At 72.8% G+C, this 55,908-nt stretch carries 56 protein-coding genes (2 of these 56 only partly in view); 5 read left to right on the top strand and 51 right to left on the bottom strand.

What is annotated here, in order from left to right; genetic code table 11:
- From ID804_RS06635 to ID804_RS06455, 37 genes are all read right to left on the bottom strand, one after another.
- Positions 1-1,507: the 5' portion of an anthranilate synthase component I gene (locus ID804_RS06635; RefSeq protein ID WP_169078281.1), read on the bottom strand. Its footprint begins 14 nt before the window's first position; 1,507 of the gene's 1,521 nt are visible here — the first part of the coding sequence; its start codon is at positions 1,505-1,507; the stop codon falls past the left edge of the window.
- A complete protein-coding gene (hisI, locus tag ID804_RS06630; RefSeq protein WP_169078782.1) occupies positions 1,504-1,902 on the bottom strand; it encodes a phosphoribosyl-AMP cyclohydrolase in 399 nt (132 codons plus the stop codon). Before hisI ends, ID804_RS06635 begins: the two co-directional genes overlap by 4 nt.
- A gap of 26 nt (positions 1,903-1,928) precedes the next feature.
- Positions 1,929-2,690, bottom strand: a complete 762-nt coding sequence (hisF, locus tag ID804_RS06625; protein WP_169078279.1) for an imidazole glycerol phosphate synthase subunit HisF — start codon at positions 2,688-2,690, stop codon at positions 1,929-1,931.
- Positions 2,690-3,529 (bottom strand): ATP phosphoribosyltransferase, encoded by an 840-nt coding sequence (gene hisG / locus ID804_RS06620; protein WP_169078779.1) that lies wholly within the window; start codon positions 3,527-3,529, stop codon positions 2,690-2,692. The genes hisF and hisG overlap by 1 nt, the downstream gene beginning before the upstream one ends.
- Before the next feature lie 63 nt (positions 3,530-3,592).
- A complete protein-coding gene (locus ID804_RS06615; protein WP_169078277.1) occupies positions 3,593-3,856 on the bottom strand; it encodes a phosphoribosyl-ATP diphosphatase in 264 nt (87 codons plus the stop codon).
- Positions 3,857-3,908: 52 nt separating this feature from the next.
- Complete coding sequence (locus tag ID804_RS06610) at positions 3,909-4,277, bottom strand: FKBP-type peptidyl-prolyl cis-trans isomerase (RefSeq protein WP_169078275.1); 369 nt, start codon at positions 4,275-4,277, stop codon at positions 3,909-3,911.
- 46 nt (positions 4,278-4,323) lie between these two features.
- Positions 4,324-4,986 (bottom strand): ribulose-phosphate 3-epimerase, encoded by a 663-nt coding sequence (gene rpe / locus ID804_RS06605; RefSeq protein WP_169078273.1) that lies wholly within the window; start codon positions 4,984-4,986, stop codon positions 4,324-4,326.
- On the bottom strand, positions 4,983-6,491 hold the full coding sequence (locus ID804_RS06600; RefSeq protein ID WP_169078271.1) for an RsmB/NOP family class I SAM-dependent RNA methyltransferase: 1,509 nt from the start codon (positions 6,489-6,491) through the stop codon (positions 4,983-4,985). Before ID804_RS06600 ends, rpe begins: the two co-directional genes overlap by 4 nt.
- Positions 6,488-7,405 (bottom strand): methionyl-tRNA formyltransferase, encoded by a 918-nt coding sequence (gene fmt / locus ID804_RS06595; RefSeq protein ID WP_169078777.1) that lies wholly within the window; start codon positions 7,403-7,405, stop codon positions 6,488-6,490. The genes ID804_RS06600 and fmt overlap by 4 nt, the downstream gene beginning before the upstream one ends.
- A gap of 5 nt (positions 7,406-7,410) precedes the next feature.
- Positions 7,411-9,555: a primosomal protein N' family DNA-binding protein gene (locus ID804_RS06590; protein ID WP_317451200.1), complete on the bottom strand. Its 2,145-nt coding sequence runs from the start codon at positions 9,553-9,555 to the stop codon at positions 7,411-7,413.
- 14 nt (positions 9,556-9,569) lie between these two features.
- Complete coding sequence (gene metK / locus ID804_RS06585) at positions 9,570-10,763, bottom strand: methionine adenosyltransferase (protein ID WP_169078269.1); 1,194 nt, start codon at positions 10,761-10,763, stop codon at positions 9,570-9,572.
- Positions 10,764-10,813: 50 nt separating this feature from the next.
- Entirely contained in the window at positions 10,814-12,022 is a 1,209-nt protein-coding gene (gene coaBC / locus ID804_RS06580; protein ID WP_169078267.1) for a bifunctional phosphopantothenoylcysteine decarboxylase/phosphopantothenate--cysteine ligase CoaBC, read from the bottom strand.
- A 10-nt stretch (positions 12,023-12,032) separates the two neighbouring features.
- Positions 12,033-12,290, bottom strand: a complete 258-nt coding sequence (rpoZ, locus tag ID804_RS06575; protein WP_169078265.1) for a DNA-directed RNA polymerase subunit omega — start codon at positions 12,288-12,290, stop codon at positions 12,033-12,035.
- Positions 12,291-12,360: 70 nt separating this feature from the next.
- Entirely contained in the window at positions 12,361-13,269 is a 909-nt protein-coding gene (gene gmk, locus ID804_RS06570) for a guanylate kinase (RefSeq protein ID WP_169078263.1), read from the bottom strand.
- Positions 13,266-14,108: an orotidine-5'-phosphate decarboxylase gene (pyrF, locus tag ID804_RS06565; RefSeq protein WP_169078261.1), complete on the bottom strand. Its 843-nt coding sequence runs from the start codon at positions 14,106-14,108 to the stop codon at positions 13,266-13,268. The genes gmk and pyrF overlap by 4 nt, the downstream gene beginning before the upstream one ends.
- Positions 14,105-17,401: a carbamoyl-phosphate synthase large subunit gene (carB, locus tag ID804_RS06560; RefSeq protein WP_169078259.1), complete on the bottom strand. Its 3,297-nt coding sequence runs from the start codon at positions 17,399-17,401 to the stop codon at positions 14,105-14,107. Before carB ends, pyrF begins: the two co-directional genes overlap by 4 nt.
- A 3-nt stretch (positions 17,402-17,404) precedes the next feature.
- The gene (carA, locus tag ID804_RS06555; RefSeq protein WP_169078257.1) at positions 17,405-18,592 is read right to left on the bottom strand and encodes a glutamine-hydrolyzing carbamoyl-phosphate synthase small subunit; all 1,188 of its coding nucleotides are present in this window, start codon (positions 18,590-18,592) and stop codon (positions 17,405-17,407) included.
- Entirely contained in the window at positions 18,589-19,140 is a 552-nt protein-coding gene (locus tag ID804_RS06550) for a PH-like domain-containing protein (protein WP_188219174.1), read from the bottom strand. Before ID804_RS06550 ends, carA begins: the two co-directional genes overlap by 4 nt.
- A complete protein-coding gene (locus ID804_RS06545; RefSeq protein ID WP_169078255.1) occupies positions 19,133-20,446 on the bottom strand; it encodes a dihydroorotase in 1,314 nt (437 codons plus the stop codon). Before ID804_RS06545 ends, ID804_RS06550 begins: the two co-directional genes overlap by 8 nt.
- Positions 20,443-21,396 (bottom strand): aspartate carbamoyltransferase catalytic subunit, encoded by a 954-nt coding sequence (locus tag ID804_RS06540; RefSeq protein ID WP_169078253.1) that lies wholly within the window; start codon positions 21,394-21,396, stop codon positions 20,443-20,445. The genes ID804_RS06545 and ID804_RS06540 overlap by 4 nt, the downstream gene beginning before the upstream one ends.
- On the bottom strand, positions 21,393-21,923 hold the full coding sequence (gene pyrR, locus ID804_RS06535) for a bifunctional pyr operon transcriptional regulator/uracil phosphoribosyltransferase PyrR (protein ID WP_169078251.1): 531 nt from the start codon (positions 21,921-21,923) through the stop codon (positions 21,393-21,395). The genes ID804_RS06540 and pyrR overlap by 4 nt, the downstream gene beginning before the upstream one ends.
- Positions 21,924-21,991: 68 nt before the next feature.
- Positions 21,992-22,936, bottom strand: coding sequence for an ABC transporter permease (locus tag ID804_RS06530; RefSeq protein WP_169078249.1), 945 nt, complete (start codon positions 22,934-22,936; stop codon positions 21,992-21,994).
- A gap of 2 nt (positions 22,937-22,938) precedes the next feature.
- The gene (locus ID804_RS06525; protein WP_169078247.1) at positions 22,939-23,967 is read right to left on the bottom strand and encodes an aliphatic sulfonate ABC transporter substrate-binding protein; all 1,029 of its coding nucleotides are present in this window, start codon (positions 23,965-23,967) and stop codon (positions 22,939-22,941) included.
- A gap of 56 nt (positions 23,968-24,023) precedes the next feature.
- Positions 24,024-24,854 carry an ABC transporter ATP-binding protein gene (locus ID804_RS06520; protein ID WP_169078245.1) on the bottom strand — a complete coding sequence of 277 codons (831 nt, stop codon included), beginning with the start codon at positions 24,852-24,854 and terminating at the stop codon, positions 24,024-24,026.
- Between the two features lie 127 nt (positions 24,855-24,981).
- The gene (gene nusB, locus ID804_RS06515) at positions 24,982-25,404 is read right to left on the bottom strand and encodes a transcription antitermination factor NusB (protein WP_169078243.1); all 423 of its coding nucleotides are present in this window, start codon (positions 25,402-25,404) and stop codon (positions 24,982-24,984) included.
- Positions 25,405-25,968 (bottom strand): elongation factor P, encoded by a 564-nt coding sequence (gene efp, locus ID804_RS06510; RefSeq protein WP_169078241.1) that lies wholly within the window; start codon positions 25,966-25,968, stop codon positions 25,405-25,407.
- Between the two features lie 71 nt (positions 25,969-26,039).
- Complete coding sequence (gene aroQ / locus ID804_RS06505; protein ID WP_169078239.1) at positions 26,040-26,498, bottom strand: type II 3-dehydroquinate dehydratase; 459 nt, start codon at positions 26,496-26,498, stop codon at positions 26,040-26,042.
- Between the two features lie 49 nt (positions 26,499-26,547).
- Positions 26,548-27,633 carry a 3-dehydroquinate synthase gene (aroB, locus tag ID804_RS06500; protein WP_169078237.1) on the bottom strand — a complete coding sequence of 362 codons (1,086 nt, stop codon included), beginning with the start codon at positions 27,631-27,633 and terminating at the stop codon, positions 26,548-26,550.
- Positions 27,630-28,163, bottom strand: a complete 534-nt coding sequence (locus ID804_RS06495; protein WP_317451199.1) for a shikimate kinase — start codon at positions 28,161-28,163, stop codon at positions 27,630-27,632. Before ID804_RS06495 ends, aroB begins: the two co-directional genes overlap by 4 nt.
- Positions 28,156-29,358 carry a chorismate synthase gene (aroC, locus tag ID804_RS06490; RefSeq protein ID WP_169078235.1) on the bottom strand — a complete coding sequence of 401 codons (1,203 nt, stop codon included), beginning with the start codon at positions 29,356-29,358 and terminating at the stop codon, positions 28,156-28,158. Before aroC ends, ID804_RS06495 begins: the two co-directional genes overlap by 8 nt.
- A 35-nt stretch (positions 29,359-29,393) precedes the next feature.
- A complete protein-coding gene (locus ID804_RS06485) occupies positions 29,394-30,227 on the bottom strand; it encodes a shikimate dehydrogenase (protein WP_223158990.1) in 834 nt (277 codons plus the stop codon).
- A gap of 4 nt (positions 30,228-30,231) precedes the next feature.
- Positions 30,232-31,455: an endolytic transglycosylase MltG gene (gene mltG / locus ID804_RS06480; RefSeq protein WP_317451198.1), complete on the bottom strand. Its 1,224-nt coding sequence runs from the start codon at positions 31,453-31,455 to the stop codon at positions 30,232-30,234.
- Positions 31,452-31,925, bottom strand: a complete 474-nt coding sequence (ruvX, locus tag ID804_RS06475) for a Holliday junction resolvase RuvX (RefSeq protein ID WP_169078233.1) — start codon at positions 31,923-31,925, stop codon at positions 31,452-31,454. The genes mltG and ruvX overlap by 4 nt, the downstream gene beginning before the upstream one ends.
- 2 nt (positions 31,926-31,927) lie before the next feature.
- Positions 31,928-34,585, bottom strand: a complete 2,658-nt coding sequence (gene alaS / locus ID804_RS06470) for an alanine--tRNA ligase (protein WP_169078231.1) — start codon at positions 34,583-34,585, stop codon at positions 31,928-31,930.
- A gap of 131 nt (positions 34,586-34,716) precedes the next feature.
- Positions 34,717-34,944 carry a hypothetical protein gene (locus ID804_RS06465; protein WP_169078229.1) on the bottom strand — a complete coding sequence of 76 codons (228 nt, stop codon included), beginning with the start codon at positions 34,942-34,944 and terminating at the stop codon, positions 34,717-34,719.
- A gap of 133 nt (positions 34,945-35,077) precedes the next feature.
- Complete coding sequence (gene rpsD, locus ID804_RS06460) at positions 35,078-35,707, bottom strand: 30S ribosomal protein S4 (RefSeq protein ID WP_169078227.1); 630 nt, start codon at positions 35,705-35,707, stop codon at positions 35,078-35,080.
- A gap of 150 nt (positions 35,708-35,857) precedes the next feature.
- The gene (locus ID804_RS06455; RefSeq protein ID WP_169078225.1) at positions 35,858-37,222 is read right to left on the bottom strand and encodes a replication-associated recombination protein A; all 1,365 of its coding nucleotides are present in this window, start codon (positions 37,220-37,222) and stop codon (positions 35,858-35,860) included.
- Between the two features lie 98 nt (positions 37,223-37,320).
- Between ID804_RS06455 and ID804_RS06450 the strand changes: the two genes are divergently transcribed.
- The 3 genes from ID804_RS06450 to ID804_RS06440 all read left to right on the top strand — a co-directional run bounded on the left by ID804_RS06450 (position 37,321) and on the right by ID804_RS06440 (position 40,159).
- Entirely contained in the window at positions 37,321-38,100 is a 780-nt protein-coding gene (locus ID804_RS06450) for a peptidylprolyl isomerase (protein ID WP_169078223.1), read from the top strand.
- A gap of 121 nt (positions 38,101-38,221) precedes the next feature.
- On the top strand, positions 38,222-39,457 hold the full coding sequence (locus ID804_RS06445; protein ID WP_188219173.1) for a DUF349 domain-containing protein: 1,236 nt from the start codon (positions 38,222-38,224) through the stop codon (positions 39,455-39,457).
- A 105-nt stretch (positions 39,458-39,562) separates the two neighbouring features.
- On the top strand, positions 39,563-40,159 hold the full coding sequence (locus ID804_RS06440) for a type IV toxin-antitoxin system AbiEi family antitoxin (RefSeq protein ID WP_169078221.1): 597 nt from the start codon (positions 39,563-39,565) through the stop codon (positions 40,157-40,159).
- Here ID804_RS06440 and ID804_RS06435 read toward each other — a convergent pair.
- From ID804_RS06435 to pdxS, 11 genes are all read right to left on the bottom strand, one after another.
- Positions 40,146-42,395: a RelA/SpoT family protein gene (locus tag ID804_RS06435; RefSeq protein WP_169078219.1), complete on the bottom strand. Its 2,250-nt coding sequence runs from the start codon at positions 42,393-42,395 to the stop codon at positions 40,146-40,148. The two genes, ID804_RS06440 and ID804_RS06435, sit on opposite strands and share 14 nt — an antisense overlap.
- Positions 42,396-42,432: 37 nt before the next feature.
- Positions 42,433-43,443, bottom strand: coding sequence for a protein translocase subunit SecF (gene secF / locus ID804_RS06430; RefSeq protein WP_169078217.1), 1,011 nt, complete (start codon positions 43,441-43,443; stop codon positions 42,433-42,435).
- Positions 43,440-45,170 (bottom strand): protein translocase subunit SecD, encoded by a 1,731-nt coding sequence (secD, locus tag ID804_RS06425; protein ID WP_169078215.1) that lies wholly within the window; start codon positions 45,168-45,170, stop codon positions 43,440-43,442. The genes secF and secD overlap by 4 nt, the downstream gene beginning before the upstream one ends.
- Before the next feature lie 71 nt (positions 45,171-45,241).
- The gene (gene yajC, locus ID804_RS06420) at positions 45,242-45,610 is read right to left on the bottom strand and encodes a preprotein translocase subunit YajC (RefSeq protein ID WP_169078213.1); all 369 of its coding nucleotides are present in this window, start codon (positions 45,608-45,610) and stop codon (positions 45,242-45,244) included.
- 87 nt (positions 45,611-45,697) lie between these two features.
- Positions 45,698-46,714, bottom strand: a complete 1,017-nt coding sequence (gene ruvB / locus ID804_RS06415; RefSeq protein WP_169078211.1) for a Holliday junction branch migration DNA helicase RuvB — start codon at positions 46,712-46,714, stop codon at positions 45,698-45,700.
- Entirely contained in the window at positions 46,711-47,352 is a 642-nt protein-coding gene (gene ruvA, locus ID804_RS06410; RefSeq protein WP_169078209.1) for a Holliday junction branch migration protein RuvA, read from the bottom strand. Before ruvA ends, ruvB begins: the two co-directional genes overlap by 4 nt.
- Complete coding sequence (gene ruvC / locus ID804_RS06405; RefSeq protein ID WP_169078207.1) at positions 47,349-47,927, bottom strand: crossover junction endodeoxyribonuclease RuvC; 579 nt, start codon at positions 47,925-47,927, stop codon at positions 47,349-47,351. The genes ruvA and ruvC overlap by 4 nt, the downstream gene beginning before the upstream one ends.
- A gap of 13 nt (positions 47,928-47,940) precedes the next feature.
- Positions 47,941-48,705, bottom strand: a complete 765-nt coding sequence (locus tag ID804_RS06400; protein ID WP_169078205.1) for a YebC/PmpR family DNA-binding transcriptional regulator — start codon at positions 48,703-48,705, stop codon at positions 47,941-47,943.
- A gap of 36 nt (positions 48,706-48,741) precedes the next feature.
- Entirely contained in the window at positions 48,742-49,353 is a 612-nt protein-coding gene (locus tag ID804_RS06395) for a hypothetical protein (RefSeq protein WP_169078203.1), read from the bottom strand.
- 27 nt (positions 49,354-49,380) lie between these two features.
- Positions 49,381-49,995, bottom strand: a complete 615-nt coding sequence (pdxT, locus tag ID804_RS06390; protein WP_169078201.1) for a pyridoxal 5'-phosphate synthase glutaminase subunit PdxT — start codon at positions 49,993-49,995, stop codon at positions 49,381-49,383.
- Entirely contained in the window at positions 49,985-50,875 is an 891-nt protein-coding gene (gene pdxS / locus ID804_RS06385) for a pyridoxal 5'-phosphate synthase lyase subunit PdxS (protein ID WP_169078199.1), read from the bottom strand. The genes pdxT and pdxS overlap by 11 nt, the downstream gene beginning before the upstream one ends.
- A 121-nt stretch (positions 50,876-50,996) precedes the next feature.
- Here pdxS and ID804_RS06380 point away from each other — a divergent pair, with 121 nt between their 5' ends.
- Positions 50,997-52,328 (top strand): aminotransferase class I/II-fold pyridoxal phosphate-dependent enzyme, encoded by a 1,332-nt coding sequence (locus ID804_RS06380; protein WP_169078197.1) that lies wholly within the window; start codon positions 50,997-50,999, stop codon positions 52,326-52,328.
- Positions 52,329-52,344: 16 nt separating this feature from the next.
- Positions 52,345-53,196 (top strand): pyridoxal kinase PdxY, encoded by an 852-nt coding sequence (gene pdxY / locus ID804_RS06375; RefSeq protein WP_169078195.1) that lies wholly within the window; start codon positions 52,345-52,347, stop codon positions 53,194-53,196.
- 25 nt (positions 53,197-53,221) lie between these two features.
- Here pdxY and ID804_RS06370 read toward each other — a convergent pair whose 3' ends face one another.
- The 3 genes from ID804_RS06370 to ID804_RS06360 form a co-directional block, all read right to left on the bottom strand.
- Positions 53,222-53,803 (bottom strand): HIT family protein, encoded by a 582-nt coding sequence (locus tag ID804_RS06370; RefSeq protein WP_169078193.1) that lies wholly within the window; start codon positions 53,801-53,803, stop codon positions 53,222-53,224.
- Positions 53,804-53,815: 12 nt separating this feature from the next.
- The gene (gene thrS / locus ID804_RS06365; RefSeq protein ID WP_211161088.1) at positions 53,816-55,723 is read right to left on the bottom strand and encodes a threonine--tRNA ligase; all 1,908 of its coding nucleotides are present in this window, start codon (positions 55,721-55,723) and stop codon (positions 53,816-53,818) included.
- A gap of 183 nt (positions 55,724-55,906) precedes the next feature.
- On the bottom strand, positions 55,907-55,908 hold a 2-nt sliver of the coding sequence (locus ID804_RS06360) for a VanZ family protein (protein ID WP_169078189.1). Its footprint extends 472 nt past the window's final position; only 2 of the gene's 474 nt are visible here; the start codon falls outside the window, past its right edge; its stop codon straddles the right edge of the window (only 2 of its three bases are visible, at positions 55,907-55,908).

Here is a 55,908-nt window from a genome sequence, read left to right as displayed (position 1 = left end):
CCCGCAGGGCGTTCGCGATCGCGACCGCGCGCAGCGGCGCGGCGGCCTTATTGACGGCCTCCTGGTGCTCGGTCGCGGGGTCGGAGTCGGCCACGAGGCCAGCGCCCGCCTGCACGTGCGCGACCCCGTCGCGCAGATACGCGGTGCGGATGGCGATGGCGAGGTCGACGTCGCCCGAGAACGAGAAGTAGCCCACCACTCCCCCGTACACGCCGCGGCGCGCGGGCTCGAGCTCGTCGATGATCTGCAGCGCGCGCGGCTTCGGCGCGCCGCTCAGGGTGCCGGCGGGGAAGGTCGCGCGGAACACGTCGATCGGCGAGGCCGTCGGCCGGATGTCGCCCTCGACGCTCGAGACCAGGTGCATGATGTGGCTGAAGCGCTCCACCTGCATGAACTCGGTCACCTCGACCGTTCCGGCTCGGCACACCTTCGAGAGGTCGTTGCGCGCGAGGTCGACGAGCATGAGGTGCTCGGCCTGCTCCTTCGCGTCGGCGAGCAGCTCGTCGGCGAGCTCCTGGTCGGCCTCGGGCGTCTCACCGCGCGGGCGCGAGCCCGCGATCGGGTGCGAGTAGACGCGACCATCGGTGACCTTCACGAGGGCCTCGGGCGACGAGCCGACGATCGCGTACGGCTCGCCCGCCGCGGTCGTGAGCGTGAGCGCGTACATGTAGGGCGAGGGGTTGAGGGCCCGCAGCACCCGGTAGACGTCGAGGGGGGATGCCGTGAGCGGGTGATCGAAGCGCTGCGCCACGACCACCTGGAACACGTCGCCATCGCGGATGAACCGCTTCGAGGCCTCGACCGCGGCCAGGTACTCCTCGCGCGTCGAGCGCGGCTGCGGCGTCGGCGCCACCCCGAGGTCGATGTGGGCGGGCTCGGTGCTCGCCGGGCGACCCAGCTCGGCCTCGAGCGCGTCCAGACGCTGCTGGGCGTGCGACCACATCGCGTCGGGCTCGTCGACGCCGTCGGCGAGCACCGACACCACGAGCGACACGGTGCCCTGGCGGTGGTCCATGACGAGCAGCTCGCTCACGAAGGCGAAGGCCAGCTCGGGGCACGGGAAGTCGGCGGGCGGGGCATCCGGCAGATGCTCGATGCGCCGCACCGCGTCCCACCCGATGAAGCCCACGAGGCCGCCCGTGAGCGGCGGGTGCGCCGCGTCGCGGGGGGATGCCCAGCGCGCGTGCAGCGCGTCGAGGGCGTCGAGCGTGCCCTCGGGCATCGCGCCGCCGAAGGCGCGGTCGGCGTCGAGCCCCGTGTCGATCCACGCGGTGCTGCCCTCGTGCTCGGTGAGCACGCCGAAGCTGCGCACACCGATGAACGAGTACCGCGACCAGATGCCGCCCTGCTCGGCGGACTCCAGCAGGAATCCGCCCGGCCGGCCCTCGGCGAGCGAGCGGTAGAGGCCCACGGGCGTCAGCGCGTCGGCGAAGAGCTCGCGCACGACGGGGACGACGCGGGCGGAGGCCAGCTGGCGGTCGAAGTCGGCGCGCGTCGTCGCGGTCATCGCTCGGGATCCTCCGGGTCGGCGGTCGCCTCGCCCCGAGACGGGGCGGGCAGGGGCAGGAAGGGGTCGACGTCGAAGCAGCGGCGCTCGCCCGTGTGGCAGGCGGGGCCGATCTGCTCGACCTGGACGAGCAGCGCGTCGCCGTCGCAGTCGAGCTCCGCGCCGCGCAGCAGCTGGATGTTGCCGCTCGTGTCGCCCTTGCGCCAGTACTCCTGGCGCGAGCGGCTCCAATACGTCACGCGGCCGCCGGTGAGGGTGCGGCGCAGGGCCTCGGCGTCCATGTAGCCGACCATGAGCACCTCGCGGGAATCCCACTGCTGGATGACCGCGGGCAGGAGGCCCTGGGCGTCGAACCGGGCGCGCGCGACGACCTCAGCCGCGGCATCCGCTGCCATCGTCACGGAGGCGTGCTCGTGCTCGGTCATCGCACGCTCACCCCCGCCTCGCGCAGCGCCTGCTTGACCTCGCCGACCGTGAGCTCGGCGTTGTGGAAGACGCTCGCCGCGAGCACGGCGTCGGCGCCGGCCGCGATCGCGGGCGCGAAGTGCTCGAGCGCGCCCGCGCCGCCGGACGCGATGACGGGCACTCGGGCGATCTCGTGCATCGCGGCGATGAGCTCGGTGTCGAAGCCCGCCTTCGTGCCGTCGGCGTCGATCGAGTTGACCAGCAGCTCGCCGGCGCCGCGCTCCATGGCCTCCTTCGCCCAGGCGAGAGCGTCGATCTCGGTGCGCGTGCGGCCGCCGTGCGTCGTCACGACGAAGCCACTCGGGGCGTGCTCGTCGCGCGTCACGTCGAGCGAGAGCACGCACACCTGCGCGCCGAACCGGTCGGCGATGTCGTCGATGAGGTCGGGGCGGGCGATCGCGGCGCTGTTGACGCCGATCTTGTCGGCGCCATGGGCGAGCAGCTTCGCCACGTCATCGCTCGAGCGCACCCCGCCGCCGACCGTGAGCGGGATGAACACCTGCTCGGCCGTCGCGCGCACGACGTCGAACATCGTGTCGCGGTTGTCGACCGTCGCCTTCACGTCGAGGAAGGTGATCTCGTCGGCGCCCTGCTCGTAGTACTTGCGCGCGAGCTCGATGGGGTCGCCCGCGTCGCGCAGGTTAAGGAAGTTCACGCCCTTCACGACGCGGCCCGCGGCCACGTCGAGGCAGGGGATGACCCGGACGGCGACGCTCATCAGATGCGGGCGGCGTGGATGGGCGTGACGAGGATCGCGCGGGCGCCGAGGTCGTAGAGCGCATCCATGACGTGGTTCGTCTCGTGCCGCGGCACCATCGCGCGCACGGCGACCCACTCGGGGTCGGCGAGCGGGCTCACGGTCGGCGACTCGAGGCCGGGCGTGACCTCCTGCGCGGCGGCGAGCAGCGAGCGCGGCAGGTCGTAGTCGATGAGCACGTACTGGCGGGCGACGAGCACGCCCTGCAGGCGGCGCTGCAGCGTCGCGATGCCGGCGAGGTCGGGCTTCGCGGTGATGAGCACGGCGGTCGACTCGAGGATCACCGGGCCGACGATCTCGAGCCCCTGGGCGCGGAGCGTCGAGCCCGTCGAGACGACGTCGGCCACCGCGTCGGCGACGCCCAGGCGCACGGCCGACTCCACCGCGCCGTCGAGGCGGATGAGCTGCGCCGTCACGCCGCGCTCGGCGAGGAACGCTCCGACGAGCCCCGGGTAGCTCGTCGCGATGCGGCGGCCCTCGAGATCGGCGAGGTCGTGCACCGTGCCAGGCACGGCGGCGAAGCGGAAGGTCGAGTCGCCGAAGTCGAGCGACTGGATCTCGACCGCCTCGGAGCCGGAGTCGAGCAGCAGATCGCGGCCCGTGATGCCGACGTCGAGGGCGCCCGAGCCGACGTAGGTCGCGATGTCGCGCGGCCGGAGGTAGAAGAACTCGACGCCGTTGCGCGGGTCGGCGACGGTGAGCGCTCGAGGGTCGCGGCGGCCGGCGTAGCCGGCCTCGACGAGCATCTCGACGGCGGTCTCGGAGAGGGAGCCCTTGTTGGGCACCGCGATTCTCAGCATGGGGGTCTCTTCGTCGGCCGCGACGCGCGCGGCGGGCTGCGGGGTGGTGGCGGGCATGGCCGCCTAGAGGTGCTTGTAGACGTCGTCGAGCGTCAGGCCCTTGGCGAGCATGAGCACCTGCAGGTGGTAGAGCAGCTGCGAGATCTCCTCCGCGGTGGCCTCGTCGCTCTCGTACTCGGCCGCCATCCAGACCTCGGCGGCCTCCTCGACGATCTTCTTGCCGATCGCATGCACGCCGGCGTCGAGTCGCTCGACGGTGCCGGAGCCGGCCGGCCTGGTGCGTGCGGTCTCGCCGAGCTCGGCGAAGAGGGCGTCGAAGGTCTTCACGATGCTCCAGGGTACCGGGCGGCGCAGGAGGCCCCGCGCCGCCCGGTGCGGCTCAGCTGACGCCGAGCAGGTCGATCACGAAGACGAGCGTGCGGCCGGAGAGGCGGTGGCCGCCGCCGGCGGGACCGTAGGCGAGGTGGGGCGGGCAGACGAGCTGGCGTCGGCCGCCGACCCTCATGCCGGGGATGCCCTGCTGCCAGCCCGCGATGAGGCTGCCGAGGGGGAAGTTGATCGACGAGCCGCGGTTCCACGACGCGTCGAACTCCTCGCCGGTCTCGAACTCGACGCCGACGTAGTGCACGTTCACGGTCGAGCCGGGGGTCGCCTCAGGGCCGTCGCCGACGACAAGGTCGGTGATGACGAGCTCGGTGGGCGCGGGGCCCTCGAAGAAGTCGATCTCGGGCTTGCTCAGTTCACTCATGGTTCCATCCAAGCAGACGCCCGGTGCGCGGATGCCCGGCGCTGGCTCAGTGCGCGTGCGCGGTCGCGGCGGCCCGCAGCTCGGCGATCGCGTGCTCGACGTCGGACGCGCCGTACACGCTCGACCCGGCCACGAAGGTGTCGGCGCCCGCCTCGGCCGCGATGCCGATCGTGTCGACCGTGATGCCGCCGTCGACCTGCAGCCAGACGTCGAGCCCGTCGGCGTCGACGACCTGCTTGAGGGCCCGCAGCTTCGGCATCATGTCGGCCATGAAGGCCTGCCCGCCGAAGCCGGGCTCGACGGTCATGACGAGCACCTGGTCGAACTCCGGCAGGAGGTCGAGGTAGCCCTCGACGGGCGTGCCCGGCTTGAGAGCGAGGCCCGCCCGTGCGCCCCGCTCGCGCAGCGCTCGGGCGGTGGCCACGACATCCGTCGCCGCCTCGGCGTGGAAGGTGACCGAGAACGCCCCGAGCTCGGCGTAGCCGGGAGCCCAGCGGTCGACGTCGCTGATCATGAGGTGCACGTCGAGCGGCACGGGCGAGACGGCCTGGATGCGCTGCACCATCTGCGGCCCGAACGTGAGGTTGGGCACGAAGTGGTTGTCCATGACGTCGACGTGCACGAGATCGGCTGAGCCGATGCGCTCGAGGTCGCGCTGCATGTTGACGAAGTCGGCCGACAGGATGCTCGGGTTGATGCGCACGGTCACGGCTGAAGCGTAGCGACCGGCTTCGTCAGCAGCTGGATGAACATCGCGTCGGTGCCGTGGCGATGCGGCCACAGCTGCACCGCGCCGCCGAGGCGGGGGGCGTCGGGCAGGTCGAGGGGCTCGCGCGCCACCCGCTGCACGACGTTCGCGGTGTCGAGCCACTCGAGCTCGGGGTGCGCGGCGAGGGCGCGCTCGACCACCTCGGTCGTCTCGGCCGGATGCGGCGAGCACGTCACGTACGCCAGCAGGCCGCCGGGGCGCAGGGCCGCGATCGCGGCCTCGAGCAGCTCGCTCTGCAGGGTCGCGAGCTCGGGTACGTCGGCGGCGGTCTTGCGCCAGCGCGCCTCCGGGCGGCGGCGCAGCGCGCCGAGCCCCGTGCAGGGCGCGTCGAGCAGGATGCGGTCGAAGCCCACGGGGTGCTCGGCCGCGATCGTGCGCCCATCGCCGGCGCGCACGACGATGCTCGCGTCGATCGGCGCGAGGGCGCGGCGCACGAGCTCGGCGCGGGCCGGCAGGACCTCGTTCGCGAGCAGGTGCGCGCCGCCGGCCGCGGCCTCGGCGGCGAGCAGCGCCGCCTTGCCGCCCGGCCCGGCGCAGAGGTCGAGCCAGCGCTCGCCGGGCTCGACCGGCCGCGCCCGGCTCAGGGCGAGCGCGGCGAGCTGGCTGCCCTCGTCCTGCACGCGCACGACGCCCGCCACGACGCGCGGGTTGGCCGCGGGGTCGCCGCTCGGCGCTGCCAGGCCGACGGGCGAGAAGCGTGCGCGCTCGGCCTCGGCGGGCACCTCGGCGAGGCCGGGCAGCGCCACGAGGCTCACGCGGGGTGCGGCGTTGTCGGCCTCCAGGAGGGCGCCGAGCTCGTCGGAGCGCCCCTCGCGCTCGAGCGCCGAACGCAGGGCGGCCACGACCCAGACGGGGTGCGCCGTCGAGGTGGCGAGGCGGGCATCCACGTCATCGCCCGGATGCTCGGCGAGCAGCTGCGCGACCCACTCCCCCTCGCTGCGCGTCGCGATGCGGCGCAGCACGGCGTTGAGGAAGCCCGTGGCGCGGTGCGCGCCGACCGCGCGGCTCAGCTCGACCGTCTCGCCGACGGCGGCGTGCGCGGGTGTGCGCATGCCGACGAGCTGGTGGGCGCCGAGCCGGAGGATGTCGAGTGCGACGGCATCGATCGCGTCGAGCTCGCGGCCCGAGGCGGCGACGATGATCGCGTCGTACAGCCCGCGACGCCGCAGGGTGCCGTAGGCGAGCTCGGTCGCGAACGCGGCGTCGGCGGGGCTCAGTCGCGCGCGGGAGATCGTCGAGGGCAGCAGGAGGTTCGCGTAGGCGTCGTCGCGCGACACGGCCCGCACGACCTCGAGCGCGACGCCGCGGGCCGACTGCCCGAGTTTCGCACCGGCGCGGGCGGCTGCCCGGCCGCCGTCGCCGCGGGCGCCGGTCGCGCGACCGCGGCCCGCTCCGCCGCCCGGGGTGCCGCCGAGGCGCGCGCCGCCGCCGCGCGGGGCTCTCACGAGAACTCCGGGAGGGCGGCGCCCAGCCCCCGGGCCCAGTCGGCGGCGAGCATCGCCGAGCGGCCCGCCGGCTGCACGCGCAGCAGCTCGAGCGGTGCCGTCGCCGTGCCGACGAGCACGTGGCCGCTCTCGACGGCGACGGCGCCCGGGGGCAGCATGCGCGCATCGCGGGCGGGGGTGGCTTCGAGCACCTTCACCACGAGGCCGTCGCGGGTCGAGGTGAATGCGCCGGGTTCCGGCGTGACGCCCCGCACGCGCGCGTGCACGGCGTCGACGCTCTCCCCCCAGCGGATGCGCGCATCCTCGCGCTGCAGCTTCGGCGCGAACGTGGGCTCGCCGACCTGCGGGTGCGCGACCGCGGTGCCGGCGGCGAGCTCGTCGACGACCCGGGTCGTCAGCGCGGCACCGGAGACGCTCAGCGCGTCGAGCAGCGCGCCGGCGGTGCGGTGGGCGCCGATCGGCTCGGCCTCCTGCGCGAACCAGTCGCCCTCGTCGAGCCCGGGCGCGAGCTGGAACACGGTCGCACCGGTCACCTCGTCGCCGGCGATGATCGCGTGCTGCACGGGCGCGGCACCCCTCCAGCGCGGCAGCAGCGAGAAGTGCAGGTTGATCCAGCCCAGGCGGGGCCAGCTCAGCAGCGGCTCGCGCACGAGGCCGCCGTAGGCGACGATGACGCCGAGGTCGACCTCGAGCGGCAGCAGCTCGGGCTCGAGCTCGCGCAGTCGCACCGCCTCAAGCACGGGCAGGCCGAGCGCCTCGGCAGCCTGCGCGACCGGTGTCGGGGTGAGCACGCGCTTGCGGCCCAGGGGTGCGGGCGGGCGGGTGATGACGCGCACGATCTCGTGCTCGCTCGCGGCGAGCGACTGCAGCGTCGGCACAGCGGCCGCGGGGCTTCCGGCGACGACGAGGCGCAGAGCGGTCATCCCTCCATCCTCCCCGATGTGCGGCCGGGGCCCGTGCCGGCGGGGTCGTCGAATGGCTCCTGGTCGTCGAAGCGCACGCGCAGCGGCACGACGCGCCGCCGAGGCGGGCTGCCGGGAATGCGCGGCGCGCGGCTCGTGGCCGCCTTCACGAGGGCGGCCTTCAGCAGCTCGGCGACCTCGGGGCCGCGCGCGAAGTCGAAGCGTACGATCGCCCGCACGCGATCGTCGCCGAGCTCGACCGGCCCGAGCACGTCGACCCCGTCGAGCTGCGCGACCTGCGCGGTCGCGGCGGCGACGGCGGAGGGCTCGCCGGCGACGGCCGCGACGCGGACGGCGGGCGGGAAGCGCAGGGCCCGACGGTCGGCGAGCTCGCTCGCGGCCACGCGCTCCGGCTCGCCCGTGGCGAGCGCGGTGGCGACCGCGCCCCCGACGCCGACGAGCAGCACCGGGGCGTCGGGTGCGGCGAGGGCCGCGGCGGTGCACCACCAGCGCACGCAGTCCTCCACGACGCGCAGGCTCTCGCGAGCGAGCATCCGCTCGCCGTCGAGCAGCAGCACCGCCCGGTAGCCGCCCTCCGCGACGGGCTCGGCGCCGCGCGTCGCCACGACGAGCGTGCGGCCCCGGGGCACCGCCTGCACAGGGGTGTCGCCGTCGGAGACGATCACCCGGGCGCCCGGGAACGCGCGCCCGAGCTCGTCGGCCGTGCGCGCCGAACCGCGGCCGACCGTGCGCCAGCGCGTGCCGTCGCAGCTTGAGCACCGCCAGTCGACCGCGAGCGCCCCGCACCACTGACAGGCGGGCGCGGTGCCCCCGCGACGCTGGGCGAGCGGGCCCCGGCAGGCGAGGCAGCGGGCCGTCTCGCCGCAGTCGGCGCAGGCCAGTCGGGGCGCGAAGCCGGGGCGCGCGACCTGCACGAGCACCGGCCCCGCCTCGAGAGCCTCGCGCACCGCGCGCCACGCGGTCGAGGGGATGCGGGCCCGCGCGGCGGGCCCGTCGGCGCCGAGCTGCTGCGCGGTCGGGGTGATGCGGCGCCGCTGCCGGCCGGCCGGAGCGACCGCCCGAGCGTGCCCGATCTCGACGAGTCGCTGGGTCTCGGTGCTGCGCGCGTGCGCGGCGAGCACGAGGGCGCAGTCGGCGTCGGCCTGGCGCAGCAGCGCGAGGTCGCGGGCGTGCACCCCGGGCGCGTGCTGCTCGGCCATGAGGGGATCGCCGTCATCCCACAGGGCGATGAGGCCGAGCGCGTGCGCGGGGCTCGCCGGCGCCGCGCGCGTGCCGAGGATCGCGACCGGTCGTGGCTCGAGGGTGCGGAGGAAGCCGCGGTAGCGGTCGGCCGCGGGCTGGCCGGCGTCGATGCGCGCGATCGACTCGGCGGGCAGCAGGGCCGCGAGCGCATGGGCGACGTGCTCGACGTCGCGATAGTCGGGCACGGCGAGGATCGCCGAGCGGCCTCGCTCGACGGCAGCGGCGGCGAGCTCGGCGAGCGTGCGGGCCGCGGCGGGCATCCACTGACCGGCGACCTCGACGGGCTGGCCGATCGCGGTGAGCGCGACCCGGCGCTCCATCTGCGGTGCGGCGGCGTCGAGCAGTCGGGCGAGCGCCTCGGGGGCGTAACCGGCGACGGTCACCGGGGTGGCGGCGTCGAGCGCGGGCGCGCCTGGGGACGGCGCGGCCTCGGCGCTGGCCGCGAGCCCCGCGAGCCACGCCTTCTCCACGCGCACCTGGCGCGGCGGGATGACGAGCCGCGCGAGGTCGCTCGCGGTGCCGGCCGCGCGGTCGGCGGCGCGGCGAATGAGCCGGTAGACCGCCGCATCGAGCACAGGCGCGGCCGAGACGACCTCGCTGAGCTCGCTCAGCACCCCATCGAAGGAGGCGCCGTCGGCGAGCTCCACGAGGTATCCCTTCGCCTCGCGGCCGGCGGCGCGCAGGGGTACCGTCACGCGCACGCCGGGCCGCGCGGACGCGCGCAGCCGCTCGGGCACGCGGTAGTCGAAGAGTCTGTCGAGCTGCGGCAGCGGCGAGTCGAGCATCACGCGAGCGACGAGCCCCGTGGAGCGATCCGTCGGGGACGCGGAGGCGTCGGCCGCGGCGGGCGCGACGGCGGGCACCGGAGGGGGCTCGAGCCCCTCGAGCGTCTCGCTCACGGCCCGGCCGCTCGTCAGAGCCCGGCGGCCGACCGCAGGTCGTCGACGCGGTCGGTGCGCTCCCACGTGAAGTCGGGCAGCTCGCGCCCGAAGTGCCCGTAGGTCGAGGTCTGCGCGTAGATCGGGCGCAGCAGGTCGAGATCGCGCACGATCGCGCCCGGCCGCAGGTCGAACACCTCGCGGATGGCGGCGGTGATGCGGTCCTCCGGCACGTGGTGGGTGCCGAAGGTCTCGACGTAGAGCCCGACGGGCGAGGCCGTGCCGATCGCGTAGGCCACCTGCACCTCGAGCCGGTCGGCGAGCCCCGCGGCGACGGCGTTCTTCGCCACCCAGCGCATCGCGTAGGCGGCCGAGCGGTCGACCTTCGACGGGTCTTTGCCGGAGAACGCACCGCCGCCGTGGCGCGACGCGCCGCCGTAGGTGTCGACGATGATCTTGCGCCCGGTGAGACCGGCGTCGCCCTGCGGGCCGCCGATGACGAAGCGGCCAGTCGGATTGATGAGGATGCGCGGCGCGTGCTCGCCGAACCCGTGCTGCTCGAGCACCGGGCGGATGACGGTCTCGGCGACCTCGGCCCGCAAGCGCTCGGTCGTGACGCTCTCAGCGTGCTGCGTCGACAGCACGACCGTCTCGATCGTGCGCGGGGTCTGGCCCTCGTAGCCGATCGTGACCTGCGTCTTGCCGTCGGGCGCGAGGTAGTCGAGCACACCCGACCTGCGCACTTCGGCGAGGCGCTCGGCGAGGCGATGGGCGAGCCAGATGGGCAGCGGCATGAGCTGCGGGGTCTCGCGCACGGCGTAGCCGAACATGATGCCCTGGTCGCCCGCGCCCTGCGCGTCACCGGCGTCGGCGCTCGACTGCTCGCGCGACTCGAAGGCCGCGTCGACGCCCTGGGCGATGTCGGGCGACTGGCCGCCGATCGAGATCGACACGCCGCACGACCGGCCGTCGAACCAGACGTCGGACGAGGTGTACCCGATGTCGGTGATGCGCTGGCGCACGATGCCGGGGATGTCGACGTAGCCGGAGGTCGTGACCTCGCCCGCGACGTGCACGAGCCCGGTCGTCACGAGCGTCTCGACGGCCACGCGCGCGTGCGGGTCGACGGCGAGCAGCGCGTCGAGGATCGAGTCGGAGACCTGGTCGCAGATCTTGTCGGGGTGCCCCTCGGTGACCGATTCGGAGGTGAAGAGGCGCAGCGAGGACATGCGGTTCCTGTCGTGTCGAGAGGGCGGAGCGAGGGAGCGCGGAGCGCGGCTCAGGCGAGCGCGTCGAGGATACGATCGGCCACCGACAGCTTGTCGCCCGAGGCTGTGGAGACGACGCTACCGGTCGCGTCGAGGATCATGACGTCGTTGGTCGGGGTGCCGAAGCCCTCGCTCCAGCCCACGCGGTTCACCACGAGGTAGTCGGCGCCCTTCCGGGCGACCTTCGCCGCCCCGAGGGCCCGCAGGGCCTCGGCATCCGCCTCGGTCTCGGCGGCGAAGCCGACGATGCGCTGGCCGGGAGCGCGCTCGGCGGCGAGTGTCGCGAGCACGTCGGGCGTGCGCTCGAGCTCGAGGGTCAGCGTCTCGCCGACGGCCTCCTTCTTGAGCTTGCCCTCGGCGACCTCGCGGGGACGGAAGTCGGCGACCGCGGCAGCCATGATGACGGTGTCGTGCTCGGGCGCGAGTCGGCGCATCGTCGCCAGCAGCTCGTCGGTGGTGCCCACGTGCTCGACGGCGACGCCGTGCGGCGGCTCCACCTCGAGGTGGGCGGCGACGAGCGTCACGCGAGCGCCCCGAGCGACCGCGGCCCGCGCGAGCGCGACGCCCTGGCGCCCGCTCGAGCGGTTGCCGAGGAAGCGCACCGGGTCGAGCGGCTCGCGCGTGCCGCCGGCCGAGATGAGGATGCTGCGCCCGGCCAGATCGCGCGGGCCCGCCGCGGCGACGGCCACCGCCACGATCTCGTCGGGCTCGCTCATGCGGCCCGCCCCGGAATCGCTGCCGGTGAGCTGCCCCGAGCCGGGGCCGACGATCGTGACCCCGCGCGAGCGGAGGGTCGCGATGTTGGCCTGCGTGGCCGCGTTCTCCCACATCTCGGTGTGCATCGCGGGCGCGATGACGAGCGGGGCGCGGGAGGCGAGGACGGTCGTGCCGAGCAGGTCGCCAGCGAGACCGGCCGCGAGCGACGCGATCGTGTGCGCCGTCGCGGGGGCGATGACGATAAGGTCGGCGCGCTGCCCGAGGGCCACGTGGCGCACCTCGGCGACGCCCTCGTAGAGGTTGGTGTGCACCGGGTTGCGACTGATCGCCTCCAGCGTCGGGCGGCCGACGAAGCGCAGCGCGCCCTCGGTCGCGACGACGTGCACGTCGTGGCCGGCGAGCACGAGCGCCCGCGCCACGCCGACGGCCTTGTAGGCGGCGATGCCGCCGGTGATGCCGACGACGATCGTGAGGCGCCGATCGGCGCTCGCGACCGCGGTCACGCGATCAGCCTCAGTCGGCCAGGCGGGTGAGGACGAGCTTGTCCTCGTTGATCTCGTGGAGCGCGACCGAGAGCGGCTTGTCGTCGACCGTCGAGTCGACGAGCGGGCCGACGTTGTCGAACAGGCTGCCCTCGTGGAGGTCGGCGTAGTAGTCGTTGATCTGGCGGGCGCGCTTCGAGGCGAAGATCACCAGCTGGTATTTCGAGTCGACCTTCGACAGCAGCTCGTCGATGGGCGGGTCGATGATGCCCTGGGTCTTGTCAGCCATGTCAGCTCCGTCGTCGTTTCGTGTGCGGGCCCCGCGAACCTCGTGGGCGGCCGGGCGTGGTCGGTCGTGCTCAGGCGCGCGAAGGCGCACCGGGCACTGCGAGCAAGTCTACGACCTCCTCGGCCGCGCGGCGCACATCGTCGTTGACGACGAGCACGTCGAACTCGTCCTGCGCCGCGAGCTCGACGCGCGCGGTCTCGAGCCGACGCGCCTGCTCCTCGGGGCTCTCGGTGCCGCGACCGACGAGCCGGCGCACCAATTCCTCCCAGCTGGGCGGCAGCAGGAAGACGAGCGTCGCCTCCGGCATGGCGCGGCGCACCTGGCGCGCGCCGTCGAGGTCGATCTCGAGCAGCACGCTGCGCCCGCTCGCGAGCGCGTCGGCGACGGGCGTGCGTGGCGTGCCGTAGCGCGAGAGGTTGTGCACGACCGCCCACTCGAGGAACTCGCCGCCGGCGACCATCGCGTCGAACTGCGCGTCGTCGACGAAGTAGTAGTGCACGCCGTCCTGCTCCCCCGGGCGGGGCCGGCGGGTCGTCGCCGAGACGCTCAGCAGCACCTCCGGGAAGTGCTCGCGGATGAACGCCGACACCGTGCCCTTGCCGACTGCGGTCGGGCCCGCGAGCACGACGAGCCGCCCGTGGCCGGCGACCGCGGAGCGCTGCTTGAGCCACTCCCGCAGGGCGGCACGCTGCCGGTGCCCCAGCCCGCCCAGGCGCTTCACCGGGGCGATGCCGAGGCGCTCGAGCACCGCGAGCGTTCGGGTCGGGCCGAGACCCTTGAGGGTCGTGAGCAGGTCGCGCACGCGCATCCCGCCCTCGACGCCGTCGGGCTCGCGCCAGGCGGACTCGGCGACGTCGAGCGCCGACCGCCGGCCGGCGCGCACGTCCTCCTTCACCGCGGCGCGGGCGCGTCGGGCGACGACGGCCGCGCGGGAGGCGGCCGCGCGGTCGACCTCGGGCATGCCCTCGGCGGCGGTCATCGGGCGAGCTCCGCGCGGTGCGCCTCGATCGCGTCGACGAGCCCATCGCGGCCCGCGTCGAGCACGCTGCGCGACACGCTCGGGATGACCGTGGCGGCCGCCGCGCCGAAGATCGCGTCGATCTCGGCGAGTCTCGCGCCCTGCGCGCCGAAGCCTGGCGCGAGCACGGGCGTCGCGACGAGATCGGAGGCGGCGATGCCGGATGCGGCGAGGGGACGGGTCGCGCCGATGACGACGCCGACGTCGCCCCACTCCCCCGCCTCGGCCGCCGCGGCGTTGCGGGCGGCGGCCTCGCGGGCGAGCAGCCCGGCGACGGTGGCCCCGTCGGCCGTCCGCGCGCCCTGCACGCCGGCGCCCTCGGGGTTGGAGGTCGAGGCGAGCGCGAACACGCCGTTGCCGGCGGCGCGGCCCGCCTCGATGATCGGGTCGAGCGCGCCGAGCCCCAGATACGGGGCGACGGTGAGCGCGTCGCTCTCGAGGGGCGCTCCGGCCGCGACCCACGCGCTCGCGTAGCCCTCCGCCGTCGAGCCGATGTCGCCGCGCTTGGCGTCGGCGATCACGAGCAGGCCCGACGCGCGGGCGGTGCGGATGACCTCCTCGAGCACCGCGAAGCCGGCCGAGCCGAACCGCTCGAAGAACGCCACCTGCGGCTTCACGACCGCGAGGCGGCCGGAGGCCGCCTCCACGACGGCGAGAGCGAGCTCACGCGCGCCAGCCGCGGAGTCGGGCAGACCCCAGGCGCGCAGCGTGGCGCCGTGCGGGTCGATGCCGAGGCACAGCGCGCCCCGGGCATCCACCGCTCGGCGCAGCCGCTCGCCGAAGCCGATCGGCGCCGTCATGCGCGAGCGGCCCGCGCGATCGCGTAGTCCTGCAGGCTCGTCACCGTCACCGGCTCGTCGCTCGTCTCGAGCGATGCGACCGCCGCCCCGACCTGCGCGATCGTCGTGAACAGCGGCTTGTCGGCCGCGACCGTCGCCGTGCGGATCTCGAAGCCGTCGGCGCGAGCGCTGCGGCCGGAGGGCGTGTTGATGACGATGTCGATCTCGCCGGCGTTGATGAGGTCGACCACCGAGGGCTCCGCGCCCTCGGGCGCCTGCTGACCCTCGAAGTGCTTGCGCACCACGCGCGTGGCGATGCCGTAGCGCGCGAGCACCTCGGCCGTGCCGCCCGTCGCCCAGATCGCGAAGCCGCGCTGCGCCAGACGCAGCACCGGCAACACGATGCTGCGCTTGTCGCGGTCGGCGACCGACACGAACACGACGCCCTGCTGCGGCAGCCCGCCGTACGCGGCGACCTGGCTCTTGGCGAACGCGCGCGGGAAGTCGCGGTCGATGCCCATGACCTCGCCGGTCGAGCGCATCTCCGGACCGAGCACGCTGTCGACGACGCGGCCCTCGACCGTGCGGAAGCGCTTGAACGGCAGCACGGCCTCCTTCACCGCGACGGGCGCGTCGAGCGCGACCGTCGAGCCGTCGGCGGCAGGCAGCAGGCCCGACTCGACGAGCGAGCGGATGCTGCTGCCGGCCATCACGAGGCTCGCGGCCTTCGCGAGCGGGATGCCGAGCGCCTTCGACACGAACGGCACCGTGCGCGAGGCCCGCGGGTTCGCCTCGAGCACGTAGAGCACGCCGGCGCCGATCGCGAACTGCACGTTGAGCAGCCCGCGCACGCCGATGCCCTGCCCAATCGCGAGGGTCGCCGCGCGCACGCGATCGATGACGTCGCGGCCGAGCGTCACGGGCGGCAGCGTGCAGGCCGAGTCGCCGGAGTGCACGCCCGCCTCCTCGATGTGCTCCATGATGCCGCCGACGTACAGCTCGTCGCCGTCGAACAGCGCGTCGACGTCGATCTCGACGGCGTCGTCGAGGAACCGGTCGACGAGCAGCGGCTGGCCGGGGCCGATGATCGCCTGATCCTTGACGCGGTCGAAGTAGTCGACGAGCGAGCCGGAGTCGTACACGATCTCCATGCCGCGCCCGCCGAGCACGAAGCTCGGACGCACGAGCACCGGGTAGCCGATCTGCTCGGCCACGGCGACGGCCGAGTCGACGTCGGTCGCGGTGCCGTTGCGCGGCGAGGTGAGGCCCGCCTCGTCGAGGATGCGGGCGAACGCGCCGCGCTCCTCCGCGAGGTCGATCGCGTCGGGGCTCGTGCCGAGGATCGGGATGCCCGCCTCGGCGAGCCCGTGCGCGAGGCCGAGCGCCGTCTGGCCGCCGAGCTGCACGACGACGCCGACGAGCTCGCCCGACTGCGACTCGGCGTGGATGACCTCGAGCACGTCCTCGAGCGTGAGCGGCTCGAAGTAGAGCCGGTCGGAGGTGTCGTAGTCGGTCGAGACGGTCTCGGGGTTGCAGTTGATCATGATCGTCTCGAAGCCCGCGTCGCGCAGCGCGAAGCTCGCGTGCACGCACGAGTAGTCGAACTCGATGCCCTGACCGATGCGGTTCGGCCCCGAGCCGAGGATGACGACCTTGCGGGCGTCGCTCGGCGCGACCTCAGTCTCGAGGTCGTAGCTGGAGTAGTGGTACGGCGTGAGCGCCGGGAACTCGCCCGCGCACGTGTCGACGGTCTTGAACACGGGGCGCAGGCCGCTCGCGTGGCGGATGGCGCGGATGTCGCGCTCGGTGAGCCCGCGCAGCTCGGCGAGCTGGGCGTCGCTGAAGCCCTGCTCCTTGGCCTCGCGCATGAGTTCGGGGTCGAGCGCATCGGCGGCCGCGATGCGCTCGGCGAGCTCGTTGATCGCGATGATCTGGTCGATGAACCAGGGGTCGATGCCCGTGGCGTCGAAGACCTCGTCGATCGTGGCGCCCGCGCGCAGGGCCTGCTGCACCGTGACGATGCGGCCGTCGGTCGGCTGCTGCGCGAGCTCGAGCAGGGCATCCTTGTCGCCGGGATCGCCCTGCCAGTGGAAGCTGCTGCCCCGCTTCTCAAGGCTGCGCAGCGCCTTCTGCAGGGCGGTCGCGTAGTTGCGGCCGATCGCCATCGCCTCGCCGACGCTCTTCATCGTCGTCGTGAGGCCGACGTCGGCGCCCGGGAACTTCTCGAACGCGAAGCGCGGCACCTTCACGACGATGTAGTCGAGCGTCGGCTCGAAGCTCGCCGGCGTCACGCGCGTGATGTCGTTGGGGATCTCGTCGAGCCGGTAGCCGATCGCGAGCTTCGCGGCGATCTTCGCGATCGGGAAGCCCGTGGCCTTGGAGGCGAGGGCGCTCGAGCGCGACACGCGCGGGTTCATCTCGATGACGATGACGCGCCCCGTCTTCGGGTCGACCGCGAACTGCACGTTGCAGCCGCCCGTGTCGACGCCGACGTCGCGGATGATGCGGATGCCGATGTCGCGCAGCTTCTGGTACTCGCGGTCGGTGAGCGTGAGCGCCGGGGCGACCGTGATCGAGTCGCCGGTGTGCACGCCGACCGGGTCGACGTTCTCGATCGAGCAGACGACGACCGTGTTGTCGGCGCGGTCGCGCATGAGCTCGAGCTCGTACTCCTTCCAGCCGAGGATCGACTCCTCCAGCAGCACCTCGGTCGTGGGCGAGGAGTGCAGGCCGTCGGCGACCATGCGCTCGAGCTGCTCGCGGTCGTAGGCGAAGCCCGAGCCGAGCCCGCCCATCGTAAACGAGGGGCGGATGACGAGCGGGTAGCCGAGGTCCTCCGCGAACGCCACGGCCTCCTCGACGGTGTGCGCGATGTGGCTGCGGGCGACGTCGGCGCCGGCGTCGAGCACGAGCTGCTTGAACGCCTGGCGGTCCTCCGCGCGGTGGATCGCGTCGAACGAGGCGCCGATCAGCTCGACGCCGTGCTTGGCGAGGATGCCCCGCTCGTGCAGCGCGATCGCGGCGTTGAGCGCCGTCTGGCCGCCGAGCGTCGGCAGCACCGCGTCGGGGCGCTCCTTGACGATGATCGCCTCGATGACCTCAGGGGTGATCGGCTCGACGTAGGTCGCGTCGGCGAAGTCGGGGTCGGTCATGATCGTCGCGGGGTTCGAGTTGACGAGGATGACGCGGATGCCCTCGGAGCGGAGCACGCGGCAGGCCTGCGTGCCCGAGTAGTCGAACTCGGCCGCCTGGCCGATGACGATCGGCCCGGAGCCGATCACCAGGACGCTGTTGATGTCGTCGCGCTTGGGCATGGGTCAGGCGTCCTTCTGGTCGGCGCTCGCGGCGTCGTCGTGCTCGGTCGATCCGCTCTGACGCGCGCGGTGCTCGAGCACGACGTCGCGGAAGCGGTCGAAGAGGTAGGTGGAGTCGTGGGGGCCCGCGGCCGCCTCGGGGTGGTACTGCACCGAGAAGGCCGGGATGTCGAGCGCGCGCAGCCCCTCGACGACCTGGTCGTTGAGGCCGACGTGGCTGACCTCGACGCGGCCGAAGCCCGCGGGGCTCTCGACGACGCCCTCGACGGGTGCGTCGACGGCGAAGCCGTGGTTGTGGGCGGTGATCTCGATGCGGCCGGTCTGCTTGTCGAGCACGGGCTGGTTGATGCCGCGGTGGCCGAAGGGCAGCTTGTAGGTGCCGAAGCCGAGCGCCCGGCCGAGCAGCTGGTTGCCGAAGCAGATGCCGAAAAACGGCAGGCCGTCACGCAGGGCGCCGCGCAGCAGCTCGACGTGCGCGTCGCTCGCGGCCGGGTCGCCGGGGCCGTTGGAGTAGAAGACCGCGACGGGGTCGAGCGCGCGCAGCTCGTCGAGCGTCGTCGACTGCGGCAGCACGTGCACCTCGAAGCCGCGCTCGGCGAGGTGGCGCAGGGTCGAGGCTTTGACGCCGAGGTCGAGCACGGCGAGGCGGCCGATGCTCTCGCCGACGGCCGGCACCACCTGCGCCGCGTCGACCGACACCTCCGCCGAGAGGCTGCGGCCGCTCATGGCCGCGCTCGCGCGCACCTCGGCGAGCTGCGTGTCGGGGTCGAGGGCTGCCTCGTCGCCGCTGAAGATGCCCGCGCGCATGACGCCCGCATCCCGCAGCCGCCTCGTCAGGGCCCGCGTGTCGATGCCGCTGATGCCGACGACGCCCTGCTCGACGAGCTCGTCGTCGAGGCTGCGCTGGGCGCGGTGGTTGGAGACGATGCGCGAGGGCTCGCGCACGACGTAGCCCTCGACCCAGATGCGGCGGCTCTCCGGGTCTTCATCGTTCATGCCCGTGTTGCCGATGTGCGGCGCCGTCTGCACGACGATCTGGCCGGCGTAGCTGGGGTCGGTGAGGGTCTCCTGGTAGCCGCTCATGCCGGTGGCGAAGACCGCCTCGCCGAGCGCGCGGCCTCGAGCGCCGTAGGCCCGGCCGGTGTAGCGGGTGCCGTCCTCCAGGACGAGCACTGCGGGGGCGTGGGTCACGAGGGGTGCCTTTCTTCCGTGGGGGGCGTCGCCGTCGGGGCATCGTGCGGGATGCCCGGCGCGAGCGCGACGAGGGCGGCGAGCAGCTCGCGCACGGCCTCGCCCTCGCGCGCGTCGGTGACGCGGAGGTAGGTGTCGACGTCGGCCGTGCCGAGGCGCCAGGCGAGCAGCACGAGCCCGCCCTCCTCGACGACGCGGTCGATGGTCCAGGTGGCGCGGCCGGCCCCGCGCACGTCGGTGCGCGGCATGAGCAGCGGCTCACGGCCGTCGAGGGCGAGCACGACGCCCTCGGGGTGCACGGAGATCTCGCCGCGCGCGCGGAACCCGAGGCCGTGCACGGCCACGCGGTCGAGCGGAGCGTCGGCGCGCGTCGTGGCGACGTAGAGCACGGGCAAGCGGATGCTCGCCTCCCCGATCGTCGTCGGCACGGGCTGCGGCACGCCGATGTCGCGCTGCCGGCCCGCGCGCCGGCGCCAGCCGAGCGCCATGAGGCCGACGAGCAGGAGGATGAGGGCGACGATCACGATCGTCGAGACGGTCCTATCCACGGCGCGCGACCTCCTCGGCGTCGACGAGCGTGCCGTCGAGCACGGTCGCGACGCCGCCGTGCACGGTCGCGACGATGGCGCCGGCGAGCTCGACGCCCGTGTACGGCGTGTTCCTGGAGCGGCCGCGCAGGTCGCCGGTCGACCAGGTGCGGCGCGCCGCGGGGTCGACGAGCGTCACGTGTGCGGGCGCACCCTCGGTGAGCGGGTCGCCGTAGCCGTCGAGGCGCCCGATCTCGGCGGGAGCGCTCGACATGACGCGCGCGAGGTCCGCCCAGCCGAGCATCCCCGTCTCGATCATGGTCGTCTGCAGCACCGGCAGGGCCGATTCGAGGCCGACCATGCCGAAGGCCGCCTCGGCCCAGGTGCACTCCTTGGCCTCGGCGGGGTGCGGGGCGTGGTCGGTCGCGACGATGTCGATCGTGCCGTCGGCGAGGGCTTCGCGCAGGGCGCGCACGTCGTCGTCGCGGCGCAGCGGCGGGTTGACCTTGAAGCGCGCGTCGTAGCCGCGCGCGAGCTCCTCGGTCAGCAGGAGGTGGTGCGGGGTGACCTCGGCGGTCACGGCGATGCCGCGCGCCTTCGCCCAGCGGATGACGTCGACGCTGCCGGCGGTCGAGACGTGGCAGACGTGCAGGCGAGCCCCAGTGTGCTGGGCGAGCAGCACGTCGCGGGCGACGATCGACTCCTCGGCGACGGCGGGCCAGCCGGCGAGGCCGAGCTCGCCGGAGAGCGCGCCCTCGTTCATCTGGGCGCCCTCGGTCAGTCGGGGCTCCTGCGCGTGCTGGGCGATGACGCCGTCGAAGGTCGCCACATACTCCAGCGCCCGGCGCATGAGCAACGCGTCGTGCACGCACTTCCCGTCGTCGCTGAAGACGCGCACCTGCGCCCGAGAGCGGGCCATGGCACCGATCTCGCTGAGGCGCTCGCCCTCGAGACCGACGGTGACCGCGCCAATGGGGCGCACGGTCGCGTAGCCGTGCTGGGCGCCGAGGGCGTGCACCTGCTCGACGACGCCGGCCGTGTCGGCCACGGGCGAGGTGTTCGCCATCGCGAAGACCGCCGTGTAGCCGCCCGCCGCCGCCGCGCGCGTGCCGGTGAGCACGGTCTCGCTCGCCTCGCCGCCCGGCTCGCGAAGGTGGGTGTGCAGGTCGACGAGACCGGGCAAGGCGAGGAGTCCGTCGGCGTCGATGACGCGCTCGTCGAGCTCGGGGGTGAGTCGACCGGTCGCGGCGATGCGGCCGCCGCGGATGCGGATGTCCTCCCGCGTCTCGCCAAGCAGGGACGCCCCGCGGATGAGGGTGCCCGTCACGCGCTCGCCTCCTGCGATCCGGCGACGAGGAGGTAGAGCACTGCCATGCGGATGAACACCCCGTTCGTGACTTGAGCGAGCACCGTCGACGCCGAAGAGTCGGCGGCCGCGGACGAGATCTCCAGCCCCCGATTCATCGGGCCGGGGTGCATGACCATCGTATCCGGGCCGAGGGCGGCGAAGCGCTCGGCGGTGAGGCCCCACTCGCGCGCGTACTCGCGCCCGGAGGGGAAGAAGGCGGCGTGCATGCGCTCCTGCTGGATGCGCAGCATCATGACGACGTCGGGGCGCAGGGCGAGGGCCGGCTCGAGGTGCTCATGCACGGTGACCGGCCAGGTCTCGACGCCCGCCGGCAGCAGGGTGCGGGGGGCCACGAGGTGCACCTCGGCCCCGAGCGTCGTGAGCAGCCACACGTTCGAGCGCGCAACGCGCGAGTGCACGATGTCGCCGACGATGACGACGCGCATCCCGCTGAGGTCGCGCCCGCGCGAGTCGGCGCCGTAGCGCCGCTGCCGCATCGTGAACGCGTCGAGCAGCGCCTGGGTCGGGTGCTCGTGCGTGCCGTCGCCGGCGTTGAGCACGTGCGCGTCGATCCAGCCGGCGTGGGCGAGCTGGTGGGCGGCGCCCGAGCCGTGGTGACGCACGACGATAGCGTCGGCGCCCATCGCCTGCAGGGTCTGCGCCGTGTCTTTCAGGCTCTCGCCCTTCGACACGCTCGAGCCCTTGGCGCTGAAGGTGATGACGTCGGCGCTCAGGCGCTTCGCCGCCGACTCGAACGACAGGCGCGTGCGCGTGGAGTCTTCGAAGAAGAGGTTCACGACGGTGCGGCCGCGCAGCGTGGGCAGCTTGCGCACCTCGCGGTCGGCGGTCAGCGCCATGTCTTCCGCGATGTCGAGGATGCCCACGGCCGTCTCGCGGTCGAGGTCGCGGGTGCTCAGCAGGTGCTTCACGGCTCGATCGTCACCTCCTCGACGCCGTCGACGTCGGCGAGCCGCACGCTCACGCGCTCGCTCGTGGCGCTCGGCAGGTTCTTGCCGACGAAGTCGGCGCGGATCGGCAGCTCGCGGTGCCCGCGGTCGACGAGCACGGCGAGGCGCACGGCGCGCGGCCGGCCGTGGTCGGCGAGGGCGTCGAGCGCCGCCCGCACGGTGCGGCCCGAGTAGAGCACGTCGTCGACGAGCACGACGATCGCGTCGTCGATGCCGCCGGCGGGGATGCGCGTGGGCTGCGGCGCCCGCGTGGGGGTGCGGGCGAGATCGTCGCGGTAGAGCGTGATGTCGAGCGAGCCGGCGCTCGAGACGCCCGGCTCGATGTCGTCGATCACGGCCTGGATGCGCTCGGCGAGCACGGTGCCGCGCGTCGGGATGCCGAGGAGGACGAGGCGGCCGTCGCCGCGGCGCGATTCGAGGATCTCGTGGGCGATGCGGCGCAGGGCGCGCGCGATGTCAGCGTCGTGGAGCACGGTGCGTGCGCTCACTCCTGACCTCCTTCCCCGCCTCGCAGGACGGTGCTTAAAGGATGTCGAACGCCCCCAGCCTAGCGGGTTCAGCCCCAGCGCTTCAGCAGCGCGCGCTCCCCCACGCCGACGAGGGCGTCGGTGGCCTTGCCGAGGATGCCCAGCAGCAGGATCGCGAGGAACAGGCGGTCGGTGCGGCCGTTGTTCTGCGAGTCGACCAGCAGGAAGCCCAGGCCCATCGAGGAGGCGATGAGCTCGGCGGCGACCAGGAACAGCCACGCCTGCGCGAGCGCGAGCCGCAGACCGGAGACGACCGCCGGCACGACGGCGGGCAGCTGCACCGTCGTCAGCAGCGGCAGGCGGCCGAGCCCGAAGGCGCGACCCGCCTCGACGAGCTGCGGGTCGACGTGCCGCAGGGCGCCCGCGACGGTCGTGAACACGGGGAAGGCGGCACCGATCGCGATGAGGGTGATCTTCGGCACCTCGTAGATGCCGAGGTAGATCGTCAGCAGCGGCACCCAGGCGAGTGAGGGCACCGCGCGGATCGCCCCGAGGATCGGTGAGAGCATCTTCGAGCCGACGTCGGAGAGCCCGACAATCGCGCCGAGGGCGAGACCGACGACCGCGCCGATGGCGAAGCCGGTGAGCACGCGCTGCACCGAGATGAGGATGTACGTCGCGAGCAGCCCCTGGTTCGCGAGCTCGACGCCCGCGCCGATGACCTGCCCGGGCGAGGGCAGGAGGTAGTCGGGGATGCTCGTCGCCTCGGAGGCGATGAGCCAGACGATGAGCAGCCCGACCGGGATGACCGCGCCGAGCAGGAGCGCGTTCGCGCTGAAGCGGCGCGCGTGCTGGGCTCCGACGGCCGTGCCCGCGGTCGAGAACCCGTACGAGCTCGCCCACGAGAACAGGGAGGCGCGGCGGCCCTCGCTCGGGCGCCCGCTGCTGGGAAGATCTCGCGACGCGGGCTCGCGCCCCTCCGTGGTGGATGAGGGGCGCGAGACCGGAGCGCCGCCGCGCTCGTCGAAGCTCATGCTCAGCCGATCGCGTCCGGGTCGGCCGCCGAGGCGAACTCGTCGTTCAGCAGCGACTCGAGGGCGTCGTCGATGAGCTCCTGGCTGGGCACGTCGCCGCTCTCGACGAAGATCGGGCCGATGACCGAGAGCACGTCGCGCTGCGCGTCGCCCGGCACGTTGTCGATGTCGATGACGGTGCGCTCGATCGTCGCCTCGGCGACCTCGATGTCGATGCCCGCGACCTCGGCGAGGATCGCCGCGGTCTCCTCCGGGTTCTCCAGCGCCCAGGCGCGAGCCTTCTCGTAGGCGTTCACCACGAGCTGGGCGAGGTCGGGGTGGTTGGTGATGAAGTCCTCTGTGGCGTTGAGGAAGCCGTAGGAGTTGAAGTCGACGTTGTCGTAGATGATCTCGGCGGCGCCGTTCGCGACCGAGGTCGACAGGAGCGGGTCCAGGCCCGACCACGCGTCGACCGCGCCCGTCTCCAGCGCCGTCTTGCCGTCGGCGTGCTGCAGGTTCTGCAGCGTGATGTCGGAGAGCGACAGCCCCGCCTCCTCGAGCGCCTGCAGGAGGAAGAAGTAGGGGTCGGTGCCCTTCGTCGCGGCGACGGTGCGACCGGCGAGGTCGGCGACCTCGTCGATGTCCGAGCCGGTCGGCACGAGGATGGCGGCCCAGTTCGGCTGGGTGTAGATGTCGATCGCCTGGATGGGGCTGCCGTTCGAGCGGGCGAGCAGCGCGGCCGAGCCGGCCGTCGACCCGACGTCGATCGCGCCGGCGCGCAGCGCCTCGTTGGCCTTGTTCGAGCCAGCCGACTGCACCCAGGTCACGGTGACGTCGTCGCCGAGCTCGGCCTCGAGCCAGCCCTGATCCTTGATGATGAGGCTCAGCGGGTTGTAGGTGGCGAAGTCGAGCGTGAGCTCGGTCGACGACCACTCGGCACCCTCGGTCGGCTCGGGAGCGGCGGCGCCCTCCCCGGCGACGCAGCCGGTCATGACCATGGCCGCCGCGGCGAACGTCGCGGTGAGCAGGGTCAGGCGGGAGCGGGAGGTCATCGTGGTGCCTTTCGTGTGGTGGCCGGTCGGCCGGAGGGGTGGGGTGGTGGTGCGGTCTAGCGGTCGTGGTGGCTCGGCACGCCGAGGGCGTCGAGCAGCTGCGCGCGCAGGCGGGCGAGCACGGTGGAGGCGCGGTCGCGCGGGCGGGCGCCCGGCACCTCGAGGATGCGGCTGATCGTGGCGCCCGGCCGGTCGAACCGGGTGCCGAGCAGCACGACGCGGTCAGCCAGCGCGAGGGCCTCGTCGACGTCGTGCGTGACGAGCACGATCGTCGTCGGCTCGACGCGGTGGATGTCGACGAGCAGATCCTGCATCGTCAGGCGAGTGAGGGCGTCGAGGGCGCCGAAGGGCTCGTCGAGCAGCAGCACGCCGGGGTTGCGGGCGAGCGCGCGGGCGAGCGACACGCGCTGCGCCATGCCACCGGAGATCTGCCGCGGCTTGAGCTGCGCGGCGTGGCTCAGCTGCACGAGCTCGAGCAGCTCGGCGACGCGCGCGCGCCCGGCGGCGCGGTCGGTGCCGCGCGGCAGGCCGAGCTCGATGTTGCGCGCGACCGAGCGCCAGGGCAGCAGTCGCGGCTCCTGGAACGCGACGGCGGTGCGCTGGTCGGCCGGGGCGACGCGCGTGCCGTCGATCGTCAGCGTGCCCGAGGTCGGGCGGTCGAGGCCCGAGATCTGGCGCAGCAGCGTCGACTTGCCGCAGCCGGAGGGCCCGAGCAGGGCGACGATCTCACCCGGGGCGATCTTCAGCTCGACGTCGCGCAGCACGAGACGCTCGGGCTGACCGGCGGCCCCCGGGAACGCCCGACCGACGCCGTTGAGCGCGACCGGCAGGGCCGGGGTCGCGGCGGCGCGCGCGGTCGGCGCGGCGGCGGGAGCGGTCGAGGTCATGCTCCGACGGTACGAGCGCGGAGCATCCGCCCGAAATCTCGGCGCAACGCGACGCAACGCAGTGAAACACAGCGTCACACTCCGTCACGATGATGACGGATGCTCGGCGCGAGCCGACCGCGCGGCCTCAGCTCGCGCGGTGCAGGCTCTGCGCGATCGCCCCGAGCACGCCGTTGACGAAGCTCGACGAGTCGTCGGTCGACAGCACCGTCGCGAACTCGACCGCCTCGGCGATCGCGACGGCGTCGGGCACCTCGGCATTGTGCACGAGCTCCCACGTCGCGACGCGCAGGATCGCCCGGTCGACGGCGGGCATGCGCGCGAGGGTCCAGCCGACGGCGTGCTCCTCGATCAGCCGGTCGATCGCGGAGCCGTTCTCGATGACGCCCCGCACGATCTCCTCGGCGTAGGGCCAGCTCGACGAGCGCTGCGGCTGCGCCGCGGCACGGTCGGCCTCCTCGCGCAGCACCTCGTCGAGCGGCGCCTGGCGCACGTCGGCGATGTAGAGCATGTCCAGGGCCCGCTTGCGGGCCTTGCTGCGGGCGCCCACCTACTCGGTGACGCGACCGAGGTAGTCGCCCGTGCGGGTGTCGACCTTGACCTTCGTGCCCGTCTCGAGGAAGAGCGGCACCTGGATCTCGTAGCCGGTCTCGACCGTCGCGGGCTTCGTGCCGCCCGTCGAGCGGTCGCCCTGCAGGCCCGGCTCGGTGTAGGTGACCTCGAGCACGACCGAGGCAGGCAAGTCGAGGTAGAGCGCGACGCCCTCGTGCATGGCGATCGTCACGTTCTGGTTCTCGAGCATGAAGTTCTTGGCATCGCCGACGGTCTCGCTCGGCACGGTGACCTGGTCGTAGTCGCTGAGATCCATGAAGACGAAGCCGTCGCCATCCTGGTACAGGTACTGGTAGTCGCGGCGGTCGACGGTGGCGAAGTCGATCTTGGTGCCGGCGTTGAACGTGCGGTCGACGACCTTGCCGCTCGTGACGTTCTTGAGCTTGGTGCGCACGAAGGCACCGCCCTTGCCCGGCTTGACGTGCTGGAACTCGATGACGTTCCAGAGCTGCCCGTCGATCGAGAGCACGCTGCCGTTCTTGATGTCGTTGGTGGTCGCCATGGGTGTGGGGGTTCCGTTTCCGTGCGAAGGCTCGGCGTGGGTGCACGCCGACGAGGAAGTCTAGTGGAGGGCTACAGGGCGCCCGTGATGCGCGCGAGCGCGAGGCGGTACGAGCCGAAGCCGAAGCCCGCGATGACGCCCGTCGCGACGGCCGAGATGACGCTCGTGTGCCGGAACTCCTCGCGCGCGTGCGGGTTCGACAGGTGCACCTCGATGAGCGGCAGGCCCGCCTTCGTCACGAGGGCCGCGGCGTCGCGCAGCGCGTAGGAGTAGTGCGTGAACGCCGCCGGGTTGAGGATCACCGCGGCGCCCGCGTCGACCGCCTCGTGCAGCCACCCGATGAGCTCGGCCTCGTCGTTGGTCTGCCGCAGCTCCAGCGTCGTCCCCTCGGGTGCGGCGCCCTCGAGCTCGGCGCGCAGGTCGTCGAGCGTGCCGGTGCCGTAGACGTCGGGCTCGCGTGTGCCGAGCCGGTTGAGGTTCGGCCCGTTGAGCACGAGCACGCGGGCGGGGGCGGAGCCGGCGGCGGTCATGCGCTCACTGTAGCGACGCGAGTGCGTCGAGTCTGGCAGGCGCCGGCGGTCACTCCCCCACCTCCTGGTAGGCGGCGAAGAGCATCGACTCGTCGGTGCCGTTGAGCACCCGGGGGCGCCCGATGTCGTCGAGGATGATGAAGCGCAGCATGCCCGCGCGCGCCTTCTTGTCGCGCTGCATGGTCGCGAGCAGCGTCTTCCAGCGCCCGAGCGGGTAGCTCGTCGGCAGCGTGAGCGAGGCGAGGATGCGCCGGGTGCGGTCGACCGCCTCGGACGGCAGCGAGCCGGCGAGGTGCGAGAGCTCGGCGGCGAACACCATGCCGATCGCGATCGCGGCACCGTGCCGCCAGCGGTAGCGCTCGGCGTGCTCGATCGCGTGCCCCAGCGTGTGGCCGTAGTTGAGGATCTCGCGCTGGCCCTGCTCGGTGAAGTCGTCGCTGACGACGGCGGCCTTGACGCGGATGCTGCGCTCGACCAGCTCACGGAACACGGGTGTCGCGGGGTCGGTCGCGGCAGTCACGTCGGCCTCGAGCAGGTCGAGGATCACCGGGTCGGCGATGAACCCGGCCTTCACGATCTCGGCGAACCCGGCGAGGATCTCGTTCGTCGGCAGCCCCTCGAGGAGGTCGAGGTCGACCACGACCGCGCGCGGGGCCCAGAAGGCTCCGACGAGGTTCTTGCCCTCGGCGGTGTTGATGCCGGTCTTGCCGCCGACCGCCGCGTCGACCATGCCGAGCACGGTCGTGGGCACCTGGATGACCGGCACACCGCGCAGCCACGTGGCGGCCACGAACCCGGCGAGGTCGGTGGTCGCACCGCCGCCGAGCCCGAGCACGGCATCCGTTCTCGTGAAATCGGTCTGGCCCATGATCTGCCACAGGAAGGCGGCGACCTCGACGCGCTTGGCGCCCTCGGCGTCCGGCACCTCGGCGATGAGCACCTCGACGCGACCGGCGAGCTGCTCGCGCAGGCGCTCGGCGGCGGCCGCGAGCGGCGGCGCGTGCACGACGAGCAGCTTGGCGGCGGCGGGCGGCAGCTGCGCCTCGAGCGACGACAGCAGGCCGCGACCGACCGTGATTGTGTACGGGTCGGCGCCCGTGACCTCGATGGTCGTGGGCGCATCGGTGTCGCTCATGCTGATCCTCCTGCTGCGGTGCCGCGGGCGCTCGCCCACGCGGCGATCTCCTCCGCGATGCGGTCGATGGGTCGGGTCGAGGTCTCCCACGTCGCCGCGGCGAGGCGCTCGTAGATCGGGCGGCGCTGCTCGACGAGCGCGCTCCAGGCCTCGATGCTCTGGCTGAGGGGGCGCGAGCCCTTCGCGAGCCGCGCCGCGACGGCCTCGGGGGTCGCGCTCAGCAGCACGACGGGCAGGCCCTCGAGCTGCGCCTGCGTCTCGGCATCGAGCACGGCTCCCCCGCCGAGCGAGACCACAGCCTGTCGCTCGAGCGCCTCGGCGACGGCGGCGCGCTCGAGGGCGCGGAAGTGCGCCTCGCCGTGCGCGGCGAAGATCTCGGGGATGGGGCCGTGCTCGGCGGCGACGACCGCGTCGGTGTCGATGACGGGCAGCCCGAGGATGCGCGCCACGCGCTTGCCGACGCGCGATTTGCCCGCCGCGGGCGGGCCGATGAGCACGACGGCGGGGTGGCCGGCCGCCGCCTCAGTCACCGGTCGTGACGGCGGTCGCGAGGCTCGCGGGCATCGCCGCGAGGTAGCCCTCGAGGTTGCGGCGGGTCTCGGCCACCGAGTCGCCGCCGAACTTCTCGAGCACCGCCTCGGCGAGCACGAGCGCCACCATGGCCTCGGCGACGACGCCCGCGGCGGGCACGGCGCAGACGTCGGAGCGCTGGTGGTGGGCGGGGGCCGCGTCGCCCGTCGCGACATCGATCGTGCGCAGCGCGTGCGGCACGGTCGCGATGGGCTTCATGCCGGCGCGCACGCGCAGCACGGTGCCGGTCGACATGCCACCCTCGGTGCCGCCCGCGCGGTCGCTCACGCGCTCGATGAGGCCGTCGTCGACGACGAGCTCGTCGTGCGCGGCCGAGCCGCGGCGCCTCGTGGTCTCGAAGCCGTCGCCGACCTCGACGCCCTTGATGGCCTGGATGCCCATGAGCGCGGCGGCGAGCTTCGCGTCGAGCCGGCGATCCCAGTGCACGTACGAGCCGAGCCCCGGCGGCACGCCGTAGGCGAGCACCTCGACCACGCCGCCGAGCGTGTCGCCCGACTTGTGCGCGTCGTCGACCTCAGCGACCATGCGCTCGCTCGTCTCGGGGTGCAGGCACCGCAGCGGGTCGGCGTCGAGCCGATCGACGTCGGTCGGCAGCGGCAGCGGGGCGTCGTCGGGCACGCGCACGGGGCCGATCGACAGGGTGTGGCTCACCAGGCGGATGCCGAGCTCGCCGAGGAAGGCGCGAGCCACGGCGCCGAGCGCCACGCGCGCTGCCGTCTCGCGCGCGCTCGCCCGCTCGAGCACGGGGCGCGCCTCGTCGAAGCCGTACTTCTGCATGCCGACGAGGTCGGCGTGGCCGGGTCGCGGCCGCGTGAGCGGCGCGCCGCGGCCGCCGGAGAGCTCGGCGGGGTCGACCGGGTCGGCGCTCATGACGGTGGTCCACTTGGGCCACTCGGTGTTGCCGATGCGCAGCGCGACGGGACTGCCCATCGTGCGGCCGTGCCGCACGCCGCCCGAGATCGAGAGCTCGTCCTGCTCGAACTTCATGCGGGCGCCGCGGCCGTAGCCGAGCTTGCGGCGCTGCAGATCGGCCTGGATCGCCTCGCGGGTGATGGGCACGTCGGCCGGGAGGCCCTCGATGACGGCTATGAGCTCGGGGCCGTGGGATTCTCCGGCGGTCAACCAGCGCAGCATTGCTCCATCCTCCCACGCGCGCGGGGGCACGTCCGTCACGCGAGGGCGGCCGCCATGGCGGCCTCGACCTCCGCTTCGCGGGGCAGCGGATGCTCGGTCTGACCCGAGACGAAGAACCGCACCTGGCGCACCGCCTGGTGCAGCAGCATGTCCCTGCCGGAGGCGACGCGGCCGCCGACGGCGAGCCACTGCGCGGCAAGCGGGCCCGGCCACGGGTGGTAGGTCACATCGAGGGCGACGGCCTCGCGCCGAGCATCCATCGGCAACTCGCCCGCCAGTTCGACGCCGTTCGGCAGGGTCCAGGCGACGACGTCGGCGCCGTCGGCGACGTGCGCGAGGTCGCTGAGCGCGACGAGGTCGACCTCGAGCAGCAGCTCGTCGGCGAGGGCGACGAGGGTGCCGGCGCGGGCGGAGTCGCGCACCGCGACCGTCACCGAGCGCAGGCCGAAGGCGTCGAGGGCGACGAGCACCGAGCGCGCGGTCGCGCCGGCGCCCGCGATGACGGCGTGTTCGGCCGACCCCAGCCCGGCGTCGCGCAGGGCCCGCTCGACGCCCGCGACGTCGGTGTTGCGCACGATGCGACGGCCGTCGTCGGCGAGCAGCAGGGTGTTGGCGGCGCCGGTGAGCGCGACGGTGCGGTCCTCCTCGTCGGCGAGGCGACGCAGCTCCTCCTTGAGCGGCATCGTCGCCGAGAGCCCGCGCCACGACCGGTCGAGGCCGTCGACGAAGCCGCGCAACTCGTGCTCGCGCACCTCGTGGCGGTCGTACTGCCAGTCGAGCCCGAGCGCGGCGTAGGCGGCGGCGTGCAGGGCAGGCGAGAGCGAGTGCGCGATAGGCGAGCCGACGACGGCGAGGCGGCGGATGCTCATGCCGCTAGTCGCAGTACACCGTGCGGTTCTCCTCCGAGGCGTTGCACCACTCCTGCAGCTGCCGCACGGCGGCCTCGTGCTGCGCGAGCGTCTCGGAGAACACCGTCTCACCGGTGGCGAGGTTCACCGTCACGAAGTAGAGCCACTCCCCCTCCGGCGGCGCGGCAGCGGCCTCGAGCGCGGCGTCGCCGGGGGCGCCGATCGGGCCGATCGGCAGACCGGGGTTCGCGTAGGTGTTGTAGGGGTTCGACGCGTCGGCGCGCTCGGCGTCGGTCGTGAAGACCGAGTCGAAGTCCTGCGTGCCGTAGTGCACGGTCGCGTCGCTCTGCAGGAGCATCCCCTCGTCGATGCGGTTGGTGAACACGCGCGCGACGCGACCGAAGTCCTCGAGGTCGCTGCCGGCCTCGCGCTGCACGACCGAGGCGAGCGTCAGCACGCGGTAGCGATCCTCGGCCGGGATGCCGAGCGCGTCGAGACGGGCGGTCATCTCGCTCGCGAGGCGCTCGATGACCTGCTCGGCCGTCACGCCGGGATCGAACGTGTAGGTGGCGGGGAACAGGTAGCCCTCGATCGAGGGCGCGTCGGCGGGCACGCCGAACCGGGTCGGGTCGGCGATCGCGGCCTGGAAGTCCTCGATCGGCAGCCCCGTGCCGAGCGCGAGCAGCTCGAGCGTCTCGGGCAGCACGGTGCCCTCGGGAATGGTGACGCGGTTCTCGACGCGGTTGGCGGGGTCGAGCAGCGCGTCGAGGGCTGCCTGCGCCGACATCTCGCCCTGCAGGGAGTAGGTGCCCGGCTGGAAGCTGATCGACGAGTCGGCGAGCAGCAGGTCGTAGAACGCGCTGAAGCTCATGGTGACGCCGGACTGCTGCAGGGTCAGCGCGACGTCCTCGCCGATGTCGCCGGGCACGATCGTGACGAGCACCTCCTGCCCGTTGCCGTCGCCCTCGTAGTCGTTCGGCAGCTCGATGCCCAGCAGCTCGCGGATCTGCGGCTCGAAGTTCGACCACGCAAGCCACACGCCGAGCCCGCCGAGGCCGAGCAGCAGGGCGAGCACGCCCGCGACGACGGCGCCGCGCCCCGATCGGCGGCGCACGGGGCGGTCGAAGCCCTCCCGACGGCTGCGGCGCGTCGACGCTGCGGCCACGGCGTCCGCCGCCGCCTCAGGTCGGCGCTGCTCGGGCTGCGTGGCGAAGATCTCGGCCCAGGTGTCGTCGTCGTTGCTCGTCACGGTGCGGGGGGTCCTCCGTCGGCGTCCACGACGACGCCGGGCGCCTCGCCCCGCGCCTTCTCGTGGTCGAGGGCGTGCTGGAGCAGGATAACAGCGGCCACCTGGTCGACCACGGTTCGCGAGTTCTTCGCGGTGCGGCCCGCCGCGCGAAGGGCGCGCGAGGCCGTGACCGTCGTGAGTCGCTCGTCGACGAGCCGCACGGGCACGCCGGGCAGCGCGCGGGCGAGCTCGAGGGCGACGTCGCGCGAATCCTGCGTCGAGGCTGTGTCGGCGCCGCTCAGCGACAGGGGCAGACCGACGACGACCTCGATCGCCTCGAGCTCGTCGACGAGGCGGCGGATGCTCCCGACGACGTCGCCCGAGCGCGGCAGCGTCTCGACCGGTGTCGCGAGCAGGCCGTGCCGGTCGCAGCGCGCGACGCCGACGCGCGCGCGGCCCACGTCGACGCCGAGGCGCACCCCCGTGCGCATGCTCAGCCGCGCAGCTGCGCGAGCACGGCCTCGAGCGCGGCGGGGATCGCCGCGGGGTCGCTGCCGCCGCCCTGCGCGAGGTCGTCCTTGCCGCCGCCGCCTCCGCCGAGCACCGCGGAGGCGGTGCGGGCGAGCGCTCCGGCCTTCGCACCAACCTCGCGTGCGGCGGGCGTCGTGGCGACGATGACGGTCGCCTTGCCGCCGACCTCCGCCGCGAGCACGACGACCGCGGCCTGCGCCGCGAGACGCTCGCGCACGCTCGTGGCGAGGGTGCGCACGTCGTCGGCCGAGCCGAGCGCGCCGAGGTGCTCGGCGACCACTGTGAACGCGCCGATGGGGCTCGCGGCCTGCACGAGCGTCGGCACGCGCTCGCTGAGGCGGCTCGCCTCGAACTGCGCGATCTTCTTCTCGGCGGCCTTGAGCTGCGCGCTGAGGTCGGCGATGCGGTCGGCGAGCTGCTCGCGGGGCGTCTTGAGCGTGCTCGTGAGCTGCTGCACGAGGGCGCGCTCGGTCGCGAACTCGCGGAACGCCTCGAGGCCGACGAGCGCCTCGACGCGACGGTTGGTCGAGCCCACGCTCGACTCGCTCACGAGGCTGATCATGCCGATCTCGGCGCTCGAGCTGACGTGGGTGCCGGCGCACAGCTCGCGCGACCACGGGCCGCCGATGTCGACGACGCGCACGGTGTCGCCGTACTTCTCGCCGAACAGCGCCATCGCGCCGAGCGACTTCGCCTCGTCGAGGCCCATGACGCGCGTGGTGACCGGCAGATTGTCGCGCACAGCGATGTTGCTGATCTCCTCGATCTCGCTGCGGGTCGCCGCGCTCAGCGCCTGGTTCCAGCTGAAGTCCAGGCGCATGTAGCCGGCCTTGTTGTACGAGCCCGACTGGTGGGCGTCGTGACCGAGCGTCTGCCGCAGGGCGGCGTGGATGACGTGGGTCGCCGAGTGCGCCTGCGCCGCCGACCGGCGCCACACGGGGTCGACCTGCGTCTGCGCGGTCGCACCGACGTGCACCTCGCCGGCGCGCACCTGCACCGTGTGGCTGATGAGGCCCTTCACGGGCTTCTGCACGTCGAGCACCTCGAGATCGAAGCCGTTGCCGACGATCGCGCCCTCGTCGGAGTCCTGACCGCCCGACTCGGCGTAGAGGGTCGTCTCGGCGAGGATGATCTCGGCGATGTCGCCCGCGCTCGCCGCCGGCACGCTGCGGCCGTCGACGATGATGCCGAGCACCGTGGTCTCGGTGTCGAGGCGGTCGTAGCCGAGGAACTCGGTCTCGCCCGCTGCGCGGAACTCGCCGTAGACGCTCAAATCCGCCAGGGCGCCCTTCTTCGACTTGGCGTCGGCCTTCGCGCGGGCCCGCTGCTCGGCCATGAGCCGGTCGAAGGCGTCGCGGTCGACGGTGAGGCCGTTCTCCTCCGCCATCTCCAGGGTGAGGTCGAGCGGGAATCCGAAGGTGTCGTGCAGCTGGAAGACCGTGTCGCCGGGCAGCGCGGTCGTGCCGGCCGTCTTCGCCTCCGCCACGGCGAGGTCGAGGATGCTCGTGCCGGCCGCGAGCGTGCGCAGGAAGGTCTCCTCCTCGCCGAGCGCAAGCCGCGAGACCCGGTCGTAGTGCTGCGCGACCTCCGGGTAGGCCGCCGACATGGCGTCGCGTGACGCGGCGAACAGCACGTCGAAGGTGGGGGCATCCACCCCCAGCAGACGCATCGAGCGGATGCTGCGCCGCAGCAGGCGACGCAGGATGTAGCCCCGCCCCTCGTTGCCGGGCGCCACGCCGTCGGTCATGAGCATGAGGCTTGAGCGCACGTGATCGGCGATGACGCGCATCCGCACGTCGTCGCCGGGGTCGGCGCCGTAGCGGCGGCCCGAGAGCTCGGCGGCGGCGTCGAGCACGGGCCGCACCTGGTCGATCTCGTACATGTTCTCGACGCCCTGCAGCAGGAACGCGACGCGCTCCATACCCATGCCGGTGTCGATGTTCTTGTTCGGCAGCTCGCCGAGGATCTCGAAGTCGTTCTTGCCGGTGCCCTCGCCGCGGAGGTACTGCATGAACACGAGGTTCCATATCTCGACGTAGCGGTCGTCGTCGGTCGCCGGGCCGCCGTCGACGCCATAGGCGGGGCCGCGGTCGAAGAAGATCTCCGAGCAGGGGCCCGCGGGGCCGGGCTGGCCGGTCGACCAGTAGTTGGTGTCCATGTCGAGCCGCTGGATGCGATCGTCGGGCAGCCCGGCGATCTTCTTCCACAGCGTGATCGCCTCGTCGTCGTCCTTGTAGACGGTGACCCAGAGGTCCTTCTCCTGGAAGCCGAGCCCGCCGTCGCTCTGCGAGGTGGTGAGCAGCTCCCACGCGTAGGAGATCGCCCCCTCCTTGAAGTAGTCGCCGAACGAGAAGTTGCCGTTCATCTGGAAGAACGTGCCGTGCCGAGGGGTCTTGCCGACCTCCTCGATGTCGTTGGTGCGGATGCACTTCTGCACGCTCGTCGCGCGCGGGTAAGGCGCGGGCACGACGCCCGTGAGGTAGGGCACGAACGGCACCATGCCGGCGACCGTGAACAGCAGCGTCGGGTCGTCGCTCACGAGCGAGGCGGAGGGGACGACCGTGTGGCCGCGGGTTCCGAAGTAGTCGAGCCAGCGGCGCTGGATGTCGGCGGTCTGCATGTGCGTTGGGTCCTGTGATCGTTCGGTCGCGTCGCGGTCGCGCGAGGCGTCGGGGCGTGCGGTGGCGGCTGTGCGGGGCGGTGCGGGCGATCGCGGCCGACGCGATCGGGGCGGCGGATGCTCGGCGCGCGCTAGGCGCGGCGCTCCTGCAGGTCGGCGATGGTCGCCTCCGCCTCGGCGACGGCCGCGCGCAGCTCGGCCTCGCGCTGCCGGTACCCGTCGATGACGGCCTCGCCGAACTCGCGCGCCTTCGCGTCGACCTCGTCGAGGAACTGACGCGCCTCGGGAGACTTCTCGACCTGGCGGGCTGCGACGAAGCCGATCGCGACGCCCGCGACGAGCCAGACGAGCTTGTTCATGGGGTTCTCCTCACCTGGGGGACGACGATGCCACGGGGCCGCGCGGGCCCGGCGTTCCACCTTAGCGCCGCCACGGGAACGACGATGGGGGCCCGGCGTGAGCCGGACCCCCATCGTGCGGAGCGCTGAGCGACTAGCGCGCGGCGTAGTACTCGACGACGAGCTGCACGTCGCAGGTGACGGGCACCTCGGCGCGCTTCGGGCGACGCACGAGGCGCGCCTGCAGCTTGTCGAGCTCGACCTCGAGGTAGCCGGGGGTCTTGGGCAGCACGTCGACGTGACCGCCGGCCGCGGCGACCTGGAACGGCTCCATCGACTCGCTCTTGGGCTTGACGTGGATGAGCTGGCCCGGCTTCACGCGGAATGAGGGGCGGTCAACGATCTTGCCGTCGACGAGGATGTGACGGTGCACGACCATCTGGCGGGCCTGCGCCGTGGTGCGGGCGAAGCCGGAGCGCAGCACGAGCGCGTCGAGACGCATCTCGAGCAGCTCGACGAGGTTCTCACCGGTCAGGCCCTCGGTGCGGCGGGCCTCCTGGAAGACGATGCGCAGCTGCGCCTCGCGGATGCCGTACTGGGCGCGCAGGCGCTGCTTCTCACGCAGACGGACGGCGTAGTCGCTGTCGGCCTTGCGCTTGGTGCGGCCGTGCTCACCGGGAGCGTAGGGGCGCTTCTCGAGGTACTTGGCGGCCTTCGGGGTGAGGGCGATGCCGAGCGCGCGCGAGAGGCGGGTCTTGCTGCGGGTGCGTGACTTGGTGGACACGATTTCCTTCCGTGGTCGTGGTCGCGGCTGTCGCGACTCACGGACGTACACCCTCCGTCCGATCCGGACGCACGCCGAGGCGTTCCGGTGGAGCTGCTGGGGAGGGTGTGCCCATATCCGACGGGCCGATAGAGCCTACCAGAGCGAGGGTCAGTCGCCCGAACCGCGGCGACCCCGCACGATCGCGCGCAGCCTCGCCAGGCGGGCCGAGAGCTCGCGCTCGTGCCCGCGCTCGGTCGGCCGGTAGTACTCGCGGCCGCGCAGCGGCTGCGGCAGGTGCTCCTGCGCGACGACGCCGATCGGGTCGTCGTGCGGGTAGACGTAGCCCTTGCCGTGCCCGAGCCGCTTCGCCCCCGGGTAGTGCGCGTCGCGCAGCGGCTTCGGCACGCGGCCGAGGCGGCCGGCGCGCACATCCGCGATCGCGGCGTCGATGCCGACGTACGCGGCGTTCGACTTGGGCGCCGTGGCGAGGTAGACGACCGCCTCCGCGAGCGGGATGCGCCCCTCCGGCATGCCGATGAGCTGCACCGCCTGCGCGGCGGCGACCGCGATCGGCAGCGCCTGCGGGTCGGCGAGCCCGATGTCCTCCGAGGCGGAGATGATGACGCGTCGCGCGATGAACCGCGGGTCCTCCCCCGCCTCGATCATCCGCGCGAGGTAGTGCAGCGCGGCGTCGGGATCGCTGCCCCTGATCGACTTGATGAAGGCGCTGATGACGTCGTAGTGCTCGTCGCCGTTCCTGTCGTAGCGCAGCAGCGCCCGGTCGACGGCCGTCGCGACGATCTCGGCCGTGATGAGCGGATGCGCGGCCTCGCCCTCCGCATCCCTCGCGCCGCGCTCGCTCGCCGCCGACTGCGCGGCCGCCTCGAGCGCGGTGAGGGCGCGACGGGCATCCCCCGAGGCGAGGCGCACGATCGCCTCGCGCGCGGCCGGATCGAGTTCGACCTCGCCGCGCAGGCCCCGAGGGTCGGCGACCGCGCGGTCGACGAGCAGCCCGAGGTCGTCGTCGGAGAGCTGCTCGAGCGTCAGCAGGAGCGAGCGGCTCAGCAGCGGTGCGATGACGCTGAACGAGGGGTTCTCGGTCGTCGCAGCGATGAGGATCACCCAGCCGTTCTCGACGCCCGGCAGCAGGGCATCCTGCTGAGCCTTCGTGAAGCGGTGGATCTCATCGAGGAAGAGCACGGTCGACGAGCCGTAGAGGTCGCGGTCGGCAAGGGCGCGCTCCATGACCTCCCGCACGTCCTTCACGCCGGCGGTGATGGCGGAGAGCTCGACGAAGCGGCGGCCCGACTGGCGGGCGATCGCCTGCGCGAGCGTGGTCTTGCCCGTGCCGGGAGGGCCCCACAGGATGACCGACACGGCGCTGGGCGCCCTGCCGTCGTCGCGGGCGAGGCTCACGAGCGGCGAGCCCGGCCCGAGCAGGTGCCGCTGACCGGCGACCTCGTCGAGCCGCGTCGGCCGCATGCGCACCGCGAGGGGCACCGCGGCGGAGCCGAGCCCGGGGCGAGCATCCATGCCTCGAGGCTAGCGCCGAGCACCGACGCCGGTGCGCGGCGGCCCTCGCGCGCGCGACTAGAGTTCCCCACGGAGATTCCAGTGCGAGGGAGGCCCGAGTGGCACGAGGATCGTCGGCGAGCGACCGCGAGGCGCGCGAGCGGCTGCGCCGGTATCAGGCGCGGCAGACGGTGCACGAGACGCAGACGCGTCGACGCGTGCGCGACAACATCGGCGCGATCATCGCCCTCGTCGCCGTCGCGACCGTCGCCACCATCGGGCAGATCGTCTACTTCACGGCCGGCCCCGGCGCCCCCGAGCCCGCCCCGAGCGCCTCGCCCTCGCCGAGCCCCGAGGCGGAGGGCGCCCAGCCGCCCTCGACCGAGGTCAGCGAGTTCCGCACCTGGACGGGCGCGCTCACGCTCAACGACTCGCTCGAGCTCGGCCTCGAGCTCGACGGCATGGCGGCGCCGCAGGCGGTCGCCTCGTTCGTGCAGCTCGCCGAGGACGGCTTCTTCGACGGCACCAGCTGCCACCGCCTCACCACCGACGGCATCTTCGTGCTGCAGTGCGGCGACCCGACCGGCACCGGCACGGGCGGCCCCGACTACCGCTTCGGCCCGATCGAGAACGCTCCGGCCGACGACGTCTACGAGGAGGGCGTGCTCGCGATGGCCCGTCAGGGCGGCAACGGCTCGAGCATGGGCAGCCAGTTCTTCATCGTGTACGAGGAGTCGAGCATCCCGTCGGACGCCGCCGGCGGATACACGGTCTTCGGGCGCATCACGAGCGGGCTCGACGAGCTCGTCGACCAGGTCGTCTCGGCCGGTGTCGAGGGCGGCGCGACCGACGGCCGACCCGCCGCGCCCGCACTCGTGACCTCCGTCGTCGTGGAGTGACCGGCACGCGCTCGGTGAGCGCAACCCGACACGGCCGAGTCCGTGCGCGGGCCCGTGCAATATGCTGAACAGCCGTCCGACCACCGAGGCCGTCGGACGCAGTCGATGAGGATGATGCGCCGTGGCAGTGAATGAGCAGACGACCGCCTGGGGCCGGGTCGATGAGACCGGCACCGTGTATGTGACCGACCGGGGCGCCGAGCGCGCGGTCGGGCAGTACCCGGACGGCACCCCCGAGGAGGCCCTCGCCTACTTCACGCGCAAGTACGCCGAGCTCGAGGGCCAGGTGCGCCTGGTCGAGCAGCGCGCCCGCGGCGGCGCTCCCGCCGCCGACGTCGCCAAGACTGTGGCGCACCTCACCACCGCCCTCGAGGATGCGGCCGCCGTCGGCGACCTGGAGTCGCTGCGCACGCGCCTCGGCGCCCTCAGCGGCACCGTCGAGAAGCTCACCGAGGAGCAGCAGGCCGAGCAGCGCGCCGCGCTCGCCGAGGCGATCGCGCACCGCACGGCGATCGTCGAGCAGGCCGAGGCGATCGCCGCGAAGGATCCGCAGTCGCTGCAGTGGAAGCAGGTCTCCGCGACCCTCGACGAGCTCTTCGCCCAGTGGAAGGACCACCAGCAGAACGGCCCCCGCCTGCCGAAGAAGGAGGCCGACGAGCTCTGGAAGCGCTTCCGCGGCGCCCGCAGCACGGTCGAGTCGCACCGCCGCGCCTTCTTCGCCGGCCTCGACGCCGAGCACAAGGAGGCGAAGACCCGCAAGCAGGCGCTCGTGGCGAAGGCCGAGGCGCTCGCCGGCCAGGGCACGGCGGGGATCCCCGCCTACCGCCGCCTGCTGGACGAGTGGAAGCTCGCCGGCCGCGCGGGCAAGAAGGTCGACGACGCGCTCTGGGCCGCGTTCAAGGCGGCGGGCGACGTGCTCTACGCCGCGAAGGCCGAGGTCGACGCGCGCGAGAACGAGGAGTTCGCCGGCAACCTCGAGGCCAAGCTCGCCCTCCTCACCGAGGCGGAGCCGCTGCTGAAGGCCACCGATCGCGTCGTGGCGCGCAACACGCTCACGAACATCCAGCGCCGGTGGGACGCGATCGGGAAGGTGCCCCGCGACCAGGTGAAGGTCGTCGAGGAGCGGCTGCGCCGCATCGAGCAGGCCGTCAAGGCGCTCGAAGAGGAGCACTGGCAGAAGAACGACCCGGAGAAGAAGGCCCGCTCGCAGGGCCTCGCGGCGCAGCTGCACGAGGCCATCGCCGCGCTCGAGGCAGACCTCGAGCGCGCGAAGGCGGCGAAGGACGCCACGAAGGTCGCCGAGCTCGAGGAGTCGCTCGAGGCTCGACGCGCCTGGCTCGCCGCCGTCGACCGCTAGGCCGCGCCGCCTCAGGGCGGGAGGCATCCTCTCCCCAGCTTGGCCCTGCCGAGCAGTTCTCCACCGATCGTCTCGCCGGGGCGGTCGCATCAGAGGGCCTGCGCCATGCTCGCCGGCATGATGCGCCGCCTGCCCTCGATCCTGACCGACAATGACCTGCCCGCCGTCGAGCTGCGGGCCGCCGAACTCGACGGTGAGCTCGGTGGGCTCGCCGGGGGCTGGGCGGTGACGGATGCGCCCGTGACGGCCGCCGCTCGCGCGGCCGCCGTCGCACCCGGGGTGCCCGCGCGCGCCATCCTCATCGAGCGTTGCGCGGCGTGGGTGTGGGGGTGGACGGCCGAGCCGTCGCCCGTGCGCGTGTGCGTGGCGCGGTCGGCGCGCATCGGCACCTCCGCACGCCGGGAGGGGCGCATCCGCGAGGCGGAGATCGACGCCGACGAGATCCGCACGCTCGGCGGGGTGTCGATCACGAGCCCCGAGCGCACTCTCGTCGACCTCGCGCGCTTCGACGAGCGCGACGACGTCGTCGCCCTGCTCGCCGCGGGCATCGTCGCCGCCGCGATGCCGAGCGAAGCAGTCGCGGCGGCGCTCGACCGCCGGCGCAGCGCAGCGGGTCGCCGACGCGCGCGAGAGCGGCTCGCCGCGGCGCTCGACCTCGCGCACCGGGCGCCAGAGGAGCTCGCGCTCGTCAGCCGTTGCTGACGCGGTAGACGTCGTAGACGGCGTCGATGCGGCGCACGGCGTTGAGCACGCGGTCGAGGTGCGTGACGTCGCCCATCTCGAAGACGAAGCGGCTCAGCGCCAGCCGATCGCGGGAGGTGTTCACGCTCGCCGACAGGATGTTCACGTGGTGCTCGGAGAGCACGCGCGTGACGTCGCTCAGCAGCCCGCTGCGGTCGAGCGCCTCGACCTGGATCTGCACGAGGAACAGGCTCTTCGACGTGGGCGCCCACTCGACCTCGATCATGCGATCGGGCTCCTGCAGCAGCGACTGGACGTTGCTGCAGTCCTTCCGATGCACGCTCACGCCGGTGCCGCGCGTGATGAAGCCGACGATCTGATCGCCCGGTACCGGCGTGCAGCACTTGGCGAGCTTCACCAAGATGTCCGGGGCTCCGCGCACGAGCACGCCCGAGTCGCTCGTCCGCACGGGCGTGCGGCCGCGCGTGGGCACCACGAAGGGCTCGTCGTCGCTCTCGTCGTGCACGTGCAACGCGGCGACGATCTTCTCGATCACGGACTGCGTCGAGACGTGGCCCTCCCCCACGGCCGCGTAGAGGGCATCCACCGTCTCGTAGCGCAGCTGGGAGGCGACCTCCGCCACGGAGTCCTGCGACATGAGGCGCTGCAGCGGCAGGTTCTGCTTGCGCATCGCGCGCGCGATCGCGTCGCGCCCCTGCTCGATCGCCTCGTCGCGGCGCTCCTTCGTGAACCACTGGCGGATCTTCGAGCGGGCGCGGGTGCTCGTGACGAAGTTCAGCCAGTCCTGGCTGGGGCCGGCGTCCGGGTTCTTGGAGGTGAAGACCTCCACGGTGTCGCCCGAACTGAGCTGGCTCTCGAGCGGCACGAGGCGCCCGTTGACCTTCGCGCCCATCGTGCGGTGCCCGATCTCGGTGTGCACCGCGTACGCGAAGTCGACGGGCGTCGCGCCGGCGGGCAGGCCGATGACCTTGCCCTGCGGCGTGAAGACGTAGACCTCCTTGGCGCCGATCTCGTAGCGGAGGTTGTCGAGGAACTCGCCGGGGTCGCTGGTCTCGGCCTGCCAGTCGGAGATGTGGGCCAGCCAGGCCATGTCGGTGTCGGAGCGGCCGGACTCGACGGCGCCGCGGCCGGAGTTCATGCGCTCCTTGTACTTCCAGTGCGCGGCGACGCCGTACTCGGCCCGCTGGTGCATCTCGTGCGTGCGGATCTGGATCTCCACGGGCCGACCGCCCGGGCCGAACACCGTCGTGTGCAGCGACTGGTACAGGTTGAACTTCGGCGTCGCGATGTAGTCCTTGAACCGGCCGGGCATGGGGTTCCAGCGGGCGTGCACCGCACCGAGCACCGCATAGCAGTCGCGGATCGTGTTGACGAGGATCCGGATGCCCGTGAGGTCGTAGATCTCCTCGAAGTCGCGACCTCGGTTCACCATCTTCTGGTAGATCGAGTAGTACTGCTTGGGTCGACCGATGATCTGCGACTTGATCTTCGCCTGGCGCAGGTCGCCCGTGATGGCGTCGATGACCTGCTGCACGAACGCCTCGCGCTCGGGCGTGCGGTTCTTCACCAGGCTCTCGATCTCGACGTAGATCTTCGGGTGCAGCACCGCGAAGGAAAGATCCTCCAGCTCCCACTTGATCGTCGAGATGCCGAGGCGGTGCGCCAGCGGCGCGTAGATCTCGAGGGTCTCCTGCGCCTTGCGGCGTGCGGAGTCGCTCTCGACGAAGCCCCACGTGCGGGCGTTGTGCAGACGGTCGGCGAGCTTGATGAGCAGCACCCGGATGTCCTTCGACATCGCCACGATCATCTTGCGCACGGTCTCGGCCTGCGCGCTGTCGCCGTATTTGACCTTGTCGAGCTTCGTCACCCCGTCGACGAGCATCGCGATCTCGTCGCCGAAGTCGGCGCGCAGCTGGTCGAGGGTGTAGGGAGTGTCTTCGACCGTGTCGTGCAGCAGCGAGGCGGCGAGCGTCTTCACGCCGATGCCCAGATCGGCGAGGATCTGCGTCACCGCGACGGGGTGCGTGATGTACGGCTCGCCGCTCTTGCGCGACTGGCCGCGGTGCGCCCGCTCGGCGACCTGGTAGGCGCGCTCGAGCAGGGCGATGTCGGCCTTCGGATGCTGCGCGCGCACAGTGCGCACGAGCTGCTCGAAGCCGCCGACGGGCTGCGCGCGCGAGAACAGGCGGGGCAGCAGCGCGCGGAGCGTCGCGGTGCTCTGCGTCGTGTCCGTCATCGGCGGCCTCCCCGTCGTGAGTCTACGCGCGCCCTCCTCAGCGGACCGCGCCGGACTCGGGCACGCTGCGCTTCGCGCGGCCGCCCTGCTTCTTGACCTCCGGCTCGTTCTCGCGTAGGTGCACGTAGAGCGGCGCCGCGAGGAAGATCGACGAGTAGGTGCCGACGATCGTGCCGACGAACAGGGCGAGCGCGATGTCGAACAGCGTGCCGGCGCCGAGCAGGAGCGCACCGATCAGCAGGATCGCGGCGACCGGGAGGCTCGCGACGATCGAGGTGTTGATCGAGCGCACGAGCGTCTGGTTGACCGCGAGGTTGACCGACTGGGCGAAGGTGCGACGAGACTCGACGCCGTCCTCGCTGGTGTTCTCGCGCACCTTGTCGAAGACGACGACGGTGTCGTAGAGCGAGTAGCCCAGGATCGTGAGGAAGCCGATCACGGCGGCCGGGGTGATCTCGAAGCCGAACACGCCGTAGATGCCGGCCGTGATGATGAGGTCGTGCGCGAGCGCGATGAGCGCGGCGAGCGACATCTTCCAGGTGCGGAAGTAGATCGCCAGCACGAGGCTCGCGAGGATCAGGAACACGACCAGGGCGATGAGCGCCTGGCGGGTGATGTCGTTGCCCCACGTGGCGCCGATGAAGCTCGTGCTGATCTGCTCGGCCTCGACATCGAAGGCCGCGGCCAGGGCATCCTGCACCTCGTTCGTCTCGCCGGGCGTCAGCTGCTCGGTCTGGACGCGGACGGAGTCGCCGCCGACCACGGAGACGCGAGGGTTCGAGCCGGGGACGACGCTCGTGACGGCCTCGGTGGCGATCTCGGTCGTGCTCGCCGTGTCCTCCGACGCCTCGGCCACCTGGGAGACGCGGAACTCGCTGCCGCCCCGGAACTCGATGCCGAAGACGAAGCCGCCGCGCAGCGCCGTGATCGCGACGGTGGCCACCACGAGCACGATGGCGATGAGGTACCACGTGCGGCGGCGCCCGACGAAGTCGAACGAGCGCGCGCCCGTGTAGAGGTCGTTGCCGAACTGCGTGAGGTTGCTCATCGGGCGTCCTTCCCGTTGCCGCCCTGTTCGGCGGCCTTGCGCTCGGCGATGGTCTGGCGTCGCTGGGCCTCGCGGCTCGACGACGCGCGCTTGGTCGCGCTCACCGCCGCCGAGGGGCGGAACTGCGCGCGGCCCCGGTAGACGGCGCCGAGCGCCTGTGGGTCGAGGCCGCTGAGCGGGTGGCCGCCGCCGAAGAAGCGCGTGCGGCCGAGCAGCTGCATCATGGGGTGCGTGAAGAGCGCCACCACGATGAGGTCGACGATCGTCGTGAGACCGAGCGTGAAGGCGAAGCCGCGCACGTTGCCGACGGCGAGCACGAACAGCACCACGGCCGCGATGACGTTGATGACGTCGGAGATGAGGATCGTGCGGAAGGCGCGCTTCCAGCCCGCCTCGACGGCGCCGTCGACGCTGCGGCCGTCGCGCAGCTCGTCGCGGATGCGCTCGAAGTACACGATGAACGAGTCGGCGATGACGCCCACCGAGATGATGAGGCCCGCGACGCCGGCGAGCGAGAGGCGGAAGCCCTGCTGGTTCGACAGGTAGGTGATGAGCAGGTAGGTCACGATGCCGGCGATGACGAGCGAGGCGACCGTCACGCCGCCGAGGGCGCGGTACTGGAAGAGCGAGTACGCCACGACCAGCAGCAGACCGATGAGGCCGGCGATGATGCCGCTCTGCAGCTGTGAGACGCCGAGCGTCGCGCTGATCTGATCCTGCGACTGCAGCTCGAAGCCGATCGGCAGCGCGCCGAACTTGAGCTGGTCGGCGAGCGTCTTCGCGCTCTCCTGCGTGAAGTCGCCCGAGATCTGCGGCTGGCCGTCGGTGATGGCGCTGATCGTGCGCGGAGCGCTGATGACCTGGCCGTCGAGCACGATCGCGAACTGGTTGCGCACGCCCTGCAGGCTCACGAGCCGCTCGGTCACCTCGCGGAACTGCTCGGTGCCCTCGCCGTCGAACTCGAGAAACACGCCCCACTCGCCCGTGCTGACACCCGTCGACGACTGGATGAGACCCGAGGTTGCGTCGGCGATGCGGGCACCGGTGACCTCGACCGGGCCGAGGATGTACTTCAGCCCCGTGCCCTGCTCGCACGTGATGAGCGGCTCGTCCTCCGGGGCGACGTTCGCGCCGCTCTCGGCGACCGTGGCGCAGTCGAACGAGTCGAACTGCTCCTGCAGCTCCGGCGTGATCCAGTTGGGGTCGCTCGCATCCGTCGGCGAGGCCGTCGGGCTCGGGGCGGCGCTGGGCTCGGCCGTCGCGGAGTCGCTCGGGCTGGGGCTCGCGCTCGGGTCGCCGGTCTCCCCGCCCTCGCCGATCGTGCTGTTGGAGGCGAGATCGGCGGCGAGCACCGCGCGGAACTCGAGCTTCGCCGACGAGCGGATGCGCTCGAGCGTCGCGTCGTCGGGCGTGCCCGGGATCGACACGACGATGTTCTGCCCGCCCTGGGTGTTGATCTCCGACTCGCTCACGCCCGCGGCGTCGACGCGCTGCCGGATGATGCCCACGGCCTGGTCGAGCTGCTCCTGCGTGACGCTCTGCCCCGACGAGAGCTGCGGCGTCAGCGTCAGCTGCGTGCCGCCCTCGAGGTCGAGCGCGAGCTTCGGGGTCCAGGAGCCCCCGTTCCAGAGCACGCTCGCCGCATTGCCGCCGATGAGGGCGACGATGATGACGAGCAGCCAGACGAGGGAGCGCAGAGCTCTGCGCTCGGGGGTGCTTCGTGCCACCTCAGATACTCATTTCTGCAGGAGTCAGTGCCGCGCCGCCGGGGGCAGGCGCGAGCCGTCGACCGCGCGGGCTACTTGCTCGACGAACCGGCGTCGTCGGTCGTGTCGACGCTCGAGACGTTGAGCTGCGGCCCCTCGGCCGCCTCCTCCGCCGCCTCGTCGCCCTCCGTCGCCGACTCGGTCTCGTCGACCACGCGGGCGAGCGTCTGACGGTGCACGCGCACCTCGTTGCCGGGGCTCGTCTCGAGCACGGCGACGTTGTTCTCCTCGTCGATCGAGACGAGCGTGCCGAACAGACCGAAGTTCGTCATGACCGCCGCGCCGGGCACCATCTGCTCCTGGAGCTTGGCCATGTCCTCCCGACGCTTCTTCGAGTTGCGCCACATGAAGAAGATGAGCATGGCCAGGATGGCCAGCATGACGATCGTCAACGGATCCATTGCGTGGTGAACCTTTCGGGAGAGTCAGCCGCGAGCGCGACAGTCACAGGGCAGGGCGCCAGGGTGCTCCCGCGCAGCCTCGCATAACTATAGGTCATCGCCACCGGCCGGCCGGGGCTCGCGACCGAGGTGCCGCCAGGCCTGTGCGGTGGCCACGCGACCGCGAGGCGTGCGGGCGATGAGCCCCGAGCGCACCAGGAACGGCTCGACGACGGCCTCGATCGTCTCGGCCTCCTCTCCCACCGAGACGGCGAGGGTCGAGAGGCCGACGGGGCCGCCGTCGAAGCGCTCGACGATCGCGTCGAGCACGGCGCGGTCGAGGCGGTCGAGACCCTGCTCGTCGACGTCGTACAGCTCGAGGGCATCGCGCACGGCGGCCGTGTCCGCTGCCCCGCCGTGGACGAGGGCGTAGTCGCGCACGCGGCGCAGGAGCCGGTTGGCGATGCGCGGGGTGCCTCGGCTGCGCCCGGCGATCTCGCGCAGGGCATCCGTCGCGATGTCGAGGCGCAGCAGCGCCGCGGCGCGCTGCAGCACGCGGTGCAGCTCGTCGGGCTCGTAGAACTCCAGGTGCGCGGTGAAGCCGAAGCGGTCGCGCAGGGGGTTCGGCAGCAGGCCCGCGCGCGTCGTCGCGCCGACGAGCGTGAACGGCGCCAGCTCGAGCGGGATGCTCGTCGCCCCCGCCCCCTTTCCGACCATGATGTCGACGCGGAAGTCCTCCATGGCGAGGTACAGCATCTCCTCCGCGCTGCGGGCCATGCGGTGGATCTCGTCGATGAAGAGCACCTCGCCCGGCACGAGCGACGACAGCACGGCCGCGAGGTCGCCGGCGTGCTGGATCGCCGGACCGCTCGTCATGCGCAGCGGCCGCTCGCCCTCGTGCGCGACGATCATCGCGAGCGTCGTCTTGCCGAGCCCTGGCGGGCCGGCGAGCAGGATGTGGTCGGGGGCGCGGTTCTGCAGGCTCGCCGCCTCCAGCAGCAGCTGCAGCTGCCGGCGCACCTTCTGCTGCCCGACGAACTCGTCGAGGCTCTGCGGGCGCAGGGCGCCCTCGAAGGCGAGCTCGGAGTCGCTCTCGGGGGTGCCGCGCAGCAGCTCGCCGCTCATGCGCGGCTCCGCTCATCGGGGCGGGCGGCCGCGGGGCCGAGCTGCGCGAGCGCGCGGCGCAGCAGCACGGGAAGGGCGCTGCGCTCGTCCGCCGGTTCGGCCGCAAGTACCGCCTGCGCGGCCTCGAGCGCGGCGCGCTCGGGCCAGCCCAGCCCCGTGAGCGCCTCGACGAGGGCGACCGCCGCGGTCGCGTCGGTGTCGGCCGACGGCGGCTCGGGCAGGGTCGCGGAGGCCGAGGGCGCGGCGATCTTGCCGGCCAGCGAGACGACGATGAGCTTCGCCGTCTTGGGCCCGATGCCGCTCACGCGCCGGAACGGGGCGTCGTCGTCGTCGTGGATCGCGCGCGCGATCGCCGACGGCTCGAGCTGCCCGAGCACGCCCAGGGCCGACTTCGGGCCGACGCCGGAGACCGTGCGCAGCAGGTCGAACAGCTGCAGCTCGGTCTCGTCGAGGAACCCGAACAGGCTCACGTCGTCCTCCCGCACGACCATCGCGGTGTGCAGGCGCACGCGGTCGTCGACGCGCAACTCGCGCGCGCAGCGCTCGGTGACGGCGACCGCGTACCCGACCCCGCCGACCTCGAGCACCACGCGGCCCGCGGCGAGGGCGACGACGGTTCCGCGCAGGGAGGCGATCACCGCTCGAGCCTACGGGCGGCCGCCGACTTCTCGGCGTCGCGCCACGCACGCTGCGCGGGGGTCAGGGATCCCGGCCCCTCGACCGCGGTGGCGGGGGCCGCGCCGCCGCGCCAGGCGTGGCAGAGGGCGAGGGCGAGCGCGTCGGCGGCGTCCGCGGGCCTCGGCGGAGCATCCAGTCGAAGGATGCGCTGCACCATCGCCGTGACCTGCGCCTTGTCGGCGCCGCCGTGGCCGGTGACGGCCGCCTTGACCTCGCTCGGGGTGTGCAGCGCCACCGTGAGGCCGCGGGCCGCGGCAGCCTGGAGCACGACGCCGCTCGCCTGCGCCGTGCCCATGACCGTGCGCACGTTGTGCTGGGCGAAGACGCGCTCGAGCGCGACGACGTCCGGCCGGTGCTCGTCGAGCAGAGCGGCCACCCCCTCGGCGATCGCGAGCACGCGCCGCTCGAGCGCGAGCTCGGGGTCGGTGCGCACGACCGAGACGTGCACGAGCGTCGCCCGCCGCGTGGGCTCGACGTCGACGACGCCCACGCCGCAGCGCGTGAGGCCCGGGTCGACGCCGAGCACGCGCAGCACGGGCGCCGCCCCGCTACTCGTCGTCGGCGTCGAGCTCGGCGCGCACCTCAGCGCTGAGCGCGATGTTCGTGTAGACGTTCTGCACGTCGTCGAGGTCGTCGAGCGCGTCGACGAGCTTGAAGACCTTCCGCGCCGTCTCGGCGTCGGCCTCGATCTGCACGCCGGCAACGAACTCGGCCTCGGCCGAGTCGTACTCGATGCCGGCCTCCTGCAGCGCGGCGCGCGCGGCCATGAGCTGCGAGGGCTCGGTGATGACCTCGAACCCGCCGCCCTGGTCGACGACCTCCTCCGCACCGGCGTCGAGCACGGCCATGAGGATGTCGTCCTCCGTCAGCGAGTCGGTCTTCGTGATCGCGATGACGCCCTTGCGGTGGAAGTTGTAGGCGACGCTGCCCGGGTCTGCCATGGTGCCGCCGTTGCGCGTCATGCCCGTCCGCACCTCAGCGGCGGCGCGGTTCTTGTTGTCGGTCAGGCACTCGATGAGCAGCGCGACCCCGCCGGCGCCGTAGCCCTCGTACATGATCGTCTGGTAGTCGACGGCGTCGCCGGTGAGCCCGGCCCCGCGCTTGATGGCGCGGTCGATGTTGTCGTTCGGCACCGAGGTCTTCTTGGCCTTCTGCACCGCGTCGGCGAGGGTGGGGTTGCCCGACAGGTCGGCGCCGCCGATCTTCGCCGCGACCTCGATGTTCTTGATGAGCTTGGCGAACGACTTGGCACGGCGCGCGTCGATGACGGCCTTCTTGTGCTTGGTCGTCGCCCACTTGGAATGCCCGGACATGCCGCTCCTTCAGGCCTCGATGACAACTTCCTCAGTCTACGGCAGGGCGCTCGCGAGCACTCCCGCGCGGCGCAGCTCGAGCTCCGCGAGGGCCCGGACGACTCGTGCGTCGGCGGCCCTCCAGGCGGCGGCCGGGTCGGGGTGCACGCGCGCGAGCCGGCGGAGGGGCTGCTGGGCGAGGGCGCGGGCGGCGAGCGTGTCGGCGGTGAGGCCCGCGGCGAGCATCCGTCGCACGAGCGCCGACCGGCGCGCGAAGCGGATGCGCGGCAGGGCCCACACGAGCGCGAGCACGAGCAGCGGCGCCACGACGATGACCCACCCGACGGTGGTCGCGAGGCTCTCCACGAGCTCCTGCTGGCTGCGCCCGGCGTCGGCGACGGCGCCGCCGGCCCCTGCCGCCGCATCGAGCGGGGCGCGGATGCCCTCGCCGACGAGCGGCACGCCGCCGAGCTGCTCCCCCGCGGCCGCGAGGTTCTCGGCGAAGCTCGCACCCGCCTGCTCGAGGTCGCGACCGAACGCGGCGAGGGCTCGGATCGCATCAGCCACCGTCACCGCCGCCACGATGGAGAGCACGACGACCACGAGGGCCACGGCGTCGGCCGTGAGCTGCAACGCGCGTCGGCGGGGATAGCTCGAGTACCAGTGCATGAGCCCATGGTGGGCCCGCGCATCTCCTTACGCCGCGCGCGACGCGGCGAAGGCGCGAGCCTTCGCCAGGAACCGCTCGTGGAAGCGGAGCTCGCCCGACACCTCCGGGTGGAAGCTCGTGCCCAGCAGGGCGCCCTGCTCCACCGCGACGATGCGGCCGTCGGCGAGGCGCCCGATGACCTCGACGCCCTCGCCGACCGACTCGACCACGGGCGCGCGGATGAACACCGCGTGCACAGGCTCATCGCCAAGAGCCGGCATCGGGATGTCGGTCTCGAACGAGTCGAGCTGGTTGCCGAAGGCGTTGCGGCGCACGACGACGTCGAGCCCACCCAGGGTCTGCTGCCCCGCGATGGCATCGCGGAGCTCGTCGGCGAGCATGATGAGCCCGGCGCACGTGCCGTACACCGGCAGGCCCTCGGCGATGCGCTCGCGCAGCGGCTGCTGCATGCCGAAAGCGCGGGAGAGCTTGTCGATGACGCTCGACTCGCCGCCGGGGATCACGAGCCCGTCGACGGCCGCGAGCTCCTCCGGCCGGCGCACCGGGCGCGCGTCGGCGCCCAGCGCGCGCAGCGCGGTCAGGTGCTCGCGGACATCCCCCTGCAGGGCGAGAACGCCGACGACCGGAGCGCTACCAGCCACGCTCGGCGAGTCGGTGCGGCGCGGGCAGGTCGGCGACGTTGATGCCGACCATGGCCTCGCCGAGTCCGCGCGAGGTCTCCGCGACGACCGAGGGGTCGTCGTAGAAGGTCGTCGCCTTGACGATCGCGGCGGCGCGCTTGGCCGGGTTGCCCGACTTGAAGATGCCCGAGCCGACGAACACGCCGTCGGCGCCGAGCTGCATCATGAGCGCCGCGTCCGCGGGCGTCGCGACGCCGCCGGCGGTGAAGAGCACAACGGGCAGTTTGCCGGTCTCGGCGATCTCGGCGACGAGCTCGTAGGGCGCCTGCAGCTCCTTCGCCGCGACGTAGAGCTCGTCCTTCGTCATCGAGGTCAGGCGGTTGATCTCGGCCTTGATGGTGCGGATGTGCTTGGTGGCCTCCGAGACGTCACCCGTGCCCGCCTCGCCCTTCGAGCGGATCATCGCCGCGCCCTCGTTGATGCGGCGCAGCGCCTCACCGAGGTTGGTGGCGCCGCAGACGAACGGCACCGTGAAGGGCCACTTGTCGATGTGGTTCACGTAGTCGGCCGGGCTCAGCACCTCCGACTCGTCGATGTAGTCGACGCCGAGCGACTGCAGCACCTGCGCCTCGACGAAGTGGCCGATGCGCGCCTTGGCCATGACGGGGATCGAGACCGAGGCGATGATCTCGTCGATGAGGTCGGGGTCGCTCATGCGGGCGACGCCGCCCTGGGCGCGGATGTCGGCGGGCACGCGCTCAAGCGCCATGACGGCGACGGCCCCGGCGTCCTCCGCGATGCGCGCCTGCTCGGCGTCGATGACGTCCATGATGACGCCGCCCTTCAGCATCTCGGCGAGGCCGCGCTTCACGCGGCTCGACCCGGTCTCGGCAGTGCTCATGGGGGTTCCCTTCGACGGAGGGCGCGCGTCAGCGCACGGGCTGCGGCCGGCTGATCGCAATGGCCTAGGCCAAAAGATAGCATGGTCGAGACACTCGATTCTCAACCGTGGGGACCTCGGCATGACGACACCGATCACCGGCCGCTCGGCCGCGGAGATCGCCGCGAGCGTACGCGAGCTCATCGAGCGCGGCACCCTCCAGTCGGGGGATGCGCTGCCCTCCGTGCGATCGCTCGCCGAGGGCCTCGGCGTCAACCGCAACACCGCCGTCGCCGCCTACGGCCAGCTCGCGCAGGCCGGCCTCGTCGTGACACGCGGCAGGGGCGGCACGCGGGTCGCCGGCCGCTCCCCTGTCGCGCAGGAGGGCTTCGCCCCCGACACAGTGCTGCGCGACGTCGCCACCGGCAACCCCGACCCCGCGCTCATCCCCGACCCGTCGTCGGCCCTCGCCCGCGCCGTCGGGCACCGCGTGCTCTACGGCGAGCCGGTCATCGACCCGGGCCTCGAGCGATGGGCCGAGGCGTGGATGCGCGCCGACCTCGCGCCCGCCGAGCTGCGGCTGACGATCACGAGCGGTGCCGGCGACGCCGTCGAGCGACTGCTGGCGCAGGCGCTCGTGCGCGACGACGCCGTCGCGCTGGAGGACCCGTGCTTCCTCACGAGCATCCACACGGTGCGCGTCGGCGGCTATCGAGCGGTGCCGGTGCCGGTCGATGACGAGGGGATGACCGTGGCCGGGCTGCGCGCGGCGCTCGAGCAGGGCGTGCGCGCCGTCGTCTGCACGCCTCGCGCCCAGAACCCCACGGGAGTGAGCCTGTCGGAGCGGCGCGCCGCCGAGCTGCGCGCGGTGCTGCGCGAGCATCCCTACGTGCTCGTCATCGAGGACGACCACTTCTCGATGCTGTCGCGGGCGCCGTTCCGCTCCCTCATCGGCCCGGAGCACCGGCGCTGGGCGCTCGTGCGCTCGGTCTCGAAGTTCCTCGGCCCCGACATGTGCCTCGCCGTCACCGCCTCCGACCCCGACACCGCTGAACGGCTCGCGATGCGCCTCACGCCGGGCACCACCTGGGTGAGCCACCTGCTGCAGCGCCTCACGCTCGCGCTCGTCACCGACGCCGCCGTCCTGGAGGGCATCGCGCGCGCGGGCGACCACTACGCCGAGCGCAATCAGGCGTTCGCGGCCCGACTCACCGAGCTGGGCGTGCCCACCGAGGCCGGCGACGGGCTCAACCTCTGGGTTGGCCTGCCGGTGCCCGCTCGCGAGGTCTCCGAGCGCCTCATGCGACGGGGCTGGCTCGCGCGCACGGGCGACGAGTTCTCGCTCGGCAGCGTGCCGACCGATCGGCGGCTCCGGCTCACCGTGCACGATCTCGATGACCCCGAAGCCGAACGCCTCGCCGCCGACATCGCGGCGGCCGTGGGCGCTGCGAGCGGCCAGTCGCGCTCCGCGTGAGTGCGAAGATCGGAGGATGAAGGTCCTCTCGATCCAGTCCGCCGTCGCCTACGGCCACGTCGGCAACTCCGCGGCCGTGTTCCCCCTGCAGCGCATCGGCGTCGAGGTGATGCCGGTCTACACCGTGAACTTCTCCAACCACACCGGCTACGGCGCGTGGCGCGGCCCGCTCATCAGCCCCGACGACGTGCGCGAGGTCATCACCGGCATCGAGGAGCGCGGGGCCTTCCCGCAGATCGACGTCGTGCTCTCCGGCTACCAGGGCTCGGAGGGCATCGCCGACGTGATCCTCGACGCCGTCGCCCGCATCAAGGCGGCGAACCCCGCGGCGATCTACGCCTGCGACCCCGTCATGGGCAACGCGAAGAGCGGCTGCTTCGTCGCGCCGGCCATCCCGGTGCTGCTGCGCGAGCGCGTCGTGCCGGCCGCCGACCTCATCACCCCGAACCAGTTCGAACTCGGCTACCTCACCGGCACCGAGCCCGACACGCTCGAGTCGACCCTCACCTCGGTCGACCTCGCCCGCGCGATGGGCCCGCGCACAGTGCTGGTCACGAGCGTCGAGCGGCCCGACCGCGAGGAGGGCACGCTCGAGATGCTCGCGGTCGACGACGAGGGCGCCTGGATCGTCACGACGCCGCAGCTGCCGATGAAGGCCAACGGCTCGGGCGACGTCACGGCGGCGCTGTTCACCGCGCACTACCGCCGCACGGGCGACGCCGCCGCCGCGCTCGCCCGCACCGCCTCGAGCGTCTTCGACCTGCTCACCACCACGCTCGAGTCCGGCGAGCGCGAGCTGCAGCTCGTGCAGTCGCAGGAGGCCTACGCCCACCCGCGGATGCAGTTCGAGGTGCGACAGGTGCGCTGAGCCCGAGGCGGGGCATCCGGGCCGATCAGCGGGGCCAGGCCGCCGCGATCTCGTCGCGCACGTCGCCGAGCAGTCGAGGCATCGCCTTCGTGCCGGCGATGATCGGCATGAAGTTCGCGTCGGCGCTCCAGCGGGGCACGATGTGCTGGTGCAGGTGCTCGGCGATGCCCGCACCGGCGAGCCTGCCCTGATTCATGCCGATGTTGAAGCCGTCGCAGCGCATCGTCTCGCGCAGCACGCGCATGGCGGTCTGCGTGAGCGCCGCGATCTCGGCCGTCTCCGCCTCGGTCGCCTCGTCGTAGAGCCCGATGTGCCGCGTCGGGCAGACGAGCACGTGACCGCTGTTGTACGGGTAGAGGTTGAGCACGACGTAGGCGAGCTCGCCGCGCGCGACAATGAGCGCCTGCTCGTCGGTCAGGCGGGGCGCCCGGCAGAACGGGCACTCGTCGCTGCTCTCCTCGACGTGGTGCGACTGGATGTACGCCATGCGGTGCGGCGTCCACAGCCGCGCATAGCCGTCGGGAACGGCGGCGAACCCGGCCGCGCGCTCGACCGTCACGTCGTCGATCGACGCGGGCGCAGCATCCTCACCGTGCTCGATCGTCATCGGATGCTCGCCCTACAGCTCGGCCGACCGCGAGCGGATCGTGCTCGTGATGCGCTCGACCACCTCGTCGACGGGCACCCCGTTCACCTGCGTGCCGTCGCGGAACCGGAAGCTGACCGCGCCCTTCGCGCGATCCTCCTCGCCCGCGATGAGCAGGTAGGGCACCTTCTGCACGGTGTGCGTGCGAATCTTCTTCTGCATGCGGTCGTCGCTGCGATCGAGCTCCGCGCGTACGCCCTGCGCCCGCAGCCGGTCGATGACCTCCTGCAGGTAGGGGGCGTACTCCTCGGCGACGGGGATGCCGACGACCTGCACGGGCGAGAGCCACGCCGGGAACGCGCCCGCGTAGTGCTCGAGCAGGATGGCGAAGAAGCGCTCGATCGAGCCCAGGAGGGCGCGGTGGATCATGATCGGGCGCTGGCGCGAGCCGTCGGAGGCGGCGTACTCGAGCTCGAAGCGCTCGGGCTGGTTGAAGTCGAGCTGCACGGTCGAGAGCTGCCAGGTGCGGCCGATCGCGTCGCGCGCCTGCACCGAGATCTTCGGGCCGTAGAACGCGGCGCCACCCGGGTCGGGCACGAGCTCGAGGCCGGAGTCGACGGCGACCTGCCGCAGCGTCTCGGTGGCCTGCTCCCACAGCTCGTCGCTGCCGACCGACTTCTCGGGGTTGCGGGTCGACAGCTCGAGGTAGAAGTCGTCGAGCCCGTAGCCGCGCAGCGTCTCGAGCACGAACTGCAGCTGGCTCGCGACCTCGGCCTTCACCTGGTCCGGCGTGACGTAGATGTGGGCGTCGTCCTGCGTGAGGCCGCGCACGCGCGTGAGACCGGAGAGCGTGCCGCTCCTCTCGTAGCGGTACACCGTGCCGAACTCGGCCAGACGCAGCGGCAGCTCGCGGTACGACCGACCCCGCGCGCGGAAGATCAGGTTGTGGAACGGGCAGTTCATGGGCTTGAGGTAGTAGTTCTGCCCCTGCTTGGTGACGGTGCCGTCGGCGTCGCGCTCCTCGTCGAGGTGCATCGCCGGGAACATGCCCTCCTCGTACCACTGCAGGTGGCCGCTGGTCTCGAACAGCTGCCCCTTCGTGATGTGCGGCGAGTACACGAGCTCGTAGCCGTTCTCGAGCAGGCGCTGGCGCATGTAGTTCTCGATCTCGGCGCGGATGATGCCGCCCTTGGGGTGGAACACCGACAGCCCCGAGCCGATCTCGTCGGGGAAGCTGAACAGGTCGAGCTCGACGCCGAGCTTGCGGTGGTCGCGCTTGGCGGCCTCCTCGAGGCGCGAGGTGTAGGCGCGCAGCTCGTCCTTGCTGGGCCATGCGGTGCCGTAGATGCGCTGCAGCTGCGGGTTCTTCTCGCTGCCGCGCCAGTAGGCGGCCGCGACGCGCATGAGCTGCCAGCCGTTGCCGATCATGCGGGTGCTCGGCAGGTGCGGCCCGCGGCAGAGGTCCTTCCAGTGCACCTCGCCCGTCTTGGGGTCGACGTTGTCGTAGATCGTCAGCTCGCCGGCGCCGACCTCGACGCTCTCGCCGTCGCTGCCCTCGGCCGCCGAGCCCTTGAGCCCGATGAGCTCGAGCTTGTACGGCTCGTGCGCGAGCTCGGCGCGCGCCTCCTCCTCCGTCACGACGCGGCGGATGAACCGCTGCCCCTGCCGCACGATGCGCTCCATGGCTTTGCTGAGCGCGGCGAAGTCGTCGGTCGTGAACGGGGTCGCGACGTCGAAGTCGTAGTAGAAGCCGTCGGTGACGGGCGGGCCGATGCCGAGCTTGGCGTCGGGGTTGATCTGCTGCACCGCCTGGGCGAGCACGTGCGCGGTCGAGTGGCGCAGGATCGCGAGGCCGTCGGGGCTGCCGATCGTGACGGGCTCGACGCGCGTGCCCGGCTCGACGCGGTGGGCGAGGTCGCGCAGCTCGCCATCGACGCGCATCGCGACGACGGAGCGGTCGGTGAAGAGCCCGAAGCCGTCGGTCGTCGTCTCGGCCACGACCGCCTGGGGCTCGGCGGCCCCCTCGCTCGGCGTGGACTGCTCGACGGCGTGCTCAGACACGGGGCTCCTTCAGCGGGGTCGGTGATCGACCTCCAGCCTACTGGCGGGCGCCGCCCCGCCCCGTC

Origin of the sequence: Microcella alkalica, assembly GCF_014595885.1 — a bacterium.
GTDB classification, from domain to species: domain Bacteria; phylum Actinomycetota; class Actinomycetes; order Actinomycetales; family Microbacteriaceae; genus Microcella; species Microcella alkaliphila_B.
Note: the sequence above shows the minus strand (reverse complement) of the source record. Positions and strands in the feature narration are given on the sequence as shown.

Bases quoted from the DNA above. Each gene is read 5' to 3' on its own strand.
- hisI (WP_169078782.1), bottom strand. From the start codon at position 1,902: ATGGCAGCGGATGCCGCGGCTGAGGTCGTCGCGCGCGCCCGGTTCGAC.
- hisF (WP_169078279.1), bottom strand. From the start codon at position 2,690: ATGAGCGTCGCCGTCCGGGTCATCCCCTGCCTCGACGTGGCCGCGGGC.
- hisG (WP_169078779.1), bottom strand. From the start codon at position 3,529: ATGCTGAGAATCGCGGTGCCCAACAAGGGCTCCCTCTCCGAGACCGCC.
- ID804_RS06610 (WP_169078275.1), bottom strand. From the start codon at position 4,277: ATGAGTGAACTGAGCAAGCCCGAGATCGACTTCTTCGAGGGCCCCGCG.
- metK (WP_169078269.1), bottom strand. From the start codon at position 10,763: ATGTCCTCGCTGCGCCTCTTCACCTCCGAATCGGTCACCGAGGGGCAC.
- rpoZ (WP_169078265.1), bottom strand. From the start codon at position 12,290: ATGGCTGACAAGACCCAGGGCATCATCGACCCGCCCATCGACGAGCTG.
- gmk (WP_169078263.1), bottom strand. From the start codon at position 13,269: ATGACCGCCGCCGAGGGCATGCCCGAGGTCGACCGCGCGGCCGCCTCC.
- pyrF (WP_169078261.1), bottom strand. From the start codon at position 14,108: ATGACGGCGCCGATCGGCTTCGGCGAGCGGCTGCGCCGAGCGGTGGAT.
- carB (WP_169078259.1), bottom strand. From the start codon at position 17,401: ATGCCCAAGCGCGACGACATCAACAGCGTCCTGGTGATCGGCTCCGGG.
- ID804_RS06530 (WP_169078249.1), bottom strand. From the start codon at position 22,936: ATGAGCTTCGACGAGCGCGGCGGCGCTCCGGTCTCGCGCCCCTCATCC.
- ID804_RS06525 (WP_169078247.1), bottom strand. From the start codon at position 23,967: ATGACCTCCCGCTCCCGCCTGACCCTGCTCACCGCGACGTTCGCCGCG.
- ID804_RS06520 (WP_169078245.1), bottom strand. From the start codon at position 24,854: ATGACCTCGACCGCTCCCGCCGCCGCGCCGACCGCGCGCGCCGCCGCG.
- efp (WP_169078241.1), bottom strand. From the start codon at position 25,968: ATGGCGACCACCAACGACATCAAGAACGGCAGCGTGCTCTCGATCGAC.
- aroQ (WP_169078239.1), bottom strand. From the start codon at position 26,498: ATGACCGCCGCCGGCTCCGCCCCCGCCCGCGTGCTCGTGCTCAACGGG.
- aroB (WP_169078237.1), bottom strand. From the start codon at position 27,633: ATGAGCGACACCGATGCGCCCACGACCATCGAGGTCACGGGCGCCGAC.
- aroC (WP_169078235.1), bottom strand. From the start codon at position 29,358: ATGCTGCGCTGGTTGACCGCCGGAGAATCCCACGGCCCCGAGCTCATA.
- ID804_RS06485 (WP_223158990.1), bottom strand. From the start codon at position 30,227: ATGAGCATCCGCCGCCTCGCCGTCGTCGGCTCGCCTATCGCGCACTCG.
- ruvX (WP_169078233.1), bottom strand. From the start codon at position 31,925: ATGCGCACGGGGGTGCGCCTCGGCGTCGACGTGGGCCGCGCGCGCGTC.
- alaS (WP_169078231.1), bottom strand. From the start codon at position 34,585: ATGCAGACCGCCGACATCCAGCGCCGCTGGCTCGACTACTTCGGAACC.
- ID804_RS06465 (WP_169078229.1), bottom strand. From the start codon at position 34,944: ATGAACAAGCTCGTCTGGCTCGTCGCGGGCGTCGCGATCGGCTTCGTC.
- ID804_RS06455 (WP_169078225.1), bottom strand. From the start codon at position 37,222: ATGGATGCTCGCCCCGGGCTCGGCTCCGCCGCGGTGCCCCTCGCGGTG.
- ID804_RS06440 (WP_169078221.1), top strand. From the start codon at position 39,563: ATGCTCGCCGGCATGATGCGCCGCCTGCCCTCGATCCTGACCGACAAT.
- ID804_RS06435 (WP_169078219.1), bottom strand. From the start codon at position 42,395: ATGACGGACACGACGCAGAGCACCGCGACGCTCCGCGCGCTGCTGCCC.
- secF (WP_169078217.1), bottom strand. From the start codon at position 43,443: ATGAGCAACCTCACGCAGTTCGGCAACGACCTCTACACGGGCGCGCGC.
- yajC (WP_169078213.1), bottom strand. From the start codon at position 45,610: ATGGATCCGTTGACGATCGTCATGCTGGCCATCCTGGCCATGCTCATC.
- ruvB (WP_169078211.1), bottom strand. From the start codon at position 46,714: ATGAGCGGCGAGCTGCTGCGCGGCACCCCCGAGAGCGACTCCGAGCTC.
- ID804_RS06400 (WP_169078205.1), bottom strand. From the start codon at position 48,705: ATGTCCGGGCATTCCAAGTGGGCGACGACCAAGCACAAGAAGGCCGTC.
- ID804_RS06395 (WP_169078203.1), bottom strand. From the start codon at position 49,353: ATGCACTGGTACTCGAGCTATCCCCGCCGACGCGCGTTGCAGCTCACG.
- pdxS (WP_169078199.1), bottom strand. From the start codon at position 50,875: ATGAGCACTGCCGAGACCGGGTCGAGCCGCGTGAAGCGCGGCCTCGCC.
- ID804_RS06380 (WP_169078197.1), top strand. From the start codon at position 50,997: ATGACGACACCGATCACCGGCCGCTCGGCCGCGGAGATCGCCGCGAGC.
- pdxY (WP_169078195.1), top strand. From the start codon at position 52,345: ATGAAGGTCCTCTCGATCCAGTCCGCCGTCGCCTACGGCCACGTCGGC.
- ID804_RS06370 (WP_169078193.1), bottom strand. From the start codon at position 53,803: ATGACGATCGAGCACGGTGAGGATGCTGCGCCCGCGTCGATCGACGAC.
- thrS (WP_211161088.1), bottom strand. From the start codon at position 55,723: ATGCGCGTCGATGGCGAGCTGCGCGACCTCGCCCACCGCGTCGAGCCG.